Annotated in this window: 50 protein-coding genes (1 of these 50 running past the window's edge); 16 read left to right on the top strand and 34 right to left on the bottom strand. The window is 71.3% G+C overall.

The features are described 5' to 3' along the window. Window positions 1-123 precede the first annotated feature (123 nt). Window positions 124-525, bottom strand: coding sequence for a MerR family DNA-binding transcriptional regulator (locus TSO221_RS24165; protein WP_247878220.1), 402 nt, complete (start codon window positions 523-525; stop codon window positions 124-126). A gap of 65 nt (window positions 526-590) precedes the next feature. Then, complete coding sequence (locus TSO221_RS24170) at window positions 591-797, bottom strand: DUF6494 family protein (protein WP_109121076.1); 207 nt, start codon at window positions 795-797, stop codon at window positions 591-593. Between the two features lie 172 nt (window positions 798-969). Between TSO221_RS24170 and TSO221_RS24175 the strand changes: the two genes are divergently transcribed. Next, entirely contained in the window at window positions 970-2694 is a 1725-nt protein-coding gene (locus tag TSO221_RS24175) for a solute carrier family 23 protein (protein WP_109121077.1), read from the top strand. A gap of 7 nt (window positions 2695-2701) precedes the next feature. Here the strand turns inward: TSO221_RS24175 and TSO221_RS24180 are convergent, their stop codons facing one another. Continuing rightward, on the bottom strand, window positions 2702-3322 hold the full coding sequence (locus tag TSO221_RS24180; protein WP_109121078.1) for a DJ-1/PfpI family protein: 621 nt from the start codon (window positions 3320-3322) through the stop codon (window positions 2702-2704). A 68-nt stretch (window positions 3323-3390) separates the two neighbouring features. Further along, the gene (locus TSO221_RS24185) at window positions 3391-5463 is read right to left on the bottom strand and encodes an NAD(+) synthase (RefSeq protein WP_109121079.1); all 2073 of its coding nucleotides are present in this window, start codon (window positions 5461-5463) and stop codon (window positions 3391-3393) included. Between the two features lie 201 nt (window positions 5464-5664). Here TSO221_RS24185 and TSO221_RS24190 point away from each other — a divergent pair, with 201 nt between their 5' ends. Further along, window positions 5665-7020, top strand: a complete 1356-nt coding sequence (locus TSO221_RS24190; protein ID WP_109121080.1) for a hypothetical protein — start codon at window positions 5665-5667, stop codon at window positions 7018-7020. A gap of 130 nt (window positions 7021-7150) precedes the next feature. On the opposite strand, the gene TSO221_RS24195 is transcribed toward TSO221_RS24190, so the two are convergent. The 9 genes from TSO221_RS24195 to TSO221_RS24235 form a co-directional block, all read right to left on the bottom strand. After that, entirely contained in the window at window positions 7151-7879 is a 729-nt protein-coding gene (locus TSO221_RS24195) for an ABC transporter ATP-binding protein (protein ID WP_109121081.1), read from the bottom strand. Next, window positions 7872-8624 carry an ABC transporter ATP-binding protein gene (locus TSO221_RS24200; RefSeq protein WP_109121082.1) on the bottom strand — a complete coding sequence of 251 codons (753 nt, stop codon included), beginning with the start codon at window positions 8622-8624 and terminating at the stop codon, window positions 7872-7874. The genes TSO221_RS24195 and TSO221_RS24200 overlap by 8 nt, the downstream gene beginning before the upstream one ends. 3 nt (window positions 8625-8627) lie before the next feature. Further along, window positions 8628-9686, bottom strand: a complete 1059-nt coding sequence (locus tag TSO221_RS24205) for a branched-chain amino acid ABC transporter permease (RefSeq protein WP_199229604.1) — start codon at window positions 9684-9686, stop codon at window positions 8628-8630. After that, a complete protein-coding gene (locus TSO221_RS24210; protein WP_109121083.1) occupies window positions 9686-10540 on the bottom strand; it encodes a branched-chain amino acid ABC transporter permease in 855 nt (284 codons plus the stop codon). The genes TSO221_RS24205 and TSO221_RS24210 overlap by 1 nt, the downstream gene beginning before the upstream one ends. Before the next feature lie 219 nt (window positions 10541-10759). Then, window positions 10760-11932 (bottom strand): ABC transporter substrate-binding protein, encoded by a 1173-nt coding sequence (locus TSO221_RS24215; RefSeq protein WP_109121084.1) that lies wholly within the window; start codon window positions 11930-11932, stop codon window positions 10760-10762. A gap of 25 nt (window positions 11933-11957) precedes the next feature. Then, the gene (locus TSO221_RS24220; protein WP_109121085.1) at window positions 11958-12848 is read right to left on the bottom strand and encodes a DUF1932 domain-containing protein; all 891 of its coding nucleotides are present in this window, start codon (window positions 12846-12848) and stop codon (window positions 11958-11960) included. Beyond that, window positions 12845-13939, bottom strand: coding sequence for a 4-oxalomesaconate tautomerase (locus TSO221_RS24225; RefSeq protein WP_109121086.1), 1095 nt, complete (start codon window positions 13937-13939; stop codon window positions 12845-12847). Before TSO221_RS24225 ends, TSO221_RS24220 begins: the two co-directional genes overlap by 4 nt. A gap of 4 nt (window positions 13940-13943) precedes the next feature. Beyond that, window positions 13944-14648, bottom strand: coding sequence for a 4-carboxy-4-hydroxy-2-oxoadipate aldolase/oxaloacetate decarboxylase (locus TSO221_RS24230; RefSeq protein WP_109121087.1), 705 nt, complete (start codon window positions 14646-14648; stop codon window positions 13944-13946). Window positions 14649-14674: 26 nt separating this feature from the next. Next, window positions 14675-15385 (bottom strand): alpha/beta fold hydrolase, encoded by a 711-nt coding sequence (locus TSO221_RS24235; RefSeq protein WP_109121088.1) that lies wholly within the window; start codon window positions 15383-15385, stop codon window positions 14675-14677. Between the two features lie 170 nt (window positions 15386-15555). Here TSO221_RS24235 and TSO221_RS24240 point away from each other — a divergent pair, with 170 nt between their 5' ends. Continuing rightward, window positions 15556-16509 carry a LysR substrate-binding domain-containing protein gene (locus tag TSO221_RS24240; RefSeq protein ID WP_109121089.1) on the top strand — a complete coding sequence of 318 codons (954 nt, stop codon included), beginning with the start codon at window positions 15556-15558 and terminating at the stop codon, window positions 16507-16509. 126 nt (window positions 16510-16635) lie between these two features. Here the strand turns inward: TSO221_RS24240 and TSO221_RS24245 are convergent, their stop codons facing one another. From TSO221_RS24245 to TSO221_RS24300, 12 genes are all read right to left on the bottom strand, one after another. Then, entirely contained in the window at window positions 16636-17604 is a 969-nt protein-coding gene (locus TSO221_RS24245) for a PDR/VanB family oxidoreductase (protein ID WP_109121090.1), read from the bottom strand. Then, window positions 17594-18649 carry an aromatic ring-hydroxylating dioxygenase subunit alpha gene (locus tag TSO221_RS24250; RefSeq protein WP_109121091.1) on the bottom strand — a complete coding sequence of 352 codons (1056 nt, stop codon included), beginning with the start codon at window positions 18647-18649 and terminating at the stop codon, window positions 17594-17596. Before TSO221_RS24250 ends, TSO221_RS24245 begins: the two co-directional genes overlap by 11 nt. A gap of 299 nt (window positions 18650-18948) precedes the next feature. Beyond that, a complete protein-coding gene (locus TSO221_RS24255) occupies window positions 18949-19656 on the bottom strand; it encodes a GntR family transcriptional regulator (protein WP_109121092.1) in 708 nt (235 codons plus the stop codon). Beyond that, entirely contained in the window at window positions 19656-20831 is a 1176-nt protein-coding gene (locus TSO221_RS24260; RefSeq protein WP_109121093.1) for an amidohydrolase family protein, read from the bottom strand. The genes TSO221_RS24255 and TSO221_RS24260 overlap by 1 nt, the downstream gene beginning before the upstream one ends. 4 nt (window positions 20832-20835) lie before the next feature. Next, window positions 20836-21741: a dihydropteroate synthase gene (locus TSO221_RS24265; RefSeq protein ID WP_247878225.1), complete on the bottom strand. Its 906-nt coding sequence runs from the start codon at window positions 21739-21741 to the stop codon at window positions 20836-20838. Further along, window positions 21738-23603 carry an ASKHA domain-containing protein gene (locus tag TSO221_RS24270; RefSeq protein ID WP_109121095.1) on the bottom strand — a complete coding sequence of 622 codons (1866 nt, stop codon included), beginning with the start codon at window positions 23601-23603 and terminating at the stop codon, window positions 21738-21740. Before TSO221_RS24270 ends, TSO221_RS24265 begins: the two co-directional genes overlap by 4 nt. After that, the gene (locus TSO221_RS24275) at window positions 23596-24180 is read right to left on the bottom strand and encodes a hypothetical protein (protein WP_109121096.1); all 585 of its coding nucleotides are present in this window, start codon (window positions 24178-24180) and stop codon (window positions 23596-23598) included. The genes TSO221_RS24270 and TSO221_RS24275 overlap by 8 nt, the downstream gene beginning before the upstream one ends. 3 nt (window positions 24181-24183) lie before the next feature. Further along, the gene (locus TSO221_RS24280; protein WP_109121097.1) at window positions 24184-25449 is read right to left on the bottom strand and encodes a uroporphyrinogen decarboxylase family protein; all 1266 of its coding nucleotides are present in this window, start codon (window positions 25447-25449) and stop codon (window positions 24184-24186) included. After that, a complete protein-coding gene (locus tag TSO221_RS24285; RefSeq protein ID WP_247878227.1) occupies window positions 25446-26108 on the bottom strand; it encodes a cobalamin-dependent protein in 663 nt (220 codons plus the stop codon). Before TSO221_RS24285 ends, TSO221_RS24280 begins: the two co-directional genes overlap by 4 nt. A gap of 26 nt (window positions 26109-26134) precedes the next feature. After that, the gene (locus TSO221_RS24290; protein WP_109121098.1) at window positions 26135-27532 is read right to left on the bottom strand and encodes a methylenetetrahydrofolate reductase C-terminal domain-containing protein; all 1398 of its coding nucleotides are present in this window, start codon (window positions 27530-27532) and stop codon (window positions 26135-26137) included. Window positions 27533-27751: 219 nt separating this feature from the next. Next, complete coding sequence (locus tag TSO221_RS24295; protein ID WP_109121099.1) at window positions 27752-28597, bottom strand: class III extradiol dioxygenase family protein; 846 nt, start codon at window positions 28595-28597, stop codon at window positions 27752-27754. A 2-nt stretch (window positions 28598-28599) separates the two neighbouring features. Further along, on the bottom strand, window positions 28600-28953 hold the full coding sequence (locus TSO221_RS24300; protein WP_109121100.1) for a protocatechuate 4,5-dioxygenase subunit alpha: 354 nt from the start codon (window positions 28951-28953) through the stop codon (window positions 28600-28602). A gap of 449 nt (window positions 28954-29402) precedes the next feature. Between TSO221_RS24300 and TSO221_RS24305 the strand changes: the two genes are divergently transcribed. Then, window positions 29403-31433 carry a HAMP domain-containing methyl-accepting chemotaxis protein gene (locus TSO221_RS24305; protein ID WP_109121101.1) on the top strand — a complete coding sequence of 677 codons (2031 nt, stop codon included), beginning with the start codon at window positions 29403-29405 and terminating at the stop codon, window positions 31431-31433. Window positions 31434-31884: 451 nt separating this feature from the next. Here TSO221_RS24305 and TSO221_RS24310 read toward each other — a convergent pair whose 3' ends face one another. The 3 genes from TSO221_RS24310 to TSO221_RS24320 form a co-directional block, all read right to left on the bottom strand. Then, the gene (locus TSO221_RS24310) at window positions 31885-32364 is read right to left on the bottom strand and encodes a MaoC family dehydratase (protein WP_247878231.1); all 480 of its coding nucleotides are present in this window, start codon (window positions 32362-32364) and stop codon (window positions 31885-31887) included. After that, complete coding sequence (locus TSO221_RS24315; RefSeq protein WP_109121102.1) at window positions 32352-34013, bottom strand: long-chain fatty acid--CoA ligase; 1662 nt, start codon at window positions 34011-34013, stop codon at window positions 32352-32354. The genes TSO221_RS24310 and TSO221_RS24315 overlap by 13 nt, the downstream gene beginning before the upstream one ends. A 71-nt stretch (window positions 34014-34084) precedes the next feature. Beyond that, a complete protein-coding gene (locus TSO221_RS24320; RefSeq protein ID WP_199229605.1) occupies window positions 34085-34867 on the bottom strand; it encodes an SDR family oxidoreductase in 783 nt (260 codons plus the stop codon). Between the two features lie 200 nt (window positions 34868-35067). Here TSO221_RS24320 and TSO221_RS24325 point away from each other — a divergent pair, with 200 nt between their 5' ends. The 5 genes from TSO221_RS24325 (at window position 35068) to TSO221_RS24345 (ending at window position 41070) form a co-directional block, all read left to right on the top strand. Continuing rightward, complete coding sequence (locus tag TSO221_RS24325; protein ID WP_199229606.1) at window positions 35068-35985, top strand: aminotransferase class IV; 918 nt, start codon at window positions 35068-35070, stop codon at window positions 35983-35985. After that, on the top strand, window positions 35982-36716 hold the full coding sequence (locus tag TSO221_RS24330) for a sulfotransferase family protein (protein ID WP_109121105.1): 735 nt from the start codon (window positions 35982-35984) through the stop codon (window positions 36714-36716). The genes TSO221_RS24325 and TSO221_RS24330 overlap by 4 nt, the downstream gene beginning before the upstream one ends. 91 nt (window positions 36717-36807) lie before the next feature. Beyond that, complete coding sequence (locus tag TSO221_RS24335; protein WP_109121106.1) at window positions 36808-37137, top strand: hypothetical protein; 330 nt, start codon at window positions 36808-36810, stop codon at window positions 37135-37137. Between the two features lie 148 nt (window positions 37138-37285). Beyond that, window positions 37286-39529, top strand: a complete 2244-nt coding sequence (locus TSO221_RS24340) for a penicillin acylase family protein (protein ID WP_109121107.1) — start codon at window positions 37286-37288, stop codon at window positions 39527-39529. After that, on the top strand, window positions 39526-41070 hold the full coding sequence (locus TSO221_RS24345; protein WP_109121108.1) for a GH3 auxin-responsive promoter family protein: 1545 nt from the start codon (window positions 39526-39528) through the stop codon (window positions 41068-41070). The genes TSO221_RS24340 and TSO221_RS24345 overlap by 4 nt, the downstream gene beginning before the upstream one ends. 14 nt (window positions 41071-41084) lie before the next feature. On the opposite strand, the gene TSO221_RS24350 is transcribed toward TSO221_RS24345, so the two are convergent. Beyond that, complete coding sequence (locus TSO221_RS24350) at window positions 41085-42065, bottom strand: S1C family serine protease (RefSeq protein ID WP_109121109.1); 981 nt, start codon at window positions 42063-42065, stop codon at window positions 41085-41087. A gap of 171 nt (window positions 42066-42236) precedes the next feature. On the opposite strand from TSO221_RS24350, the gene pyk reads away from it, so the two are divergent. From pyk to TSO221_RS24380, 6 genes are all read left to right on the top strand, one after another. After that, window positions 42237-43658: a pyruvate kinase gene (gene pyk / locus TSO221_RS24355; RefSeq protein WP_109121110.1), complete on the top strand. Its 1422-nt coding sequence runs from the start codon at window positions 42237-42239 to the stop codon at window positions 43656-43658. Window positions 43659-43759: 101 nt separating this feature from the next. Further along, window positions 43760-44137 carry a hypothetical protein gene (locus tag TSO221_RS24360; RefSeq protein ID WP_109121111.1) on the top strand — a complete coding sequence of 126 codons (378 nt, stop codon included), beginning with the start codon at window positions 43760-43762 and terminating at the stop codon, window positions 44135-44137. A gap of 308 nt (window positions 44138-44445) precedes the next feature. Continuing rightward, the gene (locus TSO221_RS24365; RefSeq protein WP_109121112.1) at window positions 44446-46239 is read left to right on the top strand and encodes an FAD-dependent oxidoreductase; all 1794 of its coding nucleotides are present in this window, start codon (window positions 44446-44448) and stop codon (window positions 46237-46239) included. Then, window positions 46224-48080, top strand: coding sequence for a 2-oxoacid:acceptor oxidoreductase subunit alpha (locus tag TSO221_RS24370; RefSeq protein ID WP_109121113.1), 1857 nt, complete (start codon window positions 46224-46226; stop codon window positions 48078-48080). The genes TSO221_RS24365 and TSO221_RS24370 overlap by 16 nt, the downstream gene beginning before the upstream one ends. Then, a complete protein-coding gene (locus TSO221_RS24375; protein WP_109121114.1) occupies window positions 48077-49129 on the top strand; it encodes a 2-oxoacid:ferredoxin oxidoreductase subunit beta in 1053 nt (350 codons plus the stop codon). Before TSO221_RS24370 ends, TSO221_RS24375 begins: the two co-directional genes overlap by 4 nt. Window positions 49130-49159: 30 nt before the next feature. Further along, a complete protein-coding gene (locus tag TSO221_RS24380; protein ID WP_247878232.1) occupies window positions 49160-49978 on the top strand; it encodes a universal stress protein in 819 nt (272 codons plus the stop codon). A gap of 111 nt (window positions 49979-50089) precedes the next feature. Here the strand turns inward: TSO221_RS24380 and TSO221_RS24385 are convergent, their stop codons facing one another. Together TSO221_RS24385 and TSO221_RS24390 are read right to left on the bottom strand one after the other, a co-directional pair. Then, complete coding sequence (locus tag TSO221_RS24385) at window positions 50090-50746, bottom strand: hypothetical protein (protein ID WP_109121115.1); 657 nt, start codon at window positions 50744-50746, stop codon at window positions 50090-50092. Window positions 50747-51008: 262 nt separating this feature from the next. Further along, window positions 51009-51923 (bottom strand): LysR family transcriptional regulator, encoded by a 915-nt coding sequence (locus TSO221_RS24390; protein ID WP_109121161.1) that lies wholly within the window; start codon window positions 51921-51923, stop codon window positions 51009-51011. A gap of 101 nt (window positions 51924-52024) precedes the next feature. On the opposite strand from TSO221_RS24390, the gene TSO221_RS24395 reads away from it, so the two are divergent. Further along, window positions 52025-52903 (top strand): NmrA family NAD(P)-binding protein, encoded by an 879-nt coding sequence (locus TSO221_RS24395; RefSeq protein WP_158284199.1) that lies wholly within the window; start codon window positions 52025-52027, stop codon window positions 52901-52903. Between the two features lie 119 nt (window positions 52904-53022). Here TSO221_RS24395 and TSO221_RS36875 read toward each other — a convergent pair whose 3' ends face one another. The 3 genes from TSO221_RS36875 to TSO221_RS24410 form a co-directional block, all read right to left on the bottom strand. Further along, a complete protein-coding gene (locus TSO221_RS36875; protein WP_282187823.1) occupies window positions 53023-54096 on the bottom strand; it encodes an ABC transporter ATP-binding protein in 1074 nt (357 codons plus the stop codon). Window positions 54097-54163: 67 nt separating this feature from the next. Beyond that, complete coding sequence (locus tag TSO221_RS24405) at window positions 54164-55183, bottom strand: Fe(3+) ABC transporter substrate-binding protein (RefSeq protein WP_109121118.1); 1020 nt, start codon at window positions 55181-55183, stop codon at window positions 54164-54166. A 106-nt stretch (window positions 55184-55289) separates the two neighbouring features. Further along, window positions 55290-56270, bottom strand: the 3' portion of a protein-coding gene (locus TSO221_RS24410; protein ID WP_109121119.1) for an iron ABC transporter permease. 696 nt of this gene lie beyond the right edge of the window; only the last 981 of its 1677 coding nucleotides appear in the window; its start codon lies off the right edge, out of view; the stop codon is at window positions 55290-55292.

Raw genomic sequence — 56270 nt, forward strand, 5'->3', positions numbered from 1 at the left:
CCTTCATGTTCCTGTGGAACATGCTCGGCGCCATCGTCATGATCCCCGCCCTCATCTCCCTCCTCATGCCCGGATTGCGGCGCGGCAGCCGGCGCGCGGCGCCGGCTGCCTCGGCGGCGTGACTCAGTCGGACGCGCCGCGCTCGCAGGCCTGGAGGCGGCCTTCGGCGTCCTCCTCCATGGCGCGCAGCTCGGTCAGCGCCTCGTCCACCTCGACGCGCATCTGCTCCAGCGCGTCGATGCGGCGGCGGATCTTCGCCAGGCCGTCGCGGTACTGCTCGGCGTTGGGCTCCGCGGGGCGGTAGTGCGCCAAGTATTCCCGGATTTCCTCCAACGAGAATCCCAGTCGGCGGAACTTCAGGATAAGCAGAAGGCGCGCCCTATCCCGGTAATCGAAGACGCGCGCCGTACCCGCGCGCTGCGGGGTGAGCAACCCCTTTTCCTCGTAGAAGCGCAGCGCCTGCGGCGTCAAGGAGAACTCCTTGGCCAATTCGGAAACGCTGTACAGCTTGTTCTTGTCGGACAAAACACACCTCCGGCCCGCACGCACAATGGCGCGCATCGGCCGGACCGTCAAGGCGGCGCGCGCCGTCACTCCAGCGCGATCTCGCCCTTCACCTCGTGCGACAGGTCGAGGCCGTCGATGGTCAGCACCACGCGGGCCTGCAGCCTCTCGTTCCCCTTCAGCCGGCCGGCGGCCAGCGCATTGCCAACGGCGTGCTCGATCTCGCGCTGCGAGGTCACGCCGACCACTTTGAGGAACTTGCGCACGTTCATGTTGAAGGTGTCGTCGTTCATCGGGATCCCCACCGTTGCCAGGATGAAAACCCCGGTCGCCCGCCCGGGGTTCCGCGGCAGCCGCCATCCGGCATAGCCTGGAACGGTTGGTTTTGCGAACACGAACGATCTGCGACAGTGCGACCGGGCGCTGCTCCGCGCGCCCGTCCGTCCGCAACGTCGATCCCTGGACATGGTGAAACGGCCCACCGAACTGATTTACGGAGTCGGCGACGTTCCGCCGGTTCCGGTGATCCTCCTGCTGTCGCTCCAGCATCTGGCGCTGATCGCCATCTACCTGGTGATCGCGGTGACCGTCGCCCGCATGGCCGGGCTGGACGCCGAGGCAGGCGGCCGGCTGGTCAGCCTGACCATGATCGCCGGCGGAGTCGGCGCGGTCCTCCAGGTGCTCGGTCGGCGCGGCATCGGCTCCGGCTTTCTGGTGCCGACGACGACCACCACCATTCTGTTGCCGCCGGCCGGCCTCGCCATCGCTCAGGGGGGCCTGCCGCTGCTGTTCGGCATGAGCACGGTGACGGCGCTGACCGTTATCGCGCTGTCGCAGACGATCCGCCGCCTGCGCCCACTGTTCCCGGCGGAGATCGCCGGCTTCGTCGTCTTCATCGTCGGCATCTCGGTGATGGTGCTGGCGGAGCGCAGCTTCCTTGGCGTGCAGGTCGCGGCGGCGCTGCGCGGGCCGCACCTCGCCGTCGCGGTCCTGACGCTGGCGACCATCGTCGGCCTCAACGTGTGGGGTGGGTCGCGGCTACGGCTGTTCTGCCCTCTGATCGGCATCGGGATCGGCTACGCCGTGTCGCTGCCGCTGGAGCAGTTTCCACACACCGCGCTTGCCAGCCTGGAGGCGGCGCCGCTGTTCGCGCTGCCGCGTCTGGGCTCCTTCGGCATCGCCTTCGACGCCGGGCTGCTGATCCCGTTCCTCATCGCCGGGCTCGCCATGTCGCTGAACACGGTGGGCGCGGTGACCGCGGCGCAGAAGGCCAACGACGCGGAGTGGAAACGGCCGGACATCGCCAACATCGGTCGCGGCCTGCTGGCCGACGGGCTGGCCAACCTGATGGCCGGGCTGATCGGCGGTGTCGGCCAGTCGTCCACCTCCGGCGCCGTCGGGCTGTCGGTGGCGACCGGCGCGACCTGCCGGGTCATCGGCTTCGGCATCGCGGCGCTGCTGCTTCTGCTGTCGCTGTCGCCGAAGCTGTCGATGGCGCTGCTGATCATGCCCGACCCGGTCATCGGCGCGGCGCTGCTGTTCAGCGGCTGCTTCCTGGTGGTCAACGGCATGCAGGTGATGGCGTCGCGCCTGCTCGACCCGCGCAAGGTGTTCATGCTGGGCATCTCACTGACCTTCGGGCTGGCCCGGCTGTTCGACCCCGAGTACTTCCGCGACGCGCCTCCCTGGCTGGAGCCCTGGGTCGGCTCGCCGATGACGGTGTCGGTCAGCCTGGCGATCCTGCTGAACGCGCTGTTCCGCATCGGCATCCACAAGCGCAGCCGCTTCACCATCGACGGGGCGGCGCTCGACCACGACCGCCTGGACGCGTTCATGACGGCGCAGGGCCAGTTGTGGGGCGCCGGACCGGAGGTGGTCTACCGCGCCCGCTTCGGCGCACACGAGGTGATCGAGATGCTGGTCGCCCGCGGCATGGTGCAGCCGCAGCCCGACGGCGCCCGCCCGATCGCCATCAACACCCGGTTCGACGAATTCAGCTTCGCGGTGACCGTCGGCTACGAGGGCGAGCACCTCGCGCTGAACGACATCCAGCTGTCCGAGGAGGAGGTCTTCGAGAGCGAGGACGGCGAGCGCCACCTCGCCAAGTTCATGATCCGCCGCGTCGCCGACAGCGTGAAGTCCGAACGGCGCGGGACGCGCAGCGCCATTACGCTGCTGTTCCACGCCTGAGCGGGGTTCAGGCCGCGGACGCGGCGGGGGCGCCGAGGTAGGGTCCGATCGCCGCCATGGCGCGCGCCAGGTACGCGTCCTTTTCCCCGACCGGCGCCACGTAGTGCAGGATCGCTTCCGCCTCGGCGCGGCCGGCGCCGCGGGCGATGGCCCAGCCGGCCAGATAGTGCGACGCCAGGCAGCCGCCGGCGGTGGCGACGTTGCCGACGGCATGGAACGGCTGCTCCAGCACGGTGATGCCGGCCTCGACCGCCCACGGCTTGGTCACCGTGTCGGTGCACGCCGGCACGCCGTCCAGCAGCCCCAACGCCGACAGGATGAGGGCGCCGCTGCACTGCGCGCCGATCAGCTGGCGGCCGGGATCGAGGCGCAGCTGCTCCAGGATCGCGGCGTCGCCGACGACGTCGCGGGTCTTCACGCCGCTGCCGACCAGCACGATGTCCGCCTCGGCGGCGAAGGACAGCGGCTGCTGCCGCTCGACGCGCACGCCGTTCATCGAGGTGACCACCGGGGTGGGGCAGGTGATCGCGGCCGACCAGCCCGGCCGCGTCACCCGGTTGATGAGCGCCGAGGCGATGAAGGAGTCGAGTTCGTTGAAGCCGTCGAAGGTCAGAATCGCTGCGCGCATGCCGGGGCTCCCTTGCCGTCCCGCCGGAGTATGGGGGACGGCCGGCGCTTGGCAAGGGATACCCCGGCCTACTCCTCTGGCACCGCGCTCTCCAACTCCTCCAGCCAGACGCGGGCGTTGCCGTCCGAGGGTGCCCGCCAGTCGCCGCGCGGCGACAGTGAACCGCCGGCCGTCACCTTCGGCCCGTTCGGCATGGCCGAGCGCTTGAACTGGCTGAAGCCGAAGAAGCGCCGGATGAACACGCGCATCCAGCCGCGGATCTCCGCGAGCGTGAAGGCCCGGCGCTTCTCCGCGGGGTAGCCGGCCGGCCAGTCGCCGCGCTCGGCGTCGCCCCAGGCGTGCAGCGCCAGGAAGGCGATCTTCGACGGCCGGAAGCCGTAGCGCAGCGTGTAGAACAGCGTGAAGTCCTGCAGGTCGTACGGGCCGACCACCGATTCCGAACTCTGCATCGCCTTCTCGCTGTCGGCGGGGACCAGCTCGGGCGAGATCTCGGTCTTCAGGATGGCGTCCAGGGTGGCCAGCGCGTCCGTGCTGAACAGGCGGGCGCCGATCACCCAGCGGATCAGGTGCTGGATCAGCGTCTTCGGCACCCCGGCGTTGACGTTGTAGTGCGCCATCTGGTCGCCGACGCCGTAGGTGCACCAGCCCAGCGCCAGCTCCGACAGATCGCCGGTGCCGATCACGATGCCGTCATGGTGGTTGGCGAGGCGGAACAGGTAGTCGGTGCGCAGGCCGGCCTGCACGTTCTCGAAGGTGACGTCGTAGACCGGCTCGCCGCGCGCGAAGGGGTGGCCGAGGTCCTTCAGCATCTGGTTGGCGGCCGGCCGGATGTCGAGTTCGTGGTGCGACACGCCGAGCGAGCGCATCAGCCGCAGCGCGTTCCCCCTGGTCTTGTCGCTGGTGCCGAAGCCGGGCAGCGTGTAGGCCAGGATGTCGGTGCGCGGCCGCTCCAGCAGGTCGAAGGCGCGGGCGGCGACGATCAGGGCGTGCGTGGAATCCAGCCCGCCCGACACGCCGATCACCACCCGCCCGATGCCGGTGGCGCGCAGCCGCTGCACCAGCCCCGCGACCTGGATGTTGTAGGCCTCGTAACAGTCCAGTTCCAGCCGCTCGCGCACCGCCGGCACGAAGGGGAAGCGCGCCACCGTGCGGCGCAGCCCGACGTCGCCGGCCGGCGGATCGACGCGGAACCCGACCCGCCGGAAGCGGCCGGTCGCGGCGCCGTGGACGCGCCGGTTGTCGTCGAAGCTGCCCATGCGCTGCCGTTCCTGGCGCAGCAGGTCGAGGTCGATGTCGGCCACCGCCATCTGGGGCCCCTGCGGGAAGCGGCCGGTCTCGGCCAGCGTCTCGCCGTTCTCGAAGATCGAGGTCTGGCCGTCCCAGGCGAGGTCGGTTGTGGACTCGCCGGCGCCGGCCGAGGAGTAGAGGTAGGCGGCGAGGCAGCGCGCCGACTGCGACTTGCACAGCAGGCGGCGGGTCTCCGCCTTGCCGATGGTGATGTTGCTGGCCGACAGGTTGGCCAGCACCGTCGCCCCGGCCAGCGCGGCCTCGGCGCTCGGCGGCACGGCGACCCAGAGGTCCTCGCAGATCTCGGCGTGGACGGTCAGCCCGTCCAGGTCTTCGGCCGTGAACAGCAGGTCGGGGCCGAACGGCGCCTCGTGCCCGGCGACGGTGACGCTCGCCCCCTCCGTCCCGGCGCCGGAGGCGAAGTGGCGGTGCTCGTAGAACTCGCGGTAGTTGGGCAGGTGCACCTTGGGCACGACGCCCAGCAGCCGGCCGCGGTGCACCGCCACCGCCGTGTTGTAGACGCGCCCGGCGTGGCGCAGCGGCGCCCCCACCAGGATCAGCGGCATCAGGGCCTGCGATTCCTCGACCAGCCGCGCCACGGCGGCCTCCACCGCGTCGAGCAGGCAGTCCTGCAAGAACAGGTCGTCGATGGCGTAGCCGGACAGCGCCAGCTCCGGGTACAGCGCCATCGCCACCGCCTGGTCGTGGCATTGCCGCGCGCTGTCCAGCACCGCCTGCGCGTTGGCCATCGGGTCGGCCAGCGTGCAGGTGACGGTGCACGCGGCGACCCGCGCCATGCCGTGCCGGTAGATCGACCGGAAGCCCCGGCCCCGATCCTTGCCCTTGGCGCTCATCCCCACGTCTCCCGGATGCCGTGCGAGTCCATCACGATAGCAACCGGCGACGCCGGCCGCACGTCTCGCCCGCCAGCGCAGCGCCGGGCGCCATGCGCGATGCTCCTGCCGCTGCTGAATACTCCTTCCTGAATATGACGCGTCCGGGTATCCTGGGTCGCACCGCCGTTCGCTTTTCCGGTCGCGCGTCCGAGAGACTCAATGTCCGAAGGCCTTCTGTTCCCGCGCGCCGCGCCCTCCGCAGCCGCCCCGAAGAAGACCAAGAAACCCAGCCTGCTGGAGAAGAGCCTCGGCTTCCTCATGGAGGACGTGCGGGCGCAGCCGGCCGGGCAGGGCGACCTGCCCATCGACTACGACAAGCTGCGCCACGGCATCCGCGAGCAGATCGTCGCGGCGCTGTTCAGCTACCTCGATTCCAAGCACCAGCTGACCGAGGCCAAGCGGCACGAGGTCGAACTCCTCCTCAAGCTGCCGAGGGAATGGTCGCTGGCGGCGGAGCCGGACACCCGCTACGTTGGCCTGCAGACACTGTTCGACATCCGCCTGCGCGTGCCCGGCGACGCCACGTGCGAGCCGCACCCGAGCTGGCTGGGCCAGAGCGCCGCGTACGGCGTGCCGTCCTGGGTGGTGCGCCTGTCGGTGATCGAGCCGCTGCTCGACACGCTGTCGAACGACGACCGGCAGAAGCTGCTGCGCTACCTGGAACAGTGCATCCTCAAGCGCGAGGAGCCGCAGGCGAAGAGCTTCCCCTTCGCTCAGGACCACCCCTGCGCGGCGGTCTTCACCTTCGCCGACAAGTTCACGCAGCCGGAGAACATCGCCATCGTCAAGCGGGCGCGGGAGATCCCCGGCAAGGCCTCGCTGATCGGCGGGCAGTTGCGCCACCTGAGGACGCCCAAGCAGATCGCCTTCGTCAACGACGCCTCGAAGGAGACGCTGTCGGCGATGATCCACGTCGTCCGCTCCGCCCAGGCGCGGGCGGAGGAGTTCTGCGTCAAGAACCCCAAGGACTCGCTGCCGCGCGACGCCATGTCGTCCGGTGACTGCTTCGAGGACATGTGCGCGGTCGAGCCGTTGCTGATGCAGCTGTTCAGCGAGGACGCCGAGGACGTCAAGGAGCGGGACAACTGGGTCGCCTTCCTCAGCGACATGCTGAACGCCAAGGGCATCGACACTTGGCCGGCGCTCAACAACCACTCCAACCACATCGATCTGCTGCGCAAGCACGCCGACGCGCTGCAGGTCATCATGGACAACCTGGAGCACTTCTCCGACGGCAAGATCAAGCTGTTCCTGGAGTCCTTCAATTCCATCGAGATGATGGAACGCTTCTATGGCCAGCTGAAGCAGGACTTCCCGGACTCGCTGAAGCGGATCCTGCCGCTGCCGAACTTCGACGCGATCCTGCGCAAGGCGGCGGACGCCTTCAAGGACAACCGCAAGGCGGACTACGACACGGTGGTGCAGACGATGCGCACCCGCCTGGAGGCCATGCTGTCAGCGGAGCAGAAGCACGAGGCGAACGCCCGCGGCAACGTGCGCGGCACGCAGTTCTGAGGCTTCCAAAGCCCCTCTCCCTCGACGGGAGAGGGGTTGGGGAGAGGGTGGCGAGCGTGACTTGCGGGCTTTGCCCGCGCCCCCTCTCCCCAACCCCTCCCCCGCAAGGGGGGAGGGGCTTCACTGGGCTTTATCCGTGCGCCCGCGCCGCCGTCTTCTGCCCGACACCCAGGTGTTGCTCCAGCGCCGAGCCGTCTTCGCGCAACGCCGCGCTGGTGCCCTCGTAGACGATGGCGCCGCGGTCGAGGATGATCGCCTTGTCGGTCACCTTCAGGATCTTGCGGGCGTGCTGCTCGACCACGATGGTGGCGATGGCGTCCTCGCGGAAGATGCGGTTCAGCGCCTGCAGCAGCTCCTCGACGATGATCGGCGCCAGCCCCTCGGTCGGCTCGTCCAGCAGCAGCACCCTGGGGTTCAGCACCAGCGCGCGGCCGACCGCCAGCATCTGCTGCTCGCCGCCGGACAGCTGGTTGCCCAGGTTGTTCTTCCGCTCGCGCAGGCGCGGGAACATGGCGTAGACGCGCGTCACGTCCCACGGCCCCGGCCGGGCCACGGCGGTGAGGTTCTCCTCCACCGTCAGCGACTTGAAGATGTTGCGCTCCTGCGGCACCCAGCCGATGCCGGCGTGGGCGCGCTGGTCGGGGCGGAGCGCGGTCACGTCGCGGCCGTCCACGCTGATCGTGCCGCCGAAGCGGCGCGTCGTGCCGACGATGGCGTTGAGCAGCGTCGTCTTGCCCACCCCGTTGCGGCCGAGCAGCGCCAGCGCCTCGCCCGCCTTCAGCGTCAGCGAGACCCCGTTGACCACCACCGCCTCGCCGTAGCCGGCGGTGATGCGGTCGAGAACCAGCGTGTCAGTCATCGTCGCCCTCGCCCAGATAGACCGCCTTGACCTCGGGGTCGGCGGCGATCTCGTCCACCGAGCCCTCCTTGAACAGGGCGCCGTTGACCAGCACCGAGATGCGCTCGGCGAAGCTGAACACCAGGTCCATGTCGTGCTCGATCAGCAGCACCGAGACGTCGCGCGGCAGCGAGGCCACCGCCGCCAGGATCTCGTGCCGGTCGCCCTCCGGCACGCCGGCCGCCGGCTCGTCCAGCAACAGGACGCGCGGCCGGCAGGCGAAGGCCACGGCGATCTCCAAGAGGCGCTGCTTGCCGTAGGCCAGCGTCGAGGTCTTCAGCTCCAGCTCGTCCACGAGGTGGAAGCGCTCGGCGATCTCCACCACCTCGTCGACGATCTCGCGCTTGCTGCCGGTGGGGCGCCACCAGTCGCGCCCGCCGCCCATGCGCTCCGACACCGCCAGCCCGATGGTCTCCAAGGGCGTCAGAGCGGCGAACAGCTGGTTGATCTGGAAGGTGCGGGCCAGCCCCTTGTGCACGCGCTGCTCGCGCTTGGTGCGGGTGATGTCGACGCCGTCCAGGTAGATGCTGCCCGCGGTCGGCGTCAGCACGCCGGTCAGCAGGTTGATGAAGGTGGTCTTGCCGGCGCCGTTCGGGCCGATCAGGGCGTGGCGGGCGCCGCGCTCCAGGCGGAATGAGACGTTGTCGGTGGCGCGCAGCGCGCCGAACTCGCGCTGCAGGTTGCGGGTTTCGAGGGCGACGGCCATGGCTCAGGTCCTCCGTGCCAGCCGGCGCACGGCCGCGGCGACGCCGCCGACCATCCGCTCGCGCCCGACCAGCACCAGCGCGATCAGGAAGATGCCGATCCAGAAGTGCCAGTACTGCGGCGTGAAGCCGGCCAGCATGTCCTGCAGCAGCTTGAACAGCACCGCGCCGACCAGCCCGCCGTACAGATAGCCGGTGCCGCCGATGATCAGGATCAGCATCACGTCGGCGGAGCGGTGGAACTCCAGCACATCGACCGAGACGAACTGCGTGGTCTGCGCCAGCAGCGCCCCGGCGACGCCGGCGTAGGCCGCCGCCAGGGTGTAGACCTGCACCAGCCGCCCGTTGACCGGCACGCCGACCGCGGCGGCGCGCAGCGGGTTGTCGCGGATCGACAGCAGCGACAGCCCGAAGGGCGAATTGGTGATGCGCCGCGCCGCCAGGAACAGAACGAACAGAACGCTCAGGCTGTAGGCGTAGGCGGTGGTGCCGAACAGGTCGAACTCGAACCAGCCGGCCACCGGCCCCATCATGATGCCCTGCAATCCGTCGGCGCCGCCGGTCAGCCAGGCCATCTGGTTGGCCAGCTCGCCCAGGATCAGCGCGATGCCCATGGTCACCATCAGCCGCGTCAGGTCGGTGCCGCGCAGCACGAGGTAGCTGGTGGCCCAGCCCAGCAGGGCGGTCAACGCGGCCGCCGCGGCGAGGCCGGCCAGCGGCTCGGTGATGCCGTGCGTGGCGACCAGCCCGGCGCAGTAGGCGCCGACGCCGAAGAAGGCGGCGTGGCCCAGCGAGATCACCCCGGCGAAGCCGAGGATCAGGTCGAGCGACAGCGCGAACAGGCCGAGGATGGCGATCTCGTTGAGGATCAGGTGCTTGGACGGCAGCAGCAGGACGGAGGCCAGGGTGGCGGCCCAGAACACCGCCTCCAGCGGGCGCCAGCGGCGGCGGCGCTTCAGCGCGGCGACGACGCGCGCGGCGGTGGCGGGGGCCGGGTGGTGCCCGGCGGATGCCGGCTCGGCGGCCAGACCGATGGTCATGGCGGTCTCCTCGGTGGCGGTCATCAGCGCGCTCTCGCAAAAAGGCCCTGCGGGCGTACGAGCAGGAAGACGATCATCAGCGTGTAGATCACGAAGGCGCCGGCGGCGGGCACGTAGTACTTGCCGGCGACGTCGGCGACGCCGAGGACCAGCGAGGCAACGAACGGCCCGGTCAGGGTGGTCGTGCCGCCGACGGTGACGACGATCAGGAAGTAGATCATGAACTTCAGTGGGAACACCGGGTCGAGGCCGAGGATCTCCGCCCCCAGCGCGCCCCCCAGCCCGGCGAGGCCGGAGCCCACCGCGAAGGTGGCGGCGAAGATGACGTTGACGTTGATGCCCAGCCCCTGCGCCACCCGCCGGTCGTCCACCGCGGCGCGCAGCCGGCTGCCGAAGCGGGTCTTCGACAGGATGAGCTGCAGCACGACCACCAGGACCGTGCAGATGGCGATGATGAACGAGCGGTAGAGGCCGATGTTGACGCCCAGGATCTCCACCCGCCCCTGCAGCGCCGCCGGCAGCTTGATGATCTGCTGCTGCGAGCCCATGAGGTAGTCCACGGACGCCACGGCGACGAAGACCAGGCCGATGGAGAACAGCACCTGGTCCAGGTGGCTCTTGCCGTAGAGATGGCGGTACAGCGTGCGCTCCAGCACCAGGCCGAGCGCGGCGGTGAACAGGAAGGCCAGCGGCAGCGTCGCCACGAAGGGCACGTCGAACCGGCTCATCAGCACGATGGTGGCGTAGCCGCCGGCCATGGCGAAGGCGCCGTGGGCGAGGTTCACGAAGTTCATCAGCCCCAGCGTCACCGACAGGCCGCAGGAGAGGATGAACAGAAGCATGCCGTAGGCGATGCCGTCGAACAGCAGGGTCAGCATCGGGGAACTCCAATTCCTTCCAAGCGTCGCGTCCGTTCTTCAGGCCGTCATCCCCGCGCAGGCGGGGATCCAGTGCTCGCGTCCGCGAGCCATATGACTCATGCCGCCGCTGACGCGGCTTAGTCTGGATCCCCGCCTACGCGGGGATGACGGCGAGAGAAGGCGCGGCGTTGGGCCGGCGCCCCTCTCCTGTAAAGGGAGAGGGGCTCTGACCAGCCCTTACTTCTTGGCCGCCTTGACCGGGTCCTTGACGTTCGGGACGGTGTCGAACTCGACGTTGTAGAGTTCGCCGTCCATGCGCTCGACCTTGCGGATGTAGACGTTCTGGATGATGTCGCGGGTCTGCGGATCGATGCTGATCGGGCCGCGCGGGCTGGTCCAGCTCATGCCCTTCATCGCCGCGACCAGCGCGTCGCCGCCGGTGGCGCCGTTGGTCTTCTTCAGCGCCTCGTAGATCAGGTGCATGCCGTCATAGCCGGCGACCGCCATGAAGTTCGGCCGCATGCTGTGCATCTTCTTGAAGCTGTCGACGAACGCCTTGTTCTCCGCCGAGGGGTGCGCGGCCGAGTAGTGGAAGGACGTCACCGCGCCCAGCGCCACGTCGCCCATGTCGTTCAGCAGGTCGTCGTCGGTCATGTCGCCGCTGCCGATCAGCTTGACGCCGGACTTGTCCAGGCCGCGCTCGACGAACTGCTTCATGAAGATCGAGCCGATGCCCGCCGGCACGAAGACGAACAGCGCGTCCGGCTTGGCGTCGGCGACGCGCTGCAGGAACGGCGCGAAGTCCGGGTTGCGCAGCGGCACGCGCAGGCTCTCCACCGTGCCGCCCTGTTTGGTCAGCGTTTCGGTGAACGCCTTCTCGGCGTCGATGCCCGGGCCGTAGTCGGCGACCATGGTCATCGCCTTCTTGACGCCGTTCTTGGCGGCCCAGTCGGCGACCGGCGTGGTCACCTGCGGCAGCGTCATGCTGGTGCGCACCACGTAGGGCGACGCCTCGGTGATGGTGGAGGTGGCGGCGGCCATGACGACCTCCGGCACCTTGCCCTGCGTGGCGATCTGCGTGGCAGCGAGCGCCAGCGGCGTCAGGCCGAAGCCGGCGAGGAAGGAGACCTTGTCGTTGACCACCAGTTCCTGCGCCAGGCGCTTGGTGATGTCGGGGGTGCCGGTGTCGTCCTTGACGATCACCTCCACCTTCTTGCCGGCCACCGTGGCGCCGTTCTGCGCCTGGTAGAGCTTCACGGCGGCCTCGATCTGCCGGCCGGTCGAGGCGAACGGGCCGGTCATCGGCAGGATCAGGCCGATCTTGACGGCGTCCTGGGCGTACACCGGCGGGGCGGCGGCGAGCAGCGCCGCCGCGGCGGCGCCCAGCAGGAAGGTGCGCTTTGCGATCATGGTGGTTTCCTCCTCCTTAAGCTTCTTATGTCGGCATCGTGCGGCGGATGGCGTCGAGGACGCCGCCCAGGGGATCGGCGTCGGCGGGTTTCGGCATTGTGCCGCCGGTGTCGGCGGCCCAGTCCTGGCGGGCGGCGATGGCGAGGCTCATCAGCGGCTCGCAGCCGGTGTCGGCCACGGTTTTCGCCACCTCGCGCATCTCCTCGGCGCGGCGGCGGCCGTGCTGGAGCGAGCGGCGGATCATGTAGCCGGCCAGTTCCTCCCAGTCGGTGTTCGGCATGGTGTCGCTCATCGAGCGCAGCACGTCCGCCTCGACGCCGTAGGCGCGGGCGCTGACCAGACACTCCATGACCAGTGCCTCCAGGCCCTTGATCATGACGCTGCGGCACATCTTGACCGACGACGCGGCGCCTTCCTGGTCGGAATAGACCTGGAAATCCAGCCCCAGCGCCTTGGCGACGGGCTCGAAAGCGGCGGCGTGGCGACCGCCCAGCAGCATCGGCGTCCGGAGGCCCTTGGGCGGCACCGAGCTCATCACCGCGGCCTCGACGTAGCGGCCGCCGGCGGCGTTGACCGCCTCCGACGCCTCGCGCTTGACGCCCGGCGACACCGAGTTGACATCGACGAGGAAGGCTTGCCTGTCGATTCCGGGGAGCACCGACCGCACGGCGTCGAGCGCCGAGCCGGCGGTCACCGCGCAGATCACCAGCGTCGCGCCGCGCACCGCCGCGGGGGCGTCGGGGCAGACCTCCACCTCCTGGGCGCGGGCGTTGCGCAACTGGGCGCTGTCCGGGTTGGCGAAGGCGATGTCGAAGGCGCGCAGGTCGGTGACGCCCAGCGCCCGCAGGTCGCGGGCGAAGATGCGGCCGACCTCGCCGAAGCCGATCAGTGCGACGCGGGCGGGAAGCGTGCTCATCGGTTGCCCTTCCAGACGGTGGCGGGGATGAAGACCTCGCCGGCCATCAGCTTGCGCGCCGTGCGCAGCAGGGCCGAGCGCTTGACCGACACCCCCTCGGCCTCCGGGTCCAGTTCGATCTCGACCGAGAAGAAGCCGGTCGGGTGCTCGACGTCGAGCCGCTGCACGGCGCCGCCGCCGGACAGCTTCGCCACCGGCGCGGCCACCGAGCCGGGCAGGACGCAGGCGGTGGCGACGCTGACCGCGCCGAGCACGCCGATCGCCTCGTGCACCCGGTGCGGGATGAAGGTGCGGGTGTTGATGACGCCGCCGGCCAGCGGCGGGGAGACCAGCGACATCTTCGGCATGGTCTTCTTCGACACGTCGCCCAGGTTCATCAGCCGCCCGGCGGCCAGCCGGATCGCCTCGACACGGGCCTTCAGCGCGGCGTTGCCCTCCAGGTCGGTCGGCGTCTCGGCGCCGCTGACACCGAGGTCGCTGGCGCGCAGCACCACGACCGGCATGCCGTTGTCGATCAGGGTGACGTCCACGCCCTCGACGCGGTCGCAGGCGTTGCCGGTCGGCAGCAGCGCGCCGCAGGTGGTGCCGGCCACGTCCAGGAAGTCGAGGATGATCGGCGCCGCGGTGCCCGGCACGCCGTCGATGGCGGCGTCGCCGTGGTAGCGCACGACGCCGTCCGGCGTCTGCACGGTGGCGACGGCGACGTCGCCGCTGTTGACCATGTGGATGCGCACCCTGGTCAGGTCGCCGGTGGCGGGCACCAGTCCCTTCTCGATGGCGAAGGGGCCGACGCCGGCCAGCATGTTGCCGCAGTTCTGGCCGAGGTCCACCCGCGGCTCATCCACCACCACCTGGGCGAACAGGTAGTCGACGTCGGCGTCCGGCCGGGTCGGTGGCCCGACGATGGCGACCTTGCTGGTCAGCGGGTGCGAGCCGCCCAGCCCGTCGATCTGCCGCAGGTCGGGCGAGCCCAGCGCCGCCAGCAGCACGCGCGCGCGCAGGTCCGGGTCGGACGGCAGGTCGCCGGCCAGGAAGTACGGCCCCTTGGAGGTGCCGCCGCGCATCAGGACGCAGGGGATGGCCGTCTGCATGGGCTTAGCTCCGGGCCTTATAGTCCGCGATGGTGTCGAAGTAGACGAGGCCCTTCTCCGCCAATTTGGCGCGCATGCCGTAGACGTCGAGGCCCAGCTCGCCGCGCTGGAACTTGGCGCGGTTGGCCTCCTCCTTGGCGAGGCGGGCGCGGGCGGCGGCGAGCGCCGTGTCGATCTCGCCGGCCGGCACCACGGCCACGCCGTCGTCGTCGGCGATGATGACGTCGCCGGCCTCCACCGCCTGCCCGGCGCAGACCACCGGCAGGTTGATGTTGCCCAGCGTCTCCTTCACCGTGCCCTGCGCCGACACCGCCTTCGACCAGACCGGGAAGCCGATCTCCTGCAGGGGCGCCAGGTCGCGGCAGCCGGCCTCGATGATGGTGCCGCGCACGCCGCGCGCCTTCAGCGCGGTGCCGAACAGCTCGCCGAAATAGCCGTCGCTGCACTCCGAGGTCGGCACGATCACCAGCACGTCACCCGGCTTGCACACCTCGATGACGACGTGGATCATGGTGTTGTCGCCGGGCGCCACGGTGACGGTGACGGCGTTGCCGGCGATGCTCGACCCCGGATAGATCGGCCGCATGTACGGCCGCATCAGGCCGACGCGGCCGCGCGCCTCGTGCACGGTGGCGGTGCCCAGCCGGGCGAACTCGTCGAGCACCTCGGCGGACACGCGGGGGAAATCGCGGATGACGGCGCCCTTCATGGCAGTGTCTCCAGTTCTGTACGCATTCAAGCAGTTAGGGTTTGGAGCCAGCCGCGCAACGCCGCGCTGACCGCCTCCGGCTGTTCGACCGGCGACATGTGCCCGCAGTCGTCGATGAGCGTCAGGGACGCCCGCGCGATGCCGGCCGCGATGCTCCGCTGCTGGTCCGCCGGGCTCCAGCCGTCCTGGTGGCCGCCCAGCACCAGCGTCGGGCAGGCGATGGTGGACAGCACGGACTCCGCGTCCGGACGGTTCAGCAGGGCGCGGATCTGCCGCTCGAAGATCTCCGGCGTCGCCCGCCGCACTTCGGCGGCCAGCCGCTCCATGAACGGCGCGTCGGCGGTGCGCGCCGGCGCCACCATCGGCGGCAGCCAGCGCCGGGCCAGCGCGTCCATACCCTCGGCGTGGGCGAGGTCGACCAGCACCTGCCGCTGCTCCGCCTCGTTCGGCCGGCGCGGGTGCACGCCGCTGTTCAGCAGGGCCAGAGCGCTCACCCGCTCCGGCGCCTTGCGCACGATCTCCAGCGCCACCCGGCCGCCCATGGAGTGGCCGGCGACGGCGAAGCGCGCCGGGGCCGTGGCCAGCACCGAGTCTGCCATGGCGCCGATGGACTCGAAGCCGAAGAAGTCGGCGACGGTGATGTCCGCCGCGTCGGCCAGCGCCGCCGTCTGGCCAGTCCACACCCAGGCGCCGCACAGCAGCCCCGGCAGCAGGAGCAGGGCGGGGCGCTCAGCCATGGGCCGGCCTCCCGGCCCGCGGTGCCCGCATCATTGTGTCCTTCCCATAGGTCGACCGGTTTCGATCGGTCGTTTCGGTGGGTAGTTTATGATGCGGATGATCATGCGCTTTATCGAATGATCGGAAATAGCTATAACCGTATGGTTATGGCTTCGAGGGGTGGGGCGGCGTGGAGGTTAATCCAGGGCATCTGGCGCAGCGGCTGAAGATCCGCCAGCTCAGGGTGGTGCTGGCCATCGCCCAGCACCGCAGCCTGTCCAAGGCGTCCTATGCGCTGGGAATCAGCCAGCCGGCGCTGACCAAGGCCTTGCAGGACACCGAGGAGGCGATCGGCGCCAAGCTGTTCGACCGCCTGCCGCGCGGGGTGCTGCCGACCGGTTATGGCGAGGTGGTGTTGGCCCGCGCCGAGGCGATCCTGTCCGAGCTGTCCCGCCTCGGCGAGGAGCTGGAGGAGGTGGCGAAGGGGGCCGCCGGCACGGTGTCGCTCGGCGTGCTGCCGGCGGCCGGGGCCGGGCTGGTGCCGGCCGCCCTGGCGCGGCTGCGCCGCTCCAGCCCCGGGGTGGGCGTGCGGGTGGTCGAGGCGCTGACCCGCGAGCTGCTGCCGATGCTGGCGGCCGGCGACATCGACCTCGTGGTCGGCCGCCTGTACGCGCCCGAGGGGCCGGACGAGTTCCGCCGTGAGACGCTGTACCAGGAACCCATCGCGGTGATGGCGCGCAGCGACCACCCGGTGTTCGCCGAGCCGGCGCTGACCGTCGCCGACCTGCCGCGCTTCGAGCTGGCGCTGCCGTCCTCGGCGCAGCGCCTGGGGCGCGACCTGGAGGAGGCGCTGATGAGCATGGGCGTGCCGCTGCCGCGCACGGCAATCCGCTCGACCTCGCTGTCGCTGACCCGCGAACTGGTGCACGAGGGCGGCGTGCTGACCATCCTGCCGGCGCTGATGCTGGCTGGCGACCTGCAGCGCGGCAGCGTGCGCGTGGTGCCCGTCGAGATCCAGACACCGCCGCGCCCGGCCGGCGTGATCTCCCTGCTGCACCGCCGCCGCACGCCGGTCATCGACGCGCTGGTCGGGGCGATGGACGCGCAGCTGGCGCATCTGCGGGGGTTGGGGATCGTGGGGTGATAGTGGGTTTGCCCCCACCCTAACCCTCCCCCGCTGGGCGGGGGAGGGAACTCCGCCGTTTCGCAGGGGAGGCAAGAATACTCCCTCCCCCGCCCAGCGGGGGAGGGGCGGGGTGGGGGTATCGTTTCACCGATCCGCCGTATCGATGGTCACCCCGCCCCTGGCGATCCGCGACACGCAGGTGCACATCTTCGCGCTCTCCGCCTTCTGCCCCTCGCTGAAGAAGACGTCGCGGTGGTCCACCGTGCCCGCCGCCTCCAGGATGTCGACCGCGCACAGCCCGCACTCGCCGCGCCGGCAGTCGGAGAGCATCGCCACGCCGGCCTCCTCCAGCGCCTCCAGCATGCTGCGTTCCGCCGGCACCGCGACCTCCAGGCCGAGGCGCGGGATGCGCACCGTGAACGGCTCGGCGGCGAAGCGTCCGGTGTTGCCGAAGGTCTCGAAGCGCAGCCCCGCCGCCGGCCGGCCGCTGCGCTGCCACGCGGTGCGGGCGGCATCCAGCAGGCCGATGGGGCCGCAGACGTACAGCTCGCCGCCGGGGGCGAGCGCCGCGATCTCCCGCTCCAGGTCGATGCGCTGGCCGTCCTCGTCCAGGACCGCCTCCAGCCGGCCGCCGAGCAGCGCGCGCAGTTCCTCCCCGAACGCGAGGTCGGCCCGGCCGCGGGCGCCGTACAGCACGCGGAACCGCGCGCCGGCCTCGGCCAGCGCCAGCGCCATGCTGTGGATCGGCGTGATGCCGATGCCGCCGGCCACAAGCAGGTACTCCGGCCGGCCGTGCGCCAGCGGGAAGCGGTTGCGTGGCCGGGTGACGCGCAGCCGGTCGCCGGGCGCCAGGCCCCACATGTAGGCCGAGCCGCCGCGGCTCTGCGGCATCCGCTTCACCGCGATGCGCAGCATGCCGTCGCCGCAGCGGTCGATCAGCGAGTAGGAGCGCGTGCCGGGCCGCCCCTCCGGGTGGACGGCCACTTCGATGTGGCTGCCCGGCGGGGCGGCGTCGAGGGGCTCGTCGGGTTCGATCTCGAACAGGCGGATGTCGGGCGTCAGGTCACGCGTGGCGCGCAGCCGGGCGCTGAGCCATTCATCATCAGCGGCCATGCGGCACCTCGGCGGCGATCATGCGGTCGATCAGGCGGCGGGCCCACAGCGCCCCGGCGTCGATGTTCAGGTTGTAGAAGGGCTGGCGCGGGTTGCGGTCGATGGCCCGCTGCTGCGCCTCCAGCACCGCGTGGTCCTGGTCGTAGACGCCGCGACCGTCGTTGACGTGGGCGAGGTTGAGCGCCGTCGTCAGTTCCGCGTCGTCGGTGCGGAAGGTGCGCACGAAGTTCCAGAAGTAGTGGCAGGTCTTCTCGGTCTCCGGGGTGATGGAGGCGAGGAAGCAGCCGTTGACGCCCTGCGAGCGGTCGCCCTGGCGCGCCCCGGTGCCGGCCACCGCGACGCCGACGTCGCCGGCGATGGTGCACGGCACCTGGAAATGGATGATCTGCCAGCGGTCCACCGGCCCCGGCCGGCCGAGTTGCCGCGCCCAGAACGGCGGCGCCTCGATGTCTTCCATCCAGCGCGTCACCGTGGCGGTGCGGTCGGTGTGGGTGACGTCGAACGGGCTGCGGGTGATGGCGTCGTGGCCGATGCTGCCGGCGTGCACGTAGGTCTCGTGCGTCAGGTCCATCAGGTTGTCGATGACCAGCCGGTAGTCGCACTTCAGGCCGTAGAAGGTGCCGCCCTCGCCGACCCAGTCGGTGCCGTCGTTCCAGTGAAAGTCGGGTATGGCGGCGGGGTCGGCGCGCGCCGGGTCGCCCATCCACACCCAGATCAGCCGGTGCCGCTCCACCGCCGGGTAGGCGCGCACGCAGGCGGACGGGTTGATGGTCTCCTGCGCCGGCATGTGCGTGCAGCGGCCGGCCGGGTCGAAGACGAGGCCGTGGTAGCCGCACACCACCTCGTCGCCGTTCAGCCGGCCCATGGAGAGCGGCAGCAGCCGGTGCCAGCAGGCGTCCTCCAGCGCCGCGACGGCGCCGTCGAGGCGGCGGTACAGCACGATGTCCTTGCCGCACACGGTGCGGGGCGTCAGCGCCCGCTCTACCTCGTGGTGCCAGGCGGCGGCGTACCAGGTGTTTGTCGGAAACGACGGGGTGTCGGTCACGGTCTCCCTCCCATGGGATGCGCGCGTTCGCGCGGTCGTTGGAGGGAGTATGGGGGCAGGCGTGAATGTATACAAGCGGATTGTTCGTGGGCGAAGCGAATGGGGCGGTGCGACAGGTTGGCCGGACTTTTTCACCACGAAGGCACGAAGACACGAAGGTGGCAGACGCGTGCTCTCCACCTTCGTGTCTTCGTGCCTTCGTGGTGACCGGCTTCGCACGGGGAGCGGAAGCTCTCCTCCCCCCTCTTCCGCGAGGGGAGTTGGGTTTTGCCGCATCATTGCATACAATGACCGTGCGCTTAGAGCGCGCCGATCTGCTGGCTGAGCGCGGTCTGGAACAGGCGGATGTTGTCGATGGCGGCGTAGCTGTGCTCGCGCATCAGCGCCTCGGCGCGGCTGCTCTCGCCGTTGCGCAGCGCCTGGAAGATGGCCTCGTGCTGCTTCTGGGCGAGGTACAGCACGTCGAACTGCTTGCGCACCACCTCGGCGTCGGAGCGGTCGTCGAGGAACGCCTTGGCCGAGGCGAAGGGCACCTTGTCGTTGATCTGCAGCGCGTGCGTCAGCGCCTTGTTGGCCGAGCCGCCGACGATCAGGTCGTGGAAGCGGCCGTTGAGGTCGGTCCACACCACGCCGTCCTCGTCGGCGAGGTGCCCCTTGGCGAACAGCCCCGCGCCCTCCTCGACGCAGGCGCGCAGGTCGGATTCCAGGGCGGGCGTCAGGCCGGCACGGGCGAGGTCGTGCGCCGCCATGCCCTCCAGCAGGCCGCGCACGCGGATGGCGTCGACGATGTCCCTGAGCGTGAACTCGCGCACCACGAAGCCGCGGCGGTTGTCGGTCGGCACCACCAGCCCCTCGCGCGACAGGATGCCGAGCGCGTAGCGCACCGGCGTGCGCGACACGCCGAGCTGTTCGGCGATGGGGATCTCGGTGACGCGCTCTCCCGGGCGGAGCGCGCCGCTGACGATCATTTCGCGGAGCTTGAGGACGATCTGCTGGTGTCGGGACATCAGCCGCAGTCTAGCCGGGCGGGCGCCACCTCGCCAGCCTCGCCGACGGCCAGCGGCATGCGCAGAGCCTCGGGGTTGCGGAACGGCGAGTCCTGCAGCAGCAGCAGGTCGGGCCGGGCGCCGGGCGCCAGGTCGTTGGCCGGCGCCCCCCACAACCGCCGGGGCAGCGAGGTCGCGGCGCGCAGCACCGCCTCCACCGGCAGGCCGCAGTCCAGCAGCACAATCATCTCCTCCATCAGGGCGCGGCCGTGCTCCACGCCGTGGCTGCCGGCGTCGGTGCCGCACAGCACCGGCACGCCCATCTGATGCGCCAGCGCCACGTGGTCGCGGTGCGAGCCCACGATGCCGGCGATCACCGCGACGGTCTCCGGCGGCCAGCCGGCGAACTCCGGCCGGTCGCCCTGGAACGCCACCGGCGCGAAGGTCGGGACCCAGGCGGTGCCCTCGCCGGCCATGCGCTCCAGGATGGCGCGGGTCATGAAGAAGCCGTGCTCGACGGAGCCGATGCCGCCGGCCACCGCCACCTCCAGCCCGGCGAGGCCGCTGCAGTGCGCCAGCGTCGGCCGGCCGTGCGCGCGGGCGCGGCCGGTGATCAGGCGCAGCGCGTCGGCGTCGAACTGCGGCGTGCCGGGGACGCTCCCCGTGGCGAAGTCGATGATGCCGGTCAGCAGCACCTTCACGTCGTCGCCGCGCGCGGCGATCTCGTCCACCGCCGCCAGGATCTCCAGGTCGTCGGCCACCTCGCGCCCCATGAAGCCGCCGTAGCGGCCCGGGCGGCGCAGCGCCACGCCGCAGGAGCGCACCTGGATTCCCGGCTGGCCGCGCGTCTCGTCGCGCAGCTGGTGGTTGATGCCCCAGCGGTCGCCGACGTCGCGCACCAGCCCGATGCCGGCGGCGCGGGCTTGGCCCAGGCCGCGGTGCGCGGTGGCGAGCATGGCGTCGCGATCCGCCTTCATCGCCGCGGCGCGCTCCTTGAGGTCGAGGACGCCGCCGTCGAGGAACAGGTGCGCGTGCGCCTCCACCAGCGACGGCATGGCGAAGGCGGCATCCGGCGGCGTGCCCGGTGCGGCCGGGTCGATGGCGCGCAGCACGGCGCCATCGAAGCGCAGGGCGTAGGGACCGCGGTCGTGGTGGCGCTCCCCGTCGAAGTACGATCCGACCACCAGAGTCGTCATGGGCTCAGGCCTTGTAGAACTTGCGCACGGCGCGCAGCGCGTTGCTGCCGCTCTGCTCCAGGAAGGCGCGGTAGGTGGCCAGCACGTGGTGGTCGTCCGGCAGCGGGTGGTAACCGCGCCAGGGCGTGCCGAGCACCGTGTCGAAGCCGTGCGGCGCCGCCAGGGTCAGGAAGGCGCATTCCAGGGAGTGTTTGAGGTCGGAGCCGTCGATGGCCTTCGCCGGCAGCTGCTGGCCGATGTTGGACAGCCCGCCCATCATGTGCACGCCTTTCAGCTCCGGGTCCTCGCCGATCAGCCGCACGGCGTCCAGCGTGGCGCGGTTGAGGCCGGCGGTGTCGGCGATGATGGCGCTGACCGACAGGTCGATGAACACGTCGTCCATCGCCATGCCGTGCTCGCGCGCCAGGCGCAGCGCGCCGCGCTTGGCGGTGCCGGCGATCTCCTGCGCCGTCTTGTTGCCCTTGGCGACGCCGTCCTCGACGCGCTCCGACGCCATGAGGATGACCTTGAAGGGGCCCAGCGCCGGGTAGAGATCCATCAGGTCCCAGCGATGCTCGGTGATCGAGTTGACGATGGGAAGCGCCCCGTCCGCCTTCGCGCGGTCGTAGGTCTTCAGGCAGATTTCCTGCACCTGGGCGCTGGGGAAGTCGAAGGACAGCGGGACGCGCACCACCGCCTGGATGGCGCGGATCACCTCGGCCATGAAATGCGGGTCGGTCAGCGCGCGGGCGCCGATGTTGACGTTCAGGTAGCGCGCCCCGGCCTCGGCCTGCTTCACAGCCAACGCCTGGAGGCCGGGCAGGTCCTCGGTGTCGAACAGCGCCTTGGTGCTCTTGAAGCCGGGGTTGATGCGCTCGCCGATGATGGTCAGGGCGAAGCCGTGGGCCTGATTCAAATGACTGGGGGTCACGAGGGGATCCTCCCGCTGAAGCCGATGTTGTTCAGGAAATTCTTCTGGAAGTCGGCGCGCGTGCTCAGCTCTACGTAGCGGCAGCGCGCCGCGAGGTCGCGGGCGCGGTCGCGGGCGTGGCGCGAGGCCAGCATGCGGCGCACACCCAGGCCGGCGGCGTTGCCGACCTGCACGAAGCGCTCCGCCGGCAGGTCGGGGAACAGGCCGACGCCGACGCCGCTCGCCACGTCGATGTAGGCGCCGAAGGCGCCGGCGATGATGAAGCGGCCGATATCGTTCTCATGCAGACCAGCCTCGCGCAGCAGCAGCTCCACCCCGGTGCGGATCGCCGCCTTGGCGAGTTGCACGGCGCGCACGTCGTCCTGGGTGAACCGTACGCCGGGCGCCAGTTCGGCGGCCCGCTTGCCGTCCGCCTCGCGCACCAGCGGGTGACCGGCGGCCAGCCGGCCGCGCCCGTCCACCGCGCCGACCGCGCGCAGCGTCGCCAGCGCGTCGAGCACGCCGGAACCGCACAGCCCGACCGGCTCCCGTCCGCCGATGACGCCGAGGACGAGGCCGTCGGCGCCGGCCGACACGCGCTCGATGGCGCCCTCGGCGGCGCGCATGCCGCAGGAGATGTTCCCGCCCTCCAGCGCCGGCCCGGACGGGCAGGAGGCCGAGAGGATCGCGCCGCGGTGGATCAACGAGATCTCGGTGTTGGTGCCGATGTCCATGACCAGCGCGGTGGCGTGCGCCGACCATTCGGATTCGGTGGCGAGCAGCGCGGTGACGTGGTCGCCGCCGACGAAGCCGCCGACGTTGGGCGCCAGATGCACCCAGGCGCCGGGCGCGACGGTGAGGCCCAGGTCGCGCGCCTTGACGTCCACCGCGTCGCGCACCGCCGCGACGAACGGCGCGCGGCCGAGCTGGCGCACCGGCAGGCCCATCAGCAGGTGGTGCATGGCGGTGTTGGCGCACACCGCGACGTCCACCACGTCCGACGGGTCAGCTTCGACGGCGCGGCAGAGGTCGTGCGCCAGCGCGTTGACCGCGTCGACGGCGCTGCGGCGCAGCTCCTCGGCGGCGTCGGGGTTGCGCACCGCGTGGTTGATGCGGCTGATCAGGTCGGCGCCCCAGGCGGTCTGCGGGTTCTCGATGCCGAGGCTGGCGAGGCGGACGCCGGTTCGCAGGTCGATCAGGAAGCCGGCGGCGTTGGTGGTGCCGAGGTCGATGGCGAGGCCGAGCGTGCGCGCCCCCACGGGGGCCACGCCGATCAGCTCGCCGCCGCGCAGCCGGGCGCGCAGCCGCCAGCCGCCGTGGCGCAGCACGCCGGGCAGGGCGCGGGCCGTCGCGATGTCCACCGCGCCGACGGGCAAGTCGAGGGCGCGGGCGAGGCGGTCGAGGTCCCCGGTGGTGTCGCTGAGCGTCGCCTCGGCGACGGCGATGTCGCGGTCGATGACGGCGGGGGCGAGGGGGAGGGTTTCCGCCGTGTCGGCGTTCGGCTCTGTGCGGACGACGGGGGCCAGCGAGCGCGGCGCCACCTCGATCTCGGCGTCGGTGTCCGGCATGGCTTGGCAGGCGCGCGCCCACTTGCGGTCCGGGCCGATGCGCACCGCGCAGGTGCCGCAGGTGCCGCGCCCACCGCAGGCCCCGACGATGCGCACGCCCGAGCGGCGCGCGGCGTGGAACACCGTCTCGCCGGGGCGGGCGGGGATGGCGCGGTCGAGCTGGGGGAAGTGCAGGGTGTAGGGCGTCGCATTGCCCCCACCCTCCCCATGCTGCGCATGGGTCCCCTCCCTCCCCCGCTGCGCAGGGGAGGGCGATCCCCCCTCCTCTGCGCCGCGGGGGAGGGGTCGGGGGTGGGGGCAAGTATCGTCACGCATCGGCCGTCTCCCGCATCCGGCAGCGCGGCGCCGTCGGGCAGTCGTCGCAGCGCGACCAGCGCGCCGGCGGCAGGTCGATGCCGACGCCCAGCACCATCGACGCCGACTTCGCCGGGGAGAGCGCCAGCCCGTGCGTCACCGCCACGCCGATGCGCTCCGCCCCGGCCAGCCGTAGCACCGCCGGCTGCGCCTCCAGCGCCATCCCCGGATCGCCCGGCCGCAGCTCGCCGGCCATGCTCAGGCCCTGCCGGCGCGCCTCGGCCTGCATGCGGTCCTGCAGCCGGCGCACGGCGTCGCGCAGCTGTGCGTTGCCGTACGCGTCGAGCGCCAGCGCCAGCGACATCCGCCGCTCGGCGAACAGCGCCGACACCCGCCGTTCCAGCCGCGGGCCGATGGTGCAGACGCCGCAGGCTAGCGCGGTCAGCGTGCCGGACTCCGGCGTCAGGCGCGCCGTGTCCAGCGCCTCGCCGTGATCGAGCGGCACGAAGCGGTGGGCGAGGGCGACCTCGACCAGCCCCTCGCGCTCCGCCAGTTCCTCCGCCTCCCGCCGGAAGCGCTCCTGCACGGTGCCGGCCATGGCTCAGCCGCCGTATTTCCGCGCGGCGTCGAACATGGCGCGCACGTTCTCCACCGGCGTCTCGTCGGGAATGCCGAAGGCGCAGTCGAGGATGAGCTTGCCGCCCTTGTGGAAGACGTTCTCCGCCAGATGCCGCACGGCGGCGTCCACTTCGTCGGGGGTGCCGGTGGTCATCATCGACGGCGACAGGTTGCCGCGCAGCGCCACCACGTCGCCCAGCACCTCGAAGGCGCGGACCATGTCGGTGCGCTCGAACCAGTAGATGCACTTGCCCGGGGGCACGTCGCGGATGATCTCCAGCCGCTTGGTGCAGTCGGCCTCCCACATCGGCATCGGGATCAGCCCGGCGTCGATCAGGCCGATCAGCATCCGGCGGAACGACGGCCACCAGAAGGTCTCGAACTGCTTGGGCGACATGAAGGCGTCGGGCGCCCAGTGCACCGGGATGAACACCACCGGGTTGCCGGACGCCTGCGCCCCCGCCACCGCGTGGCGCAGCAGGAAGACCGACGCCTTGTCCAGCAGTTCCAGCAGCTTGTCCTTGTTGCGGAACAGGTCCTTCATCATGCCGGTGGCGCCGCGGAAATAGTCGGCGATGAAGTCGTAGGGCGACACCGAGGTCGTGGTGTAGCTGACCGGGAAGCCCAGCGCCGCCATGCGCTGGGTGAACTGGGTATGGTGGGCGGCGAAGCGCTCGACCTCCTCGGCGGCCTTGATGACCTTCTCCAGCGCGGCGCGGACGGAGGGCTTGGCGAAGGCGCGGATGCCGCCGATCAGGCGGAAATAGTGCAGGCCCGGCAGGCTCGGCAGGTCCTCGAAGCCCTCGAAGGCGCCGGCCACCCGCGGCAGGTACTTCTGCAGGTAGAAGCCGGTGGGATCGAAGAGGAACTCGTCGTATTCCTCCGGCTTCATGTATTCGCGGTCGACGTACTGGAAGGGCTGGTCGTCGCCCACCCCGTGGCCGGGCCAGTTCAGCTGCTTAAAGCCGATGGCCTCCAGCGCGTTGCCGGACGCGGTGGCGAGCACCAGCGGGCTGTGCACGTCGGGTTGGAACTCCAGCACCGCGCGCTCGGCGATCGCCTTGGTGCCCTCGTAGTCGTACATCAGCTGCTTGCACGAGATGCCGGCGTACTTGGCCAGCCAGAAGGTCGGCTGCATGCCGATGGGCATGCGATCGGGCTGCCTGAGCGCCACGCAGTCCATGACGCGCTGCCAGCGCGCGTCGTACGCGGCCTTGGCCTCGGGAGTCTGCACGATCCCGCCGGTCATGCCGCCACCCCGACCCAGCGCTTGCACAGGGACACCGCGTCCACCGCGTTGGTGCCGAAGGCGTCGGCGCCGGTGTAGCTGCGCACCGTCTCGTCGATCTGGCCGCCGCCGATCATGATCTTGGCGCTCCCGCGCAGGCCGGCGCCGTCGATGGCCGAGATCGTCTCCTTCATGGAGTCGAAGGCCAGCGTCAGGAAGCCGGACAGGCCGATGACGTCCGGCTTGTAGGCGTCGATCTCCTTGAGGAAGGTCTGCACCGGCACGTCGACGCCGATGTCCTTCACCTCGAAGCCGTTGATGTCCAGCATGAAGCTGACGATGTTCTTGCCGATGTCGTGCAGGTCGCCGTGCACCGTGCCGATCAGCACGCGGCCGAGCTTCTTCGGCTCCTCGCCGGGAGCGTGCGTGATCAGCGGCTTGGCGATGGCGCCGATGGTCTCCAGCATCTCGCCGGCCAGGACCAGCTCGGGCAGGAAGTACTCGCCCTCCTCGAAGCGCTTGCCGACGATGTCCATGCCGGCGCGGCACAGCTCCAGCACCCGCAGCGGGTTGGCGCCCTCCTCCAGCAGCATGCGCTTGGCGAGGTCGATGGCGTCGTCCTCGTTCATGTCGGCCAGCCAGTCGACGAGCTGGCGCTCCTGCCCGGTCATCTCTTCCATCGGCGTAGTCCTCCGTTCTTGGCCGCTCAGGCGGCGGTTTGTGCGGTGCGCAGGCCGGATTCGACGATGGCGTCGGCCAGCACGCTCTCGTTGCGGTGCCCCATCAGGTGGACGCCGGCGACGCCCTCCATCTCCGCCAGGGCGCGGATCGTTTCGACCAGGATGCGCTTGCCCTCGGCCTTCTGGTCGGCGACGCGGGCGACGCGCTCGATCACCGGGGCCGGCACGTGCACGCCCGGCACACGCTCGGCCATCCAGCGCAGCGCCTTGGCGCTGCCCAGCGTGCCGACGCCGACGATGAGGGCGCAGCGCCGGTGCAACTCGCGCTCGCGCACGGCGCGCAGGAAGTCGGCGAAGGCGTGCAGGTCGAAGCAGAACTGCGTCTGGATGAAGCGCGCCCCGGCCTCGACCTTGCGCTCCAGGTTGGCGGCGCGGTCGGCGAACGGCGGTACGAAGGGGTTGGCGGTGGCGCCGAGGAACAGGTTCGGCGGCGTCTCCAGCGCGCGGCCCGAGGCGAAGACGCCGCGGTCGCGCATGTCGCGCGCCACGCGCAGCAGCGACACCGCGTCCAGGTCGAAGACCGGCTTGGCCTCGGGCTGGTCGCCGCCGGCACCGTGGTCGCCGGTCAGGCAGAGGACGTTGCGCACCCCCAGCGCCGCGGCGCCGAGGATGTCGCCCTGCACCGCGATGCGGTTGCGGTCGCGGCAGGCGATCTGCGCCACCGGATCGAAGCCGTGCGCGGCCAGCACCGCGGCGGCGGCCACGCTCGACATGTGGCAGTTGCCGCCGGCGCCGTCGGTGATGTTGAGGGCGTCCACCAGCCCGCGGAAGCGCGCCGCCCGCTCGACCAGCGCGGCGGGATCGGCGGAGTCCGGCGGCGCCACCTCCGCCGTTACCACGAAGCGGCCGGAGCGGCAGGCCTGCTCGAAGCCGTGCACGGTCCGCTCGCGCGGTGGCGGCGTCTCGGCGGCGGCGGTGGCCGGCACCGGGCGGCCGGTCATCAGCGGCACCAGCGTCGAGCGGCCGGTCCGGCGGTGGTCGAGCGGGGCGAGCGCCGGTCCGTCGGGGCGGCCGTCCACCCGTTTGCGGCCGGCCGTCGCCTCGACCCAGACGCAGCGCATCGCCGGGTCCACCTCGCAGCCGCCGTCGGCGCGCACGCCGCCGCACGGGCCGTTGCGCATCCCCTTGGCGCAGTTGGTCGGGCAGGCCATGCCGGTGTGCGACAGCGCGCACTGGCCGCACATGCGGCAGTCGAACAGGAAACGCTTGGCCGCGCGCTCGGCCGGCAGCAGCAGGCGTTCGGCGCGCGGCGGCCCCAGCCGGCGCACCGCGCCGCCGAGCAGCGGCGCCCAACGCGCGCACGCGTCGTAGACCCGCTTGAGGCCACGGGCGTGCCGGACGCTCCAATGCCTGACCGCTTCCATCCGTTGCCGAGCCTCCCGTCCGGATGCGTCTTATTGCGTACAATCGGCGGTATGTTGCCGCTGATTTGGCGGCGTCAAGGCCGCCTGTTGTTCGTAATGTATACAATAGCGGAGGCGCGGCAATTGATCTGGATCAACGATGATCCGCGATGCTGACAAAAAGAAAGCCCCTCGCCCCGGGTCGGGGGAGGGGCTCAGTGGCGGGGTGAACGCCCTTGATCAGGCGGCGTTTTCGAGCAGCAGCAGCCCGGCGCCGGTGTTGGAGATCGGGATGTGGTAGTTGCTGTGCAGCTTGCTCACCGTGCCGGTCAGCGCGCCGCGCATCACCAGCCACAGGATCAGCTCCGCCCCCTGCGCGCCGGCGAGGCGCACGAGGTCGTGGATCGAGTACTTGGTCAGCGCCTCGGGATCATCGACGATCTTCTCCAGGCACATCAGGTCGAAGTTCTTGTTGATGAACCCGGCGCGCTCGCCGTCAAGCTGGTGCGACAGGCCGCCGGTGCCGATCACCACCACCTTGAGGTCCTTGTCGAAGGACTCCACCGCGCGGCCGAGCGCCTGGCCCAGCTTGAAGCAGCGCGCCGGGCTGGGCAGCGGGTGCTGCACCGTGTTGACCACCAGCGGGATGGTCTTGAGCCCGCCCATCTTGGCGCGGTCCGGCCACAGCAGCGACATCGGCACGGTGAAGCCGTGGTCGACCGCCATCTCCTGGCAGGTGCAGAGGTCGAAGTCCTCGGCGACCACCGAATTGATGATGTGCCAGGACAGCTCCGGGTCGCCGGGGTAGGGCGGCAGCGGCTGCAGGCCCCAGCCCTCGTCCTTGTTCTGGTACTCGGGCGCCGCGCCGACTGAGAAGGTCGGCATCTTGTCGAGGAAGAAGTTCAGCCCGTGGTCGTTGTACACAACGATGGCGACGTCCGGCTTGACCTCGTCCAGCCACGCGCGGACCGGCGGGTAGGCGTCGAAGAACGGCTTCCAGTATGGGTCCTCGAACATCTCGCGGGCGATGGCGTTGCCGATCGCGGGGATGTGGGAGGTGGTGATGCCACCGACGATGCGCGCCATGTTCAGACCCCCGCCGCCACGAGTTTCGCCTTGAAGTCCTCGACCGTCATGCCGGTCTGCTGCGCGCCGACGTCCTGGACGTTCAGCCCGAAGATCCCGGCGAACTTGGCGAGGTAGTAGATGTTGCCGCCCGCGGCGATCAGCTGCAGGACGTTGCGGGCCTTGACGGCGGCCTTCTGCTCGTCGTTCAGGCCGTACTTGGCGCAGTAGGCGTCCTCGTCCGCCAGGAAGGCCTTGCGGCTCTCGGCCTCGTTGAACGAGTAGCACATCTTGTTCAGCGCGTAGCCCCTCATGGCCATCGAGCCGTCGAAGATGGTGGTGCCGGGGATCGGTTCCGGCGCACTGACGCTTGTCATGGCGTTTCCTCCTGGTTCTTGTTCTCTCGGGCTCCGCCGCGCTGCGGAAGCGGGGGCGATGCCGTTGCCCGCATCATCCGCTGGCCGCACGGATCATGCCATTTTGAAATTCCCCGACCCGTATAAGGTTTTTCTATAGCCGGCGCGGCGGCCGGGCGAAGGCGCCGGAAACTGGCCATTCAAAGATCGACGAAGCCATTCAAAAAGCGATGAGGGGGCGGTCGTTCCGACGTTGGGTTGCTAATGTGGAAATATATTCCGCATTATTGACAGCGCCGCTGATTGCTGAGACTGTGGGCGAAACAGCGATCCGAGGGGAGGACCACCGATGACGGCTGAACCGCCCGACCGGCGCTGACGCGCCCATTCCCTGAAAGCCCTGACCGACCGCCTTCGCTCCGGCTTCGCCGGTGCGCGCGTCCCCCATTTTTCCTGGCAAACGGCACCCCATGACCCACAGCGCACCCCCCTTCCGCCTGAGCGTGGCGGCCCTGTCCATCTCCATGCGCATCTTCGCGGGATTCCTGTCGGTGCTTCTGCTGCTTGGGGCGATGGGCGCGGCGGGCGTCGTCGGGTTCGAGCGGACCCGCGGGCACTTCGCGGTGTACGGCGACGTCGCCGGCATCGCCATCACCGCCATGGAGCTGCAGACCGACACCGGCATCCTGATGCGCGCGGCGCAGGAATTCGCCGCCTCCGGCCGCGCCATCGAGCGGACCACCACCGAGACCGTCGCCCAGCGCATCGACGCCAACATCGCGCGTGCCCGCGGCCAGTCGGAGGCGGTGGAACTGCACGCGCCGCTCGACGACCTCGCCGACGCCCGCGGCCGGTTCGGCGGGGAGTTCACGCGCCTCGCCGACGCCAAGGCCCGCCGCGAGGCCCTGTTCGCCGAGGGCGTCGTGCTGGCCATGGCCGAGACCGAGCGGCGCGTCGCCGCGCTGGTCCGGGCGGCGCAGGCCGGCACCGAGGCCGGCGCCACCGCCATCGTCGACGTGGTGCGTGGGCGGCTCGGCCGGGTGCAGCCGCTGGTCGTGCGCTTCGAGACCGACCCGCAGCACGGCGACGACGAGGCGATCCGCAAGAACCTCACCGACATGGCCAACATCCTCAAGGGCCTGTCCGAGCGTCCGGACACCGGCGCCGCGGCGCGCGAGGCGGCGGAGAGCGTGGAGACCGCGCGGCGCGGCTTCGAGGCGGTGGCCGCGGCGACCGACGAGGCGGACGTGATCGCCGACGCCATGGTCCGCGTCACCGGCCGCCGCCTGAACGCCGGCGGGCAGGCGGTGCGCGAGGCGGCGGTGGCCAGCCTCGCCCGCATCCAGGCCGAGAGCGGGCGGACGCTCGACCGCGTGCAGACGGTGCTGATCGCGCTGGCGGTGCTGGGCGAGCTGGTGGGGCTGGTGCTGGCCTGGGTGATCGCGCGCAGCATCATCCGCCCGGTGCGCCGCATCACCGCCACCATGGAGGCGCTGGCGTCGGGCGACAAGGGCGTGGAGATCCCGGCGCTGGCCGCCCGCGACGAGGTCGGCGCCATGGCCCGCGCGGTGCGGGTCTTCAAGGACAACGCCCAGGCCATGGAGCGCATCCAGGCCGAGCGGGAACAGGCCGAGCGCGAGGCCGAACGCGCCAAGGGCCGGCTGATGGCGGAGCTGGCCGACGGCTTCCAGGCCAGCGTGCAGCACGTGGTGGAATCCGTGTCGTCCTCGGCGGTCGAACTGCACGCCGCCGCCGAGGGCATGGCCGGCACCGCGGAGGACGCGACGCGGCGGCTGGCGGCCTTCTCCTCCACGTCGGAGAGCACGGCCAGCAACGTGCAGCGCGTCGCGGCGGCGGCCGAGCAGCTTTCCGCCTCGGTGGGGGAGATCGGCCGGCAGGTCGCGCAGTCCACCGCCATGGCCGGCCGGGCGGTGGCCGAGGCGGGCCGCACCGGCGGGCTGGTGCAGGCGTTGTCCTCCTCGGCGCAGACCATCGGCAAGGTGGTGGACCTGATCAACCGCATCGCCCACCAGACCAATCTGCTGGCGCTCAACGCCACCATCGAGGCGGCGCGGGCGGGCGAGATGGGCAAGGGCTTCGCGGTGGTGGCCAGCGAGGTGAAAAGCCTCGCCAACCAGACCGCGCACGCCACCGACGAGATCGGCCAGCAGGTCGCCGCCATCCAGCAGGCGACGGCCGGCACGGTGGAGGCGATCTCCGCCATCACCGCCATGGTCGGCGACATCGACCGCGTCGCCGCGACGATTGCCGTTGCCGTCGAGCAGCAGGGCAGGGCGACGCAGGAGATCGCCCGCAACATCCATGAGGCGGCGTCCGGCACCAGCCACCTCTCGTCCGACAGCGCGACGCTGACCGTGGCGGTCGGCGAGACCGGCACCGCGGCCGGGCAGGTGCTGCACGCGGCGGATGACCTGTCCGCCCAGTCCGACCGCCTGCGCCAGGAGGTGGAGCGGTTCCTCCAGCAGATCCGGATGGGGTGACATCGTTCTCCCCTGCGGGGGGAGCGGCGGCCTCGCCAGCCGAATGGAACACTGTGAAACACCATGGAACAGTGTGCGGGGCGTGTTCAGTTCACCGTTCCGTTCCTTGCGTGTTAGGGACTTAAATCCTAGATCGACGCGCCGGGCATGGCAAGAATTTTCGCTGTCGGGGAAGACCGCTGCCCGACCCTCCCGAGCTTTGCTTGGGTCCAGCCCTCTCCCTGTGGGGTGCTGTTGTCTTTCAAATTCAGAAACTTAACCGTCATCCCCGCGAAAGCGGGGATCCAAGACAGAGCCGCGTCGGCGGCGATATGAATCATATGGCTCGCAGACGCGAGCACTGGATCCCCGCCTTCGCGAGGATGACGGAAAATATCATGAAATTCAGATGCTTACTGCATCGTTGTGGTCTATGCATACCGTATCGCGGAGCAGGGTGAGGGCATCATTCCTATTCCACGTACACCACCAGCATCTCGGCGACGCAGGCGGGGCGGGGGGAGCCTTCGAGTTCGACGGTGGCTTCGACGGTGATCAGGTGGCGCCGCCCGTCCTGCGGCTCCACCGCCTTCAGGCGGAAGCCGGCGCGAACCCGGCCGCCGGCCGGCACCGGGGCGGTGAAGCGCACGCGGTTGAAGCCGTAGTTGAGCTTCGTCGCCACGTCGTCCACCGCGAACGCCTGCGCCGCCAGCACCGGCAGCAGCGACAGCGTCAGCAGGCCGTGCGCGACGGTCGTGCCGTAAGGGGATTCCCGCGCCGCCCGCTCCGGGTCGGTGTGGATCCACTGGTCGTCGCCGGTGGCGCCGGCAAAGGCATCGATGCGGTCCTGCCCGACCGTCAGCCAGTCGCTGACGCCCAGCACGTCGCCGACGCGGTTGGCCAGGGTGGGGATGCCGGGGATGCGTTCCGCCGCCATGATCAGGCGCTCCATTCCTGTTCCTGCAGCTCGCGCCATTGCAGCTTGCCGGTGGCGGAGCGGGGCAGGGCGTCGCGGATCTCCACCCGCGACGGGCACTTGTAGGCCGCCATGTTGGCGCGGCACCAGGCGATGATGTCCTCCTCGCCGACGCTGCCGCTGTGGCTGTCGCGTAGGATCACGCAGGCCTTCACCGTCTCGCCGCGCCGCGCGTCGGGCGACGCGATGACGCACACCTCGGCGATGGCCGGGTGGCGCAGCATCAGCGCCTCCACCTCCGTCGGCCAGACCTTGAAGCCGGAGGCGTTGATCATCCGCTTCACCCGGTCGACGATGAAGAAGTAGCCGTCCTCGTCGTAATAGCCGAGGTCGCCGGTGCGGAAGAAGCGCTTGCCGTCCAGCTCGATGAACGCCTCGGCGGTGCCCTGGGGATCGTTCCAATAGCCCTTGAACAGCTGCGGGCCGTGGATGAGGATCTCGCCCACCTCGCCCGGCGGCAGCTCGCGGCCGTCCTCGACGCTGACCACGCGGCTGTCCACGTCGAAGATCGGGATGCCCAGGCACTGGCGCTTCGGGTGCTCGACCGGGTTGATGTGCGTGCTGGCCGCGGTCTCCGACAGGCCGTAACCCTCGATGTAGTCGAGGCCGGTGACCTCGCGCAGCCGCCCGGCGATCACCTCGGGCATGGCGGCGCCGCCGCCGCCGATGGCCTCCAGGCTGGAGAGGTCGAAGCGGCGGATCTCCGGGTCGTTGACGAAGTCGATGGCCATGGTGGTGATGCTGCGCCAGCGCCCGACGCGGTGGCGCTGGATCAGCTCGGCGGCGACGCGGCGGTCCCAGCGGCTCATGATCACCATGGTGCAGCCCATGTAGATCGGCTGGTTCATCGCCGCCTGCATGCCGGTCACGTGGAACAGCGGCAGCGTGACGAGGTGCGTGGAGTCCGGCGCCATCGGGCTCCAGACGAGGCCGGCGACCAGCGGCATCATCACCGTGCGGTGCGTGTGCATGCACCCCTTCGGGTTGCCGGTGGTGCCGGAGCTGTAGGGGAACACCGCCCAGTCGTCGGGCTGCGTGGTGGACGGCGCCGCCGTCTCCCCCGCCGCCAGCGCGTCCCGCCACGGCACGGCGCCGGCGCCGAGGTCGGCGCGGGGCGGCGCCTTGACGGCGTCGGGGACCGGCAGGTCGAAGGCCGGGTCGGCGTACTCGGCGTAGCTGGCCACCACGGCGTGCTCCAGCCCGGTCCGGCCCAGCAGCGGCTGGATGACCGGCAGCAGCTCCTGGCCGAGCAGGGCGACGCGGGCGCCGGTGTCGGCGACGAAGTGCTCCATCTCCGTGGTGCGGTTCATCGGGTTGACCGGGACGACCACGGCGTCGGCGCGCAGGATGGCGTAGTAGCCGATGACGAACTGCGGGCTGTTCTGCATGTAGAGCAGCACGCGGTCGCCCTTCGCCACGCCCAGGCGGTTCCGCAGGTAGCCGGCCAGCCGCTCCACCTGTTCGTGCAGGTCGGCGTAGGTGAGCGTCCGGCCGTAATAGACGATGGCGGCGCGGCCGGGATGGCGGCGCGCGGTGACCTCCAGGTTGAAGCTCAGGGTCGTTTCCGGGACGCTCAGATGGTGCGGCGTGCGGCGCGGCCAGACCTTGAAGTGACGATCGAACATGCCCTGGATTCCTCCCCTCGGCGCGGGTTCCGCCCCGCGCCTCCTTGCTTGTACGACTGGAATTACGCCCGTCACACCTTCATGCCGGGCAGGTTGAGCGAGGCGGTGTTGCCGCCGTCCACCGGCAGCGCCTGCCCGGTGACATAGCTGGCGTCGTCGCTGGCCAGGAAGGCGATGGCGGCGGCCACCTCCTCCGGACGGCCGTGGCGGCGCAGCTCGCAGCGGGCGCCCAGGCGGTCCTCCTTCCCGGCGGCGCGCGCCTGGTCGAAGATGCGCCGGGTCATCCCGGTCTCGATCAGGCCGGGGCAGACCGCGTTGACGCGGATGTTCCACGAACCCAGGTCGCAGGCCGCCGTCTGCGTGAAGTTGATCACCGCCGCCTTCGACGCGCTGTAGGCGTTGCCGCCGGCGCCCGAGCGGATGCCGGCCACCGACGCCGTGTTGACGATGGCGCCGCGCCCGGCCGCCTGCATGGCGCGGGCGGCGTGCTTGGTGAAATGGACGACGCCGTACAGGTTCACGGCGATGACGCGCTGCCATTCCGCCATGTCCTGGTCGGTGGCGATGGCGTAGCCGCAGGCGATGCCGGCGTTGTTGCACAGCGCGTCGATGCGGCCGAAGCGCTCCAGCGCGGCGGAAACGCAGGCCTCCACCGCCGGCTCGTCGGTGACGTCGAGCGCGTGGACGGCGAACGCCGTGCCCTCCGGCAGGCCGGCCGCCGCCTCGTGCAGCGCGTCGGCGTCGCGGTCGACCAGGACGACCGCCGCCCCCTCGGCCGCCAGCCGCCGGGCGGCGGCGTGCCCGATTCCGCTCGCGGCGCCGGTGACGATGGCGACCCGATCCGTGAAGCGCACGCGGTTCCTCCCCCTTCTCGTTGCGGCGGCACTCTGGCACAGCGGCATGACGGCGTCAACAAATGCGGAATAATATTCCGCATAATGATGTCGGTCCAGAGCGCGCCATGTGGGCGCCTGGGCTTGGCGTGCACGCCGGACGCCCTGTATCGTGCCGTGCGTGCGGGCCGCGACGACGGCCGCGGAGGGGAGAGAGGACGATGGCGAAGGAAAGCGCCCAGGGCTACGTGGACGACCCGCGGAACGACTCCGTCCTGGTCTACGTGGACGGGGAGTTCGTGCCGCGGAACGAGGCCAAGGTCTCGGTGTTCGACAGCGGCTTCGTGCTGGGGGACGGCGTCTGGGAGGGGTTGCGGCTGGTCCGGGGCAGGCTCCTGGCGCTCGACGACCATCTGGACCGCCTGTACGAGGGCGCCGGCGCCATCCGCATGGACATCGGCCTGGACCGCGACGCGCTGACCGGCATCGTGCGCGAGACGCTGGCCCGCAACGGCATGGAGGACGGCGCCCACATCCGCCTGATGATCACCCGCGGCCGCAAGAAGACGGTCAACCAGGACCCGCGCTTCGTCCTCGGCCGGCCGACCATCGTGGTGGTGGCCGAATACAAGCGGCCGAAGCCGGAGACCAAGGAGAAGGGCCTGACGCTCTTCACCTCCACCTTCCGCTGCAGCGGGCCGGACGTGTTCGACCTGCGCCTCAACTCGCACAGCCGCCTCAACCTCATCCAGGCGCTGATCCAGGCGATCGACGCCGGGGCGGACGAGGCGCTGATGCTCGACCCGCACGGCTTCGTGGCGAGCTGCAACTCGACCAACTTCTTCATCGTGCGGCGCGGCGAGCTGTGGACCTCGACCGGCCGCTTCAACTTCAAGGGGATCACCCGGCGCAAGGTGCTCGACCTCGTGCGCGCCGGCGGCGGCGCGGTGCGCGAGACCGACTTCACGCTGGCCGAGACCTACAGCGCCGACGAGGCGTTCGTGACCGGCACGCTGGGCGGCATCACCCCGGTGACGCGCATCGACGGCCGCCCCGTCGGCGACGGCCGGCCGGGCGCCTACACCCGCGCGCTGGCCGCCCGCTACGAGGCGTACATCACCGGCGAGGCCGCGCCGTGAGCGGCCCCATCCGCATCGCCATGTGGTCGGGGCCGCGCAACATCTCCACGGCGATGATGCGGGCGTGGGAGAACCGGCCCGACACCGCCGTGGTGGACGAGCCCTTCTACGCCGCCTATCTGGCGGAGACCGGCCTGGACCACCCCGGCCGCGAGGACGTGCTGGCCAGCCAGCCCACCGACTGGCGCACCGTCGCCGCCGCCCTGGTCGACGAGCCGGTGCCTGGCGGGCGGGCGATCTTCTACCAGAAGCACATGACCCACCACATGCTGCCGGGGGTCGGGCTGGACTGGACGGACCGCGTGCGCAACGCCTTCCTGATCCGCGACCCGGCGGAGGTGGTGGCCTCCTACGTGCAGCGACGCGGCAGCGTCGACCTCGCCGACATCGGCGTCGAGCGGCAGGCCGAGCTGTTCGACCGCGAGGCCGACCGGCTCGGCCGCGCGCCGCCGGTGGTGGACGCGCGCGACGTGCTGGGCGCGCCCGCCACGACACTGGCCCGGCTCTGCGACGCGCTCGGCGTGCCCTTCACCGAGGCCATGCTGCGCTGGCCGCCCGGCCGGCGCGCCACCGACGGCGTGTGGGCGCCGCATTGGTACGCATCGGTGGAGGCCTCGACCGGCTTCGGCGCACCGCCGCCGCAGGCCCCCGCGCTGTCGGGCGATCTGCTGCGGGTCGCCGAAGCGGCGCGCCCCACCTACGAGCGCCTGCACCGCTGGCGCCTCGTCTGACATTTCGCTTTGGGTGTGAGCCTTCCCACTCCGCCGTCGCGGCGGCCGGCATAGGGTGCGTGCGGCACGCTTGCCGGCCTTGGAGGGCATCATGGCTGAGACCGACACCCTGGAGCGCACCGCCGTCATCGTCTGCGCGCTGCTGCGCGAACTTCACGCCGTCGTGGCCGACCCGCTGGCGCCGGACGACGTCACCCTGGGCATCCTGCTCGGAGTCGCGATGCATTGCGACGATGCGGTCGGCCCCTTCCGCGCCCAGCGCCTCATGCAGCAGGCGCCGCACATCGTGCTGAAGACGGACGCCCACGTGACGGGGGCCGAGACGCGGCGCGTCGCCCCGGTCCTGCGGGCGTTCGGGATCCACCTCCAGGCGCTGAACGCGCCGGAGCCGGCCCCGGAGGCCGTCGCCGCCGGGGAATGACGGCGCCGGCCCCGGCGCGCGGGAAACGCCGCCTTTCGTCCTGGCGGCGTTCGCGGCTTCGCTTATCTTCATCGTCATTCCCGAGGCGGTCCTCGCCCAATGGGGCGCCAAGCGGCTGCCTGAACCGGTTCCGGGGGGTGGAAGCTCGATGCCGCGGCTGGGCGCGATCGCGGGACTGGGCCTGCTCGGCGCCTTCCTGGCGGCGGCGATGCTGCGGCACGGGCCGCCGCGCCGCCGCACGCTGGAGGAGCGGCTGGCGGACCTGCCCACCGCCGGCCTGCCGCTGCAGGCGCCCGTCTCCATCCACTGGGACGAGCATCAGATCCCCTTCATCGAAGCCGAGCACGACGCCGACCTCGCGGTGGCGCTGGGCGTCGTGCACGCCCACCTGCGCCTCGCCCAGATCGAGATGATGCGCCGTGCCGCCCACGGGCGGCTGTCGGCGCTGTTCGGCCCGGCGACGGTGGAGCCGGACGGCCTGCTGCGGACGCTCGGCCTGACGCGCGCCGTGCCGGCCATGGCGGCGGCGTTGCCGGTCGAGACGCGGGCGTGGCTGGCCGGCTTCGCGCGGGGGATCAACGCGGTGATCGCGCGCGGGCCGCTGCCGTGGGAACTGCGGCTGCTCGGCGACCGGCCGGCGCCCTGGACGGTGGAGGACCTGCTGGCGCTCGGCCGCGTCGCCGCCACCGACTTCACCTGGAAGGTGTGGATCCCGCTGCTGCGCCTGCGCGCCCGGCCGGACTGGCCGGGGCTGTGGGAGCGCATGATGCGTGACGGCGCCGTGCCGGTGCCGGGCTTCGCCGGATCGGATATGCCCGGCGCGCCGCCGCTGGGCTGGCTGGCCGCGCTGCTGGGGCGGCATGGCAGCAACTCCTGCGCGGTCGCCGCGGCGCGCAGCGCGACGGGTTCGGCGCTGATCGCCAGCGATCCGCACCTGTCGCTGGTGCTGCCGAACCTGTGGCTGATCGCCGGCATGCGCTCGCCGGGGTTGCACGCGGTGGGGCTGATGATCCCCGGCGTGCCGGCGGTGGCGCTCGGCCGCAACCCGTGGATCGCCTGGGGTGGCACCAGCCTGCACGCGCAGTCGAGCGAGCTGTTCGACGTGGGCGACGTGGCTGCGGCCGGGATCCGCGAGCGCCACGAGACCATCCGCGTGCGCTGGTGCGGCAAGCGCACGGTGACCGTGCGCGACACCGCCTGGGGGCCGGTCATCACCGATTCCCCGATGGTGAGGCAGGGGCGCGCGCTGGCGCTGCACTGGGTCGGGCACCGGCCGTCCGACGAGATCACGGCCCTGCTGGCCGCCAACCGCGCCCGGACCTGGGAGGAGTTCCGCCGTGCGCTCGACGGCTTCGCCGCGCCGGCACAGAACATGATCTTCGCCGACGCCAGGGGCCGCGTCGGCCAGTGCATGGCCGCGCACCTGCCGTGGCGGCCGCCGACCCCGCCCGCCGACCTCGTCGTCCCGCGCGGGCACCGCGCGCATTGGGAGCGCATGGCGGTGGGCAGCGACCTGCCGGCGCGGTGGAACCCGGAGCGCGGCTTCGTCGCCTCCGCCAACAACCGGCCGGAAACCGGCGGCGGCCCGCCGGTGGGCTTCTTCTTCTCCCCCGACGACCGGGTGCGGCGGCTGCGCGACCTGCTGTCGCGGCCGGAGACGGTCTCCCTCGACGACCTGAAGGCCGCGCAGCGCGACGTCTTCGTCCCCTCCGCCGTCGAGTTGCGCGACCGTCTGCTGGCCCTCGCCGGGGACGCGCCGCAGCGCGAGCTGCTGGCGGTGCTGGCCGGCTGGGACGGCCGCTACGACGCGGACTCCGCCGGGGCCGCGGCGTTCGAGCTGCTGCTGTGCGCGTTCGTGCGCCGGCTGCGCGGGCGCGACGGGCTGGCGGTCTACACCGCGGGGTGGGAGCCGTGGGCGGCCATCCGCGACGACTTGGAGGCGCTGGACCCGGCGCGGATCCGGGCGGCGCTGCGCGGGGCGCTGGACGCCACGGCCAGACACCGCCACCCGCGCTTGGGCCACCCGCGCTGGGGCGCGCTGCACCGGCTGCGGCTCAGCCACCCGCTCGGCATGCTGCCGCTGCTCGGCCGGCGCTTCCGCTTCGTGGACCTGTCGGTGGGCGGCGGCAACGAGACGGTGATGAAGACCGCGCACGGCTTCGCCTCCGGCCGCCACGCCGCCAAATTCGGCGCCGACGCCCGCCACATCTCCGACCTCGGCGATCCGGACGCCAACCATATCGTGCTGCTGGGCGGGCAGGACGGCTGGCTGGGCAGCACCACCTTCGTCGATCAGGTCGACCTGTGGCGGCGCGGCGCGTACGTTCGGGTGCCGCTGCGGCCGGAAACGGCGCGCGCCACCTTCCGCTTCCACACGGAGCTGCGGCCGTGATCGACGCCACGCCCCTGCTGCGTCTCTACGCCCGGCAGCGCCTGCGCCGGCTGGCCCGGCAGCGCCCGGCGGAGACGCAGGAACGCCAGCTGCTGCGGCTGGTGCGGCGGGCGGAGGAGACGCGCTTCGGGCGCGACCACGGCTTCGCGCGCATCCTGTCGGTGCGCGACTTCCAGGAGCGGGTGCCGATCCGCCGCTACGAGGCGATGTGGGCGGACTACTGGCGGCCGGCGTTCCCCGTCCTGACCGACATCAGCTGGCCCGGCACCATCCCGTACTTCGCCGCCAGCTCCGGCACCACCACCGGGCGGACCAAGTACATCCCGGTGTCGCACGCCATGCTCCGCGCCAACACGCGCGCCGCCTTCGACCTGCTGACCCACCACATCGCCAACCGGCCGGAGAGCCGGGTGTTCGGCGGGCGCAGCTTCATGCTGGGCGGCAGCACCGATCTGGTGGCGGAGGCGCCGGGCATCCATTCCGGCGACCTGTCAGGCATCGCCGCGCGCGCGGTGCCGGGCTGGCTGCGTGGCAGGACCTTCCCGCCGCCGGACCTCGCGCTGCTCGCCGACTGGGGGCGCAAGGTGGAGGCGATGGGGCGCCGCTCGCTCGCCGAGGACATCCGCGCGCTGGGCGGCACGACGAGCTGGCTGCTGCTGTTCCTCGACCGGCTGGCGGAGATGGCGCCGGACCGGCCGCGCACGCTCCGTGCCCTCTACCCGCGGCTGGAGCTGCTGGTCTACGGCGGCGTCAGCTTCGCGCCGTACCGCGCGGCGTTCGAGCGCTGGGTGGCCGGCGCGCCCATCGACCTGCGCGAGGTCTATCCGGCCAGCGAGGGCTTCCTCGCGCTGGCCGACCGCGGGGTGGGGGAGGGGCTGCGCGTCCTGCTCGACACCGGGCTGTTCCTCGAGTTCGTGCCGGTCGAGGAGCTGGGCGCCGCGGCGCCGCGCCGCTTCTGGATCGCCAACGTCGGGACGGGCGTGAACTACGCGGTGGTGCTGAGCAGCTGCGCCGGGGCGTGGGCCTACCTGCTGGGCGACACGGTGCGCTTCGTGGACCTGGACCCGCCGCGCCTGCTGGTCACCGGGCGGACCTCCTACATGCTCTCGGCCTTCGGCGAGCACCTCATCGGCGAGGAGATCGAGCGCGCCGTGACCGAGGCGGCCGAGGCCGTCGGCACGGCGGTGACCGACTTCGCGGTCGGCCCGGTCTTCGCCCAGGGCACCGGCACGCCGGGCGGGCACCTCTACGTGGTGGAGTTCGCCGACCCCGCCGCCGCCGGCCCCCGGCTGGCCGAGGTCGCTGCGCGCATCGACGGGCGGCTGTCGGCCCTCAACGACGACTACCGCGCCCACCGCGCCGGCGGCTTCGGCATGGACGCGCCGCGGGTGGAGCTGGCCCCGCCCGGCACCTTCGCCGCCTGGATGCGGGCGCGCGGCAAGCTGGGCGGGCAGAACAAGGTGCCGCGCGTCATCACCGACGCGGACCTGCTGGCCTCCCTGCGCCGCGCGGCGGCGGAGCGGCGCCCGCCCCCGGTTTAGGCGGGTGAGCCGCGTCAGTGCAGCCGGGCGGATTTCAGGAAGCGGCTGCGGTCCGCCGAGCCCAGCACCACGTCGAACACGTCGCCCTCCCGCTCGACCGTGAGCGGCACGTCGACGCCGGCCCCGCCGAGCGACCACAGCGTCCGGTAGAATCCGGCGAGCGACCGGACGGGCACGCCGGCGACGGCGCGCAGCACGTCTCCGGCGCGCAGCTCCGCCTTGCGCGCCGGGCCGTCGCCGGCCAGCCCGACGACGGCCACCTGGTCGTGCTCGTCCTCCATGGCGTAGAGGCCGAGCCAGGGGCGCGACGGCCGGTCGACGCGGCCGAAGCGCAGCAGATCGTCCAGGATCGGCTTCAGCAGGTCGATGGGGACGCTCATGTTCAGCGGCAGGACCCGCCCGTCCGATGTGCGCGACGGCAGCTGCAGCGACCCGATCCCCAGCAGCTCGCCCTGCGCTCCGAGCAGCGCGGTGCCGCCCCAGTTCGGGTGCGCCGGCGCGGTGAAGATGGCGTCCTCGATCAGGTATTCCCAATAGCCCGCGAACTCCTGCGTGGCCAGGATCTCCGCCGTCAGGGAATGGGCGACGCCGCCGGCGCCGCCGACCACCACCGGGTCGCCCGGCTCGATGCGGCGCGAGTTGCCCAGCGGCAGCGCCGGCGCGCCCAGCGGCGTCAGCGCCCGCACGAGGCCGAAGCCGCTGACGAAGTCGTAGGCCAGCGGCTCGGCCTGCACGGCGCGGCCGTCGCTGGTGGTCAGCCACACCTCCTCGGCCTCGGCCATCAGATAGCCGATGGTCAGCACCAGACCGTCCTCGCGGATGACCGCACCTTGCCCCTCCCGCTCGGTGCCCAGGGTTTCCGCGGTGAAGGCGTCCTCGGGGATCGCCGCGCGCAGCGACACCACGGCGGCCAGCGCGCGGTCGAGGTCGAAGTCCAGCGCGTCCGGATCGGGCTGGAACTCGGGCGGGATCCGCCAGTCTTCAGGCAGGGACATCAGGCAACTCCGCGGAACGGACCATGATCGCAAGGTGGAGGCTCGGCCCCGGGATGAACAGGGGAAACCGACGGAAGACCTCCGATGCCTTGCCATCCGGCCAGGACGGGTCCAGCTTGTTGTGCGTCGCGAAAACGCCAGCGAGGAGGCGGCCCCCGGGGCCGAAGAGACATGCGCCGTCACCGCCGAGCCAAGATCGTCGCCACCGTCGGGCCGTCCAGCGCCGCGCCCGAGATGCTGAAACGGCTGTTCCTGGCCGGCGTCGATACCTTCCGCCTGAACTTCAGCCACGGCACGCACGACGACCACGCCCGGGTGCACCGCGCCATCCGCGCGCTGGAGGCCGAGGTCGGCCGCCCCATCGGCATCCTCCAGGACCTCCAGGGGCCGAAGATCCGCGTCGGCACCATCCGCGACGGCAAGATCACCGTCACGGCCGGCGAGACGCTCCGCTTCGTGCCGTCCGGCACCGAGGGCGCCCGCGACGCCATCCCGCTGCCGCACCCGGAGATCTTCGCGGCCATCGCGCCGGGGCACCACCTGCTGATCGACGATGGCCGCGTGCGCCTCGCCGTCACTGGCCTCGGCGACGATTTCATCGAGGCGAAGGTGGTGACCGGCGGCGTCATCTCGAACCGCAAGGGCGTCAACCTGCCGGGCACGGTGCTCGACCTCTCGCCGCTGACCGCGAAGGACCGCGTCGATCTTGCCTTCGGGCTGGAACTCGGCGTCGATTGGGTGGCGATGTCCTTCGTGCAGAAACCGGGCGACCTGCTGGAGGCGCGCGGCCTGATCGGCGAGCGCGCCGGGCTGATGGCGAAGATCGAGAAGCCCGCGGCGCTGGACCGGATCGAGGACATCATCCGCCTGTCCGACGCCATCATGGTCGCCCGCGGCGACCTCGGCGTCGAGATCCCGCACGAGGAGGTGCCGGGCCGCCAGAAGGAGCTGGTGCGCGCCTGCCGCCTGGCGGTGAAGCCGGTGATCGTCGCCACGCAGATGCTCGACTCCATGGTCGCCGCCCCGACGCCGACGCGGGCGGAGGCGTCGGACGTGGCGACCGCCATCTACGACGGCGCCGACGCGGTGATGCTGTCGGCGGAATCGGCCAGCGGGTCCTACCCGGTCGAGGCGGTCGAGATGATGGACCGCATCATCCGCTCGACCGAGCAGCACAAGCTGTACCGCTCGATCATCGACGCTTCCGATCCGGGCGAGGAGCAGACCGCCCCGCACGCCGTCGCCGCGGCGGCGGCCGATCTGGCCGAGGTGATCCACGCCACGGCGATCGTCGCCTTCACCTCCAGCGGCACGACGGCGGCGCGCATCGCGCGCAAACGTCCGGCGGTGTCCGTGCTGGCGATCACGCCGGACCAGGGGGTGTCGCGGCGGCTGTGCCTGCTGTGGGGCGCGCACAGCGTGCTGTCCGAGGACATCCACACCTACGAGGAGAGCGTGGAGCGCGCCTGCGCCTTCGCCCAGCGGGAGGAGTTCGCGCGCCCCGGCGACACCATGGTCGTCGTCGCCGGCATCCCCTTCGCCCAGGCCGGCACCACCAACAACCTGCGGGTGGTGCAGATCAGCCGCAGTTGACCCGGCTGCCGCCTGCAAAGCCGTCATCGACCGCACGCGGGCCGTGCAATCGCCCCGGAAGTTGAGTACCGTTCGGGAATACGGCCGGAGAGGGGAGGTCCATGCGCGCGCTGCTACGTTTCATCGGTGTGCTGGTTGCCGCCGCCGCCCTCGCGACCGCGCCGCTGTCGGGCGCGCTGGCCCAGGAGCCGCCGGGACCGCCCAAGGAGGTGGTGGCGGCGTGGGGCTGCATCCTCTTCGGGACCGCCGGCACGGCGGGGGCGGTCGCCGCCAACTCGGAGAACCTGATCAACGTCCTGGCCGGCGGCGTCGTCGCGCCGGCCAACCCGGCGATCCTCTACATCGGCTTGGCCGGCGTGGTGTTCACCACCTTCTGCACGCTGGGCATGCAACTGACGCCGCTCTACCTGCATTACTTCCAGCCCGCACCGGCGGCCCCGGATGAAACCCTTGCCCTGGCGGGCGAGGGCGAGGGGTAAGCCCCGCTCGGCGGTGCAATCGCGCCGTTCTGTCGACTTGGGCGCCGCCTGCGAGCGCCGGCCCGACGCCTTCCCGCGGCGGCGGGGAGAGGAGCCTACGCCCACGCCAGCGCTTGCGGAATCGCACAAGGAGTGCATGTAATAAGAGAGAACGGCTTCGGCCGTGCGAGAACCCGGCACTCCCATCGAACGGTGGGGCAAGACGGCCGGGACTTGGGAGGAAACATGAGGTCCAGGACGCCCCGCCGCGGCAGCGCGGCGGTCGGTGGGCCGTCGCGATCGGCCCGCAACACCCGTGGAGGTGCGGCATGAGGCCGACCGACACCGGCTCCCCCGACTATTTCCACCGCGTCGTCGATTGCCAGTGGGCCTGCCCCGCCCACACGCCGGTCCCCGAATACATCCGGCTGATCGCTGCGGGCCGCTACGATGACGCCTACCTGATCAACTGGAAGTCCAACGTCTTCCCCGGCATCCTCGGCCGCACCTGCGACCGCCCGTGCGAGCCCGCCTGCCGCCGTGGCCGGGTGGAGGCGGAGCCGGTGGCGATCTGCCGCCTGAAGCGCGTCGCCGCCGACCACAAGGGGCCAGACGTGCGCGCCCGCTTCCCCCGGGCGCCTGCCGTGAAGAACGGCAAGCGCGTGGCGCTGATCGGCGCCGGGCCGGCCTCGCTGACGGTGGCGCGCGACTTGGTGCCGCTCGGTTACCACGTCGTGGTGTACGACGGCGAGGCCAAGGGCGGCGGCATGATGCGCAGCCAGATCCCGCGCTTCCGCCTGCCCGACGCGGTGCTCGACGAGGAGGTCGGGCAGATCCTCGACATGGGCGTCGAGACCCGCTTCGGCACCTGGGTGAGCAGTCTGACGGCGGTGCTGGACGAGGGCTACGACGCCGTGTTCGTCGGCACCGGCGCGCCGCGCGGGCGTGACGTCGACGTGCCCGGCCGCGCGGAGGCGGCGGCCAACATCCACATCGGCATCGACTGGCTGTCCTCGGTCTCCTTCGGGCACACCGGGCGGATCGGCAGGCGGGTCATCGTGCTGGGCGGCGGCAACACCGCCATGGACTGCTGCCGCACCGCCCGCCGCCTCGGCGGCGAGGACGTGGCCGTGGTGGTGCGCAGCGGCTTCGAGGAGATGAAGGCCTCCCCCTGGGAGAAGGAGGACGCGCTGCACGAGGGCATCCCGATCCACAACTTCCTCGTGCCCAAGGCCTTCACGCACGCACGCGGCAAGCTCACGGGCGTCGTCTTCGAGAAGGTCGCCGCGCGGTACGACGATAAGGGCCGGCGCAGCCTGATCCCGACCGGCGAGCCGGACGTCCACATGGCGTGCGACGACGTGCTGGTCGCCATCGGGCAGGACAACGCCTTCCCCTGGATCGAGCGCGACGCCGGCATCGGCTTCGACCGCTGGGGGCTGCCGACGGTGGACCCGGTCACCTTCCAGTCCAGCAACCCCAAGGTCTTCTTCGGCGGCGACGCGGCGTTCGGGCCGAAGAACATCATCACCGCGGTGGCGCAGGGGCACGAGGCGGCGATCTCCATCGACGCCTTCTGCCAGGGATCCCCCCTGACCGACCGGCCGCCGCCGCACGTCACGCTCATCAGCCAGAAGATGGGCCTGCACGAGTGGAGCTACGACAACGACGTCTCCGTCGACACCCGCCACAAGGTGCCGCTGCGCGAGACCGCGGTGGCGCTGAAGGACGTGCGGGTCGAGGTGGAGCTGGGCTTCGACGTCGATCTCGCGTGGCAGGAGGCGCAGCGCTGCCTGAACTGCGACGTGCAGACGGCGTTCGGGCCGGCCCTGTGCATCGAGTGCGACGCCTGCCTCGACATCTGCCCGGTGGACTGCCTGACCATCGCCGAGGACGGCGGGGAGGGCGAGCTGCTGACCCGCCTGAAGGCGCCGAAGCTGCACGCCGACCAACCGACCTACGTGTCCGGCGCGCTGAAGACCGGCCGCCTCATGGTGAAGGACGAGGACGTCTGCCTGCACTGCGGCCTGTGCGCCGAGCGCTGCCCCACGGGAGCCTGGGACATGCAGAAGTTCTTCCTGGAAATGAGCCACGCCGGAGGGGCCGCATGCCGCAGCCGCTAGAGCGCCCCACGATGGACAAGACCAACGACTTCGTCGTCAAGTTCGCCAACGTCAACGGCTCCGGTTCGGCCAGCGCCAACCAGCTGTTCGCCAAGGCCGTCCTGCGCATGGGCGTGCCGGTGGCCAGCCGCAACATCTTCCCGTCCAACATCCAGGGCCTGCCGACCTGGTACGAGGTGCGGGTGTCGGAAGCCGGTCACCGCGGCCGGCGCGGCGGCGTCGATCTCATGGTCGCCATGAACCCGCAGACCTGGGACCGCGACGTGGCGGAAATGGAGCCCGGCGGCTATCTCCTTTATGACAGCACCAAGCCGCTGCCCCCCTCGCGCTTCCGCGACGACGTGACGGTGATCGGCGTGCCGCTGACCGCGCTGTGCAACGCCGAATACGCCGACCCGCGGCAGCGCCAGCTGTTCAAGAACATCCTGTACGTCGGCGTGCTCTCCGCGCTCCTCGACATGGACGTCGCCGAGATCGAGCGCCTGCTGGGCGAGCAGTTCAAGGGCAAGGAGAAGCTGATCGCCGCCAACGTGCACGCCCTGCACCTCGGCCGCGACCATGCGCTCGAGACCCTGCAATGCCCGATCGGGCTGCGGGTGAAGCGCTCGGACGCGGTGGGCGACCGCATCTTCGTGGACGGCAACAACGCCGCGGCGCTGGGCTGCGTCTACGGCGGCGCCACGGTGGCGGCGTGGTACCCGATCACGCCGTCCACCTCGGTCGCCGAAGCGTTCATGAAGCACTGCAAGGCGTTCCGCACCGACCCGGACACCGGCAAGGCGCGCTGCGCCATCGTGCAGACCGAGGACGAGCTGGCCGCCATCGGCATGGTCATCGGCGCGGCGTGGAACGGGGCGCGGGCCTTCACCGCCACCTCCGGCCCGGGCATCTCGCTGATGCAGGAGTTCCTGGGCCTCGCGTACTTCGCCGAGATCCCGGCGGTGATCATCGACGTGCAGCGTGGCGGCCCGTCCACCGGCATGCCGACCCGCACGCAGCAGTCCGACCTGCTGCTCGCCGCCTACGCCTCGCACGGCGACACGAAGCATGTCCTGCTGTTCCCCGAGGACCCGCGGGAGTGCTTCGACTTCGCCGCCACCGCGCTCGATCTCGCCGACCGGCTGCAGACGCCGGTGTTCGTCATGACCGACCTCGACATCGGCATGAACGACTGGCTGTGCGAGCCCTTCGTCTGGGACGACTCCCGCCGCATGGACCGCGGCAAGGTGATGACCGCCGAGGAGCTGGAGGCCGGCGCCGACTTCGGCCGCTACAAGGACGTGGACGGGGACGGCATCCCCTGGCGCACCTACCCCGGCACGCACCCGACGAAGGGGGCCTACTTCACCCGCGGCACCAGCCGCGATCCCTACGCCCGCTACACCGAGGAAGGCTCGGTCTACGTCGACAACATGCAGCGCCTGCTGCGCAAGTTCGCCACGGCGGCCCAACTGGTGCCCGCCGCGGTGCCGCGCCCGGCCCGCCAGCCGACGCGGGTCGGCGTGATCCACTACGGCTCCACCGCGCCGGCCATGCAGGAGGCACTGGGGATGCTGGACGGGCAAGGGCTGCACGTGGACGCGCTGCGGGTGCGCGCCTTCCCCTTCGGCGACGAGGTGATCGACTTCGTCGAGCGCCACGACACCGTCTTCGTGGTCGAGCAGAACCGCGACGCCCAGCTGCGCACGCTGCTGGTCAACGAGGGCGCCGTCGATCCCGCGAAGCTGGTGCCGGTTCTGCACTACGACGGCACGCCGATCACCGCCCGCTTCATCGCCGGGGACATTGCCGGGAAGCTCTCGGCCCTCACCATCGTGCCGCTGCGCAAGGCCCTGCCATGACCTACCTGAAGCCGCACTTCCGCAACCCCGCCCTGCCGTCCAACGCGCTGGGCTACACACGGCGCGACTACGAGGGCGCGGTGTCGACGCTGTGCGCCGGCTGCGGCCACGATTCGATCAGCGCCGCCATCGTGCAGGCCTGCTTCGAGCTGGACCTGCCGCCGCACCGGCTGGCCAAGCTGTCGGGCATCGGCTGCTCGTCGAAGACGCCGACCTACTTCCTGGGCGCCTCGCACGGCTTCAACAGCGTGCACGGGCGCATGCCCTCGGTGCTGACGGGAGCGAACCTCGCCAACCGGGACCTCGTGTACCTGGGCGTGTCCGGCGATGGCGACAGCGCGTCCATCGGCCTGGGGCAGTTCGTCCACGCCATGCGGCGCGGCGTCAACATGCTCTACATCGTCGAGAACAACGGCGTGTACGGCCTGACCAAGGGCCAGTTCTCGGCCACCGCCGACAAGGGCTCGAAGAGCAAGAAGGGCGCCGTCAACCCCGACGATCCCATCGACCTCGTGTCGCTGGCGCTGCAGATGGGCGCCACCTTCGTCGGCCGCGGCTTCTCCGGCGACAAGGCGCAGCTGGTGCCGCTGATCAAGGCGGCGCTGCGCCACCGCGGGGTGGCCTTCCTCGACGTGCTCAGCCCGTGCGTGACCTTCAACAACCACCCCGGCTCGACCAAGAGCTACGACTATGTCCGCGAGCACAACGCGGTGTTCAACCGCCCCGACGTCGTGCCGCACCGCGAGGCGATCACCGCCGACTCTGCGCCGGGCGAACTCGTCACGGTGACGCTGCACGACGGTTCGGTGGTGCGGCTGCGCCCGGTGGCGGGCGACCACGACGTGCACGACCGCATCGCGGCGATGAACCACCTCGCCGAGCGGCAGGCGGAGGGGGAGATCGTCACCGGCCTGCTCTACGTCGATCCGGACGCCGGCGACCTGCACGACCGTTTGAACACGGTGGACACGCCGCTCAACCGGCTCAATGATGCGGAACTGTGTCCCGGCGCGGCGACGCTGGCCAGAGTCAACGCCGCGCTGCGGTGAGCGAATGAATCAAAGGGGAAGGGGAGAAGAATGAGCATCCAGCATCTGCTCGTGCATGTGGACGCCACCGAGCGCGCGACGGCGCGGCTCGACTTCGCGGTGGCGCTGGCCAAGCGCTTCCAGGCCAGGCTGACCGGCCTGTTCGCCCAGAAGGAGAGCTTCGGGCCGAGCATCGTCGCCCGGCGCGCCAGCGACGCCCTGCTGAAGTCCATGGACGAGACCCGCGCCCGCTTCGAGGCGGCGGTGGCGGCGGCCGGTGTCACCGGCGAATGGTGGCAGGTCGAGAACGGCGATCACACCAACGTCGTCACCCAGACGGTGATCTGTGCCCGCTACGCCGACCTGACGATCCTCGGCCAGCACGACCCCGACGCCTCGGTGATGCCGGAGGACGTGATCGAGCAGGTGCTGCTGAACTCCGGCCGGCCGGTGCTGGTGTTCCCGCATATCGGCCGCTTCGGCGCGCCGGGCGGCAAGACGCTGATCGCCTGGAACGGCAGCCGCGAGGCGGCGCGCGCGGTGAACGACGCCATTCCCTTCATGAAGGGGTCGGAATCGGTGACGGTTCTGGCGGTGCACGCCGGCGAGATGCCGCACGACCCCGGCAAGGTGCCGAACGTCGACATCGTCGCCCACCTCGCCGCGCACGGCATCACGGCGACCCTGGAGCGCCTGCCGCTCAGCGAGATCGCCTTTGCCGACGCGCTGCTGAACCGCGCCTACGAGACGGACTCGAACCTGCTGGTGATGGGCGGCTACGGCCAGTACGGCTTCCCGCACCTGCTGCGCGGCTCGAACACCCGGCACATCCTGCGTACGCTGACCCTGCCGGCGCTGCTGTCGCATTGATAATTAAGGCCCCTCCCCCCTCGCGGGGGAGGGGTTGGGGAGAGGGGGACAAGTTACTTTCCGCCACCCTCTCCCCAACCCCTCTCCCGTCGAGGGAGAGGGGCTCAATTGTCAATGCACCGTCGTCGGCCGCCCGTCGCCGGCGCGTCGGCCGCGCACCGAGGTCAGGCAGAAGGCGTGCCAGCACAGGTCGACCATGGCGGCCGGCACCTCCTCGGTGTCGTAGCCAGCCATGGCGTAGGTGCCGGAGGCGTGCGCCATCGCCGCTCCCACCGCGTTGGCGCTCAGCCCGGTCGCCGAGCCGACCAGCGCCAGCGTCTGCCCCAGCGCCGCCGCGTCCAGGCGCACCGAGGCCGGGGCCACCGTCATCTCCAGCGTCTCGCCGCGCAGGCGGCCGACCGCCACGTAGGCCTCCAGCAGGTCGTCGCGGTCCTCCGGCCGCAGCACGGCGGCAACCACGCGGCTGCCCGACAGGCGGCCGACGCCGTCGAACTCGAACACCACCGCGCGCTCGCTCTGGTGGGCGTCGGCGAGGATGGCGGCCTTGCCGGACAGCGGACCGGCGGAGATGCGCGCCGCCTCCTCGAACAGCTCGGGGCTGCCGCCGGCCTCGGTGTGCACCACAAGCGGGCCGTCGGTCACCGCCACGGTCGCCAGCAGGCGCGCCATGAAGTCCACCGTGGTCGCCGGCTGGTCGTCGTCGTTGCCCTGGAGCAGGTCGGTGCCGCGGCGGAGCATGATCTCCGCGAAGCTGAACTCGTCGTCCAAAATGCCGTCTCCTGAAGAATCGGGCGCATAAAAGCGAAAAGGCCGGACCCAGGTCCAGCCTTTTCGGTCTCCGACAAGCGGAGGCTTCCGGCGGAAATCCCCGTTTCCAGGGTCTCGCGCAAGACGTAGCCGCCGGCTGTGCGTCTGCGCATGAGGCCCACCTGAGTGGGTCACTCCCGTGGTCCGTACCTCACCGGTCCCGGCCACAAGTCAAAGCATGCGCCTGTGACAGGAATGAGTCAAAGGCGCTGAGGTCGTAGGCTTACCCCGTTGGCGTTATGGCCGAGGCCAGGGTGGCGCGCAGCCACGCGTGCTCCGGGTCGTCGTGCCGCCGCTCGTGCCACAGCTGCGTGATCGAGAAGGTGCCGAGCTCCAGCGGCGGTTCCACCACCTGCACGTCGGCCCGCCCGGCCAGCCAGTGCGCCAGCCGGCGGGGCAGGGTGAGGATCAGGTCGGTCTCGGCGACGATCAGCGGGGCGGCCAGGAAGTTCGGCACGCGCAGCGCGATCCGCCGCGTCAGGCCCAGGCGGCCCAGCGCCTCGTCCACCGCGCCGGGGCTGCGGTCGTCGCGGATGGTGATGAGGGCATGGCGCAGGCCGGCGAAGATCTGCGGCGTCAGCGGCCCGGCGAGCGCCGGGTGACCGCGGCGGGCGAGGCAGGCGAAGCCGTCGGTCATCACCGTCCGGCCGAAGAAGCCGGCCGGCACCTGCGGGAAGTTGCCGACGGCGAGGTCGAGGTCGCCGGCTTCCAGCTCGGCCAGCGTGCCGGCGCGTGGCGGCGCGAGGACGATGTCGAGGCCCGGCGCCTCGCGTTCCAGCCGGTGCAGCAGGGCGGGCAGCACCAGGAGACCCAGATAGTCCGGCATGCCGATGCGGGCGGTGCCCTGGTGGGTGGCGGGATCGAAGGCCGGCGGCTGCACGATCCGCCCGACCTCCGCCAGCACGGCGCGCAGCCGCGGCGCCAGTGCCTCGGCCCGCGGGGTGGGGACAAGGCCGGCGGAACTGCGCACCAGCAGCCGGTCGCCGAACAGCGCGCGCAGCCGGCCGAGCGCCCGGCTCATGGCGGGCTGGCTCAAGCCCACGCGTTCGGCGGCACGGGTGACGCTGCGCTCGGCCAGCAGCGCGTCGAGCGCCACCAGCAGGTTCAGGTCGATGCCGGACAAATTCACTTCACGCATGTAGCCAATATCAAGCATGCATGAGCGTAATGCCAGTGCCGGGTTTACCGTCCTCTCCAGAACGCCGGTCGGGCCGGCGGAACACTCAAGGAGAGGGATCAATGTACGTCGTGACGGGTGTGACCGGGAATACGGGCGCGGTGGTGGCGGAGACCCTGCTGGCGCGTGGCGAGGCGGTGCGGGTGCTGGTGCGCGACGCCGGCAAGGCGGCCGTGTGGGCGGCGCGCGGCGCCGAGGTGGCGGTGGGCAACGTCAAGGACGCCGCGGCGGTGGCGCGCGCGCTGGTTGGTGCGAAGGGCGCCTACCTGCTCGATCCGCCGGACTACGGCTCGCGCGATCCGCTGGCCGACGCCGACGCGGTGGGCGGCGCCTACGCCGAGGCGATCCGCACGGCCGGGCTGCCGCACGCGGTGGTGCTGTCGTCCATCGCCGCGCACCACCCGGATGGCACCGGCATCATCGGCACGCTGCACCGGCTGGAGGGGCTGCTGCGCGGGGCCGGGGCGCCGGTGACCTTCCTGCGCGCCGCCTATTTCATGGAGAACTGGGGCAACGTGCTGGAACCGGCGCTGGGGCAGGGCGTGCTGCCGAGCTTCCTGCACCCGCTGGACAAGCCGCTGCCCATGGTGTCGGTCGCCGACATCGGCCGCACGGCGGCGGAACTGTTGATCGAGGGGCCGCGCGGCGTGCGGGTGGTGGAGCTGTCCGGGCCGGCGGAGGTCGCGCCGGTCGATGCCGCGGCGGTGATCGGCGCGGCGGCCGGGCGGTCCGTGCAGGCGGTGGCGGTGCCGCGCGGGGAGTGGGCGCCGACGCTCGCCGGGGTGGGGTTCCCGCCGGAGGTGGTGGCGCTGTTCGTCGGCATGTACGACGGCATCAACAACGGCCGCGTGGCGTGGGAAGGGCAGGAGGCCCGGCGCGGGACGGTGACGCTGGGCGAGGCGCTGCGGCGACTGGTGGAGGGGAGGAAGGTCGCGGCGTAGTGGCCGCGGCTTACCCCCACCCAACCCTCCCCCGCCGGGCGGGGGAGGGCTTTGGGGGCAGGGCAGCGGCAGTTCCCTCCCCCGCTCAGCGGGGGAGGGTTAGGGTGGGGGCGAGTGCTTTATGCCCCCGCCCGAAACAGCATCAGCCGCCGCGGATCCACCGCCGCGGTCACCTCGTCCCCGGCCCGCATCGGCACGTAGCCCGGCAGCCGCGCGTGGATCTCCACGCCTTCGGGCACGCCCGCCGCCGGCAGGCTCAGGCACACCCGCGTCGTCGAGCCGAGGAAGCTCGTCCGCCGCACCTTCGCGGCGATCCCGTCCGGCCGGCTGCCGGGCGGCAGGACGGCGACGTCCTCGACCCGGCAGGCCACCTCCAGCGCGTCGGCCGTGGCGTCCGCCGGCACCGGGAAACGGCCGAGCGGCGTGTCCAGGTGCCCGTCCACCACGCGGGCGGAGAAGCGGTTCAGCTCGCCGAACAGCTGCGCCACGAAGCTGTTGGCCGGGTTGTGGTACAGCGCCAGGGGGGTGTCGGCCTGGACGATGCGGCCGTCGGTCATCACCACGACGCGGCTGCCGATCTCCATGGCCTCCTCGGGGTCGTGGGTGACGACCAGGGTGGCGATGCCGGTGGCGCGGATGATCTGCACCACCTCCTCGCGCACCGAGCGGCGCATCTGCTCGTCCAGCGCCGAGAACGGCTCGTCGAGCAGCAGCACGTCCGGCTCGCGCGACATGGCGCGGGCCAGCGCCACGCGCTGCTGCTGGCCGCCGGACAGCGTGTGCGGGTAGGCGTCGGCGTAGCGGGTCAGAGCCACCAGCTCCAGCAGCTCGGCGACGCGGGCCTCGCGTTCGGCGCGCGGGCGGTGGCGCAGGCCGAAGGCGACGTTGCCGGACACGGTCAGGTGTGGGAACAGCGCGAAGTCCTGGAACATCAGGCCGACCGGCCGGCGCTCCGGCGGCAGCGAGCGGCCGGGCACCGCCACCGGCACCCCGCCGATGCTGATGGAGCCGGTCTGCAGCGTCTCCAGCCCGCTGATCAGGCGCAGCAGGGTGGACTTGCCGCAGCCTGAGGGGCCGACGATGCAGGTCACCTCGTGCGGCGAAACGGTCAAGGACACGCCGTTGAGAGCGGCGTGTCCCGGGTAGCGGTGGCTGACGTCGACGATCTCGATGGTCGATGACGGCGGCTTCAAGGCATCCCCCAAACGCGGCCCCAGAAAGCGGAAAACCGCGGACCCGAGGGCCCGCGGCGGTCTTCTATTACTTCCACCCGGCGCGGTCCATGATCCGCAGCGCCTGGTCGTTGTGATCGAGGTAGGACGCGGCGTTCAGCGGGTCCTGCTTGAAGGCCCCCAGCGCCGCCAGCGCCGGGTGCGGCTGCACCGCCGGGTTGACCGGGAACTCCATGTTGCTGTCGGCGAAGGCGCGCTGCGCCTCGGGCGAGGCCATGAACTCCAGCAGCTTGACGGCGTCGGCGCGGTGCGGGGCGGTCTTGACGACGCCGGCGCCGCTGAGGTTGACGTGCGTGCCGCGGTTGCCCTGGTTCGGGAAGATGGCGCCGACCTTCTTCGCCACCTCCTGCTCGTCCGGCTTCGACGAGGTCAGCAGCTTGCCGAGGTAGTAGGAGTTGGAGAGCGCCACGTCGCCCTCGCCGGCGGCCACCGCCTTGATCTGGTCGGTGTCGCCGCCCTTCGGCGCGCGGGCGAAGTTGGCGACCAGGCCCTTGGCCCACTCCTCGGTCTTGGCCTCGCCGTTGGCGGCGACCATCGAGGCGGTCAGGGCGAGGTTGTACGGGTGGGTGCCGCTGCGGGTCAGCACGCGGCCCTTCCACACCGGCTTGGCGAGGTCCTCGTAGTCCTTGATGTCCTCGGGCTTCACGCGGTCCTTGGCGTAGACGATGACGCGCGCGCGCATCGACAGGCCGTACCACGTGCCGTCGGCGCCGCGCAGGTTGGGCGGGACCACCTTGTCGAGGAACTCGGACTTGGCCGGGGCGAGCAGCCCCTCGCGGGCGGCCAGCGCGAGGCGGCCGGCGTCCACGGTGATGAAGAGGTCGGCCGGGCTGCTGGCGCCCTCGGCCTTGAGGCGCTGGATCAGCTCGTCGTGGTTGCCCTCGATGACGTTGACCTTGATCCCGGTCTTCGCGGTGAAGGCCTCGTAGATCGCCTTGTCGGTGTTGTAGTGGCGCGAGTTGTAGATGTTCACTTCCTGGGCCTGCGCCCCGGCGCACACACCGATGCCGGCCAGAAGCGCCAGCGCACCAATCTTTGAACGAAGCATTCTCCGACCTCTGCAATTGCAAATCATTATCACTTGTTTAGTGATAGCAGGTCGGGCGGGGAGTGTCGAGAGTGGTCTTGGCGATGCGGCGGGGCGTCGCACGGGATTATTGGCGATGCCCCGGCCTGGAGGAATTCAGCGACCGGCTCAGCAGGATCACCGGCAGCAGGCCGACCAGCACGATGATCAGCGCCGGCAGGGCGGCGGCGTCCAGGCGCTCGGTGGAGGCCATGCGGAAGGCTTCGACGGCCAGGGTGTCGAAGTTGAAGGGCCGCAGGATCATCGTCGCCGGCAGTTCCTTCATGATGTCGACGAACACCAGCAGCGCGGCGCTGAGGATGCTGGCGCGCAGCAGCGGCACCTGCACCAGGAACAGCACCTGCACCGGCCCGCTGCCCAGCGAGCGCGCCGCCCCCTCGATGTTCGGGCTGACCTTGGCGAACCCCGATTCGAGCGGCCCGTAGGCGACCTGGAAGAAGCGGATCAGGTAGCCGTAGAGGATGCCGAACACCGTGGCGCCCAGCAGCGCGCCGGTCGGCAGGTCGAACCATGCGCCCACGGCGCCGATGCAGATCAGGATGCCCACGGCGATCACCGTGCCCGGCGTGGCGTAGCCCAGCGTGGCGACGCGCGCGGCGACGGCGGCCAGCCGGCTGCGCTCGCTGCGCACGCCGTGGATCACCGCCAGCCCGACCGCCACCACCACCACCGCGCCCGACGCCGCCAGCATGAAGCTGTTCAGCGCCGGCTTGGCGATGGCGGTGTCCCACGCCTCGTCGCCGCCCAGCCAGATCAGCCGCAGCAGGATGGCCGCCGGCAGCACGAAGCCGAAGAACACCGGCGCGCCGCACACCAGCCACGCCAGCGCCGTGCGCGCCGGCCCAAGGCGGACGGTGGGCAGCGCCCGGTACTTGTTGGTGGTCTGGTGGAAGCGCATGCGCCCGCGGCTGACCCGCTCCAGCGCCACCACCAGCACGACGAACAGCAGCAGGAGCGAGGCCAGCTGCGCCGCCGCCACCGGGCTGGCCAGCGCGAACCACGTGCGGTAGATGCCCACCGTGAAGGTGTCGATGCCGAAGTACTTCAC

The organism is Azospirillum sp. TSO22-1 (assembly GCF_003116015.1).
Taxonomy (GTDB): domain Bacteria; phylum Pseudomonadota; class Alphaproteobacteria; order Azospirillales; family Azospirillaceae; genus Azospirillum.

What these genes read in the sequence shown, in the direction of transcription:
- TSO221_RS24170 (WP_109121076.1), bottom strand. Translation starts at nt 797, where the DNA reads ATGAACGACGACACCTTCAACATGAACGTGCGCAAGTTCCTCAAAGTG.
- TSO221_RS24175 (WP_109121077.1), top strand. Translation starts at nt 970, where the DNA reads ATGGTGAAACGGCCCACCGAACTGATTTACGGAGTCGGCGACGTTCCG.
- TSO221_RS24180 (WP_109121078.1), bottom strand. Translation starts at nt 3,322, where the DNA reads ATGCGCGCAGCGATTCTGACCTTCGACGGCTTCAACGAACTCGACTCC.
- TSO221_RS24185 (WP_109121079.1), bottom strand. Translation starts at nt 5,463, where the DNA reads ATGAGCGCCAAGGGCAAGGATCGGGGCCGGGGCTTCCGGTCGATCTAC.
- TSO221_RS24190 (WP_109121080.1), top strand. Translation starts at nt 5,665, where the DNA reads ATGTCCGAAGGCCTTCTGTTCCCGCGCGCCGCGCCCTCCGCAGCCGCC.
- TSO221_RS24195 (WP_109121081.1), bottom strand. Translation starts at nt 7,879, where the DNA reads ATGACTGACACGCTGGTTCTCGACCGCATCACCGCCGGCTACGGCGAG.
- TSO221_RS24200 (WP_109121082.1), bottom strand. Translation starts at nt 8,624, where the DNA reads ATGGCCGTCGCCCTCGAAACCCGCAACCTGCAGCGCGAGTTCGGCGCG.
- TSO221_RS24205 (WP_199229604.1), bottom strand. Translation starts at nt 9,686, where the DNA reads ATGACCGCCACCGAGGAGACCGCCATGACCATCGGTCTGGCCGCCGAG.
- TSO221_RS24210 (WP_109121083.1), bottom strand. Translation starts at nt 10,540, where the DNA reads ATGCTGACCCTGCTGTTCGACGGCATCGCCTACGGCATGCTTCTGTTC.
- TSO221_RS24215 (WP_109121084.1), bottom strand. Translation starts at nt 11,932, where the DNA reads ATGATCGCAAAGCGCACCTTCCTGCTGGGCGCCGCCGCGGCGGCGCTG.
- TSO221_RS24220 (WP_109121085.1), bottom strand. Translation starts at nt 12,848, where the DNA reads ATGAGCACGCTTCCCGCCCGCGTCGCACTGATCGGCTTCGGCGAGGTC.
- TSO221_RS24225 (WP_109121086.1), bottom strand. Translation starts at nt 13,939, where the DNA reads ATGCAGACGGCCATCCCCTGCGTCCTGATGCGCGGCGGCACCTCCAAG.
- TSO221_RS24230 (WP_109121087.1), bottom strand. Translation starts at nt 14,648, where the DNA reads ATGAAGGGCGCCGTCATCCGCGATTTCCCCCGCGTGTCCGCCGAGGTG.
- TSO221_RS24235 (WP_109121088.1), bottom strand. Translation starts at nt 15,385, where the DNA reads ATGGCTGAGCGCCCCGCCCTGCTCCTGCTGCCGGGGCTGCTGTGCGGC.
- TSO221_RS24245 (WP_109121090.1), bottom strand. Translation starts at nt 17,604, where the DNA reads ATGGCCGCTGATGATGAATGGCTCAGCGCCCGGCTGCGCGCCACGCGT.
- TSO221_RS24255 (WP_109121092.1), bottom strand. Translation starts at nt 19,656, where the DNA reads ATGTCCCGACACCAGCAGATCGTCCTCAAGCTCCGCGAAATGATCGTC.
- TSO221_RS24260 (WP_109121093.1), bottom strand. Translation starts at nt 20,831, where the DNA reads ATGACGACTCTGGTGGTCGGATCGTACTTCGACGGGGAGCGCCACCAC.
- TSO221_RS24270 (WP_109121095.1), bottom strand. Translation starts at nt 23,603, where the DNA reads ATGCGTGACGATACTTGCCCCCACCCCCGACCCCTCCCCCGCGGCGCA.
- TSO221_RS24275 (WP_109121096.1), bottom strand. Translation starts at nt 24,180, where the DNA reads ATGGCCGGCACCGTGCAGGAGCGCTTCCGGCGGGAGGCGGAGGAACTG.
- TSO221_RS24280 (WP_109121097.1), bottom strand. Translation starts at nt 25,449, where the DNA reads ATGACCGGCGGGATCGTGCAGACTCCCGAGGCCAAGGCCGCGTACGAC.
- TSO221_RS24285 (WP_247878227.1), bottom strand. Translation starts at nt 26,108, where the DNA reads ATGGAAGAGATGACCGGGCAGGAGCGCCAGCTCGTCGACTGGCTGGCC.
- TSO221_RS24290 (WP_109121098.1), bottom strand. Translation starts at nt 27,532, where the DNA reads ATGGAAGCGGTCAGGCATTGGAGCGTCCGGCACGCCCGTGGCCTCAAG.
- TSO221_RS24295 (WP_109121099.1), bottom strand. Translation starts at nt 28,597, where the DNA reads ATGGCGCGCATCGTCGGTGGCATCACCACCTCCCACATCCCCGCGATC.
- TSO221_RS24300 (WP_109121100.1), bottom strand. Translation starts at nt 28,953, where the DNA reads ATGACAAGCGTCAGTGCGCCGGAACCGATCCCCGGCACCACCATCTTC.
- TSO221_RS24305 (WP_109121101.1), top strand. Translation starts at nt 29,403, where the DNA reads ATGACCCACAGCGCACCCCCCTTCCGCCTGAGCGTGGCGGCCCTGTCC.
- TSO221_RS24310 (WP_247878231.1), bottom strand. Translation starts at nt 32,364, where the DNA reads ATGGAGCGCCTGATCATGGCGGCGGAACGCATCCCCGGCATCCCCACC.
- TSO221_RS24315 (WP_109121102.1), bottom strand. Translation starts at nt 34,013, where the DNA reads ATGTTCGATCGTCACTTCAAGGTCTGGCCGCGCCGCACGCCGCACCAT.
- TSO221_RS24325 (WP_199229606.1), top strand. Translation starts at nt 35,068, where the DNA reads ATGGCGAAGGAAAGCGCCCAGGGCTACGTGGACGACCCGCGGAACGAC.
- TSO221_RS24335 (WP_109121106.1), top strand. Translation starts at nt 36,808, where the DNA reads ATGGCTGAGACCGACACCCTGGAGCGCACCGCCGTCATCGTCTGCGCG.
- TSO221_RS24340 (WP_109121107.1), top strand. Translation starts at nt 37,286, where the DNA reads ATGCCGCGGCTGGGCGCGATCGCGGGACTGGGCCTGCTCGGCGCCTTC.
- TSO221_RS24350 (WP_109121109.1), bottom strand. Translation starts at nt 42,065, where the DNA reads ATGTCCCTGCCTGAAGACTGGCGGATCCCGCCCGAGTTCCAGCCCGAT.
- pyk (WP_109121110.1), top strand. Translation starts at nt 42,237, where the DNA reads ATGCGCCGTCACCGCCGAGCCAAGATCGTCGCCACCGTCGGGCCGTCC.
- TSO221_RS24360 (WP_109121111.1), top strand. Translation starts at nt 43,760, where the DNA reads ATGCGCGCGCTGCTACGTTTCATCGGTGTGCTGGTTGCCGCCGCCGCC.
- TSO221_RS24365 (WP_109121112.1), top strand. Translation starts at nt 44,446, where the DNA reads ATGAGGCCGACCGACACCGGCTCCCCCGACTATTTCCACCGCGTCGTC.
- TSO221_RS24370 (WP_109121113.1), top strand. Translation starts at nt 46,224, where the DNA reads ATGCCGCAGCCGCTAGAGCGCCCCACGATGGACAAGACCAACGACTTC.
- TSO221_RS24375 (WP_109121114.1), top strand. Translation starts at nt 48,077, where the DNA reads ATGACCTACCTGAAGCCGCACTTCCGCAACCCCGCCCTGCCGTCCAAC.
- TSO221_RS24380 (WP_247878232.1), top strand. Translation starts at nt 49,160, where the DNA reads ATGAGCATCCAGCATCTGCTCGTGCATGTGGACGCCACCGAGCGCGCG.
- TSO221_RS24390 (WP_109121161.1), bottom strand. Translation starts at nt 51,923, where the DNA reads ATGCGTGAAGTGAATTTGTCCGGCATCGACCTGAACCTGCTGGTGGCG.
- TSO221_RS24395 (WP_158284199.1), top strand. Translation starts at nt 52,025, where the DNA reads ATGTACGTCGTGACGGGTGTGACCGGGAATACGGGCGCGGTGGTGGCG.
- TSO221_RS24405 (WP_109121118.1), bottom strand. Translation starts at nt 55,183, where the DNA reads ATGCTTCGTTCAAAGATTGGTGCGCTGGCGCTTCTGGCCGGCATCGGT.